The sequence below is a fragment of the Magnetospirillum fulvum genome, assembly GCF_900108475.1.
Classification (GTDB): Bacteria; Pseudomonadota; Alphaproteobacteria; order Rhodospirillales; family Magnetospirillaceae; genus Phaeospirillum; species Phaeospirillum fulvum_A.
In genome coordinates, this window is record NZ_FNWO01000005.1 from 1 (window position 1) to 55633 (window position 55633).

The following is a 55633-nucleotide window of genomic DNA, read 5'->3' on the forward strand; positions in this document are numbered from 1 at the left end:
GATGCCACCGCCCAGGAGATCGCCGATCTCTACAAACGGCGCTGGGCCATCGAACTGTTCTTCCGATGGGTCAAGCAGACCCTGAAAATCCGCCATTTCCTCGGAAACAGCGAGAATGCCGTTCGAATCCAGATCGCCGTCGCCCTGATCGCCTTCCTCTTGCTCCGAATGGCCCAGGCCACCCAGAAAACCATCCAAAGCCCGCTCGCCTTTGCCCGGCTCGTTCGCGCCAATCTCATGCACCGAAAGCGCATCGACCGACTGATCGGGGGAGATCCTCAACCAAGAATCGACCCCAATCAGATGGTGCTGCTATGACCGTGACGTTTAACCGGACAGCAGTGGACGGCGGCGGGCGATGACGAACTCGGCAAGGCTGTGGCCGCGTTGAAAAAAGTCAGCGGGAAAATCACCATCGTCGGCCATGTCGATAATGTCGCGCCGAAAAAAGGAACCACCAACGCCAAGGTCGCGTTGTCGCGAGCCACCTTTGTCTCGGAACACTTGCAGAAGCACGGCATCGACGCGGCCCGGATCGTCATCCAGCCCCTGCCGGATAGCGAGCCGATGGAACGGGTCGCGATCATCACCGTCGAAAAGACGGCCAAGACCGCCGCGAAGTAAATCGGCGTGACGATGGGGCCAGAGAGGCGGAGCGGACGCTCGTCCCCGCCTCTCTTTTTTCGTCCGCCCTGGGGCGGAGGGCCTCTCGCCGCCTCCTTTCCGCGTGTGCCGTATCGAAGGGTTGCGCGCCCTCCCGCGCCACGGTGATACTGCGCCGCGACACCCGGCCGGACGGCACGCGCGCCGGGAGGGGGATGTCTTCTGCCAAAGGAACCGAGCATGCTTTTCGCCGAACTAATCCATCCGTTGGCCGCGCGCGCGACGCTCGGCCTGTTCGTCCTGATCTGGGGGTCCGCCGTCGCGGCCGGTCTGTTCGCCGACCGCGAGATGCTCGCCTTCATCAAAGAGGTGGTGGTCTGGACCCTGTTCCTGCTGACCCCGCTGACGATGCTGACCGCCGGAACCGGCCTGATCCTGGGCCGCGCCCGCCCCGGTCCGATCACCGACCGCAAGCGGCGGCGGCTGCGCCTGATCGTCGCGATTGGGATCGTGATTCTGCTGCCAGCGACGCTGGTGCTCGATGCGATGGTGCAAAGCGACAGCTACGACGCCACCCTGTTTCTCGTCTTCCAGGGAATCGAGCTGGTCGCCGGTCTCGTTCTGCTGACGCTGATGGGGATCAGCGTCAGGGACGGCATTCTGGCCAAGCGCGACGCCGCCGTCGCCCAAGGCTCATAAGCCCGGCCTGACCGGGGCCCGCCGCGCGCCCCGGAGACTTTCTGTGTAGAATAGGCGGCCCGGACCACGCTCCGGGCCGCGCGGCCGACACGGCCGCCCGCTCCCCTCGCCCGCCGACCAAGGTCCGCGGCAGGGACAAAATTCCCGTCTGACGCCGCCCCATCTAGACATACGCCATATGAAGCGTATCATCACGCCATACTCGCCTAATCTGATGGGCGTATCCTTAAGGTCCTGGGTACAATCCAGGGCACGGCCCCTTTCACGCTCCGACGGCCAGAGCATGAACCGGAGAGCAGATTTCCCGAACCGTCACTCTGTCCAATCCATCCAGACAACCTCTTTGGTTAAACGAGGAGTGAGACATGAAGAACATCATACGGTGGGCAGGAATTGGTGCGACCGCCACCCTGGCCGCCTGCGCGGTCCCGGCGGAGGTCAACGACGTCCAGAAGGTTCTAAGCGCCCGCGCCGAGGGCGGCACCGCGTTTACCCGGTCGCTGTTCCAGGAATATCAGGCCTATACCAGATCGCAGGTCCAGACCGAAGTCGAATGGGTCGATGCCGCCGGAACCGCCCGCAAGGCGTTGCGGGTCGCTGACGGCGAAGCGGTCGCCCCCGACGAACTGACCGGACGCAAGGTTCCGGCGACGCGAATTCCGGAACTGGCCGCCGCCCGCGGACGTCTGATGACCTATCTGGCTGGCGGTGCCGCCGAAAGGGTTCCCGCCGCCGCCGCCAAGGCCCAGGTTGCCTTCGATTGCTGGCTTGAGCAGGAGGCCGAGGGCCGACCGAACGGGACGTGCCGCACCACCTTTCTCACCCACGAACCGATGCTGAAGAAGCCCGCTCCGACCGCCGCCGGACCCGTCGAGGCCCAGCGCCGCTACGTGGTGACCTTCGGCCTGGGCTCGGCCGAGCTTGGCCCCCAATCGCGGCAGACCCTGGGCGAAGCGGCCGCGACCCAGGCGCAATTGCGCGCCCCTCTCGTCTCTGTCGCGGGCTTTACCGACGCGGTAGGCTCGGTTGAACAGAATTTGCGTCTGGCCCGTCATCGCGCCGACGTGGTCACCGCCGAACTGGTCAAGCTGGGCGTTCCCCCCGGCCTGATCGCCGAGGATGCCCTGGGCGAGACCAATCCACAGGTTCCCACCGGGGACAATGCCGTCGAACCGCGTAACCGTCGTGTCGAAGTCACCCTGGCGGGCAATGCCTGGGGCATCGGCGGCTATGGCGGCTATGCCTATGGCGATGCCGGTCGCGGCTATTACGGCCACGGATGGGGCGGGGTGTATGGCTATAATGGCGGCCATGCCGTGTTTTTCGCCTCGGGCTCCAGCCAATTGTCGGCCGAGGCGATCGAACGGCTAAAGCAGGTGGTTGCCGCCGAAAAGACCCACCATCCCAAGGTCGTCCGGGTGATCGGCTTTACCGACCGTACCGGTTCGGTATCGACCAATGTCCGTCTCGCCCACCAGCGGGCCGAAAAGGTGGCGGCGGAAATCGTCCGGCTGGGCGGCACCGCCCCGGTGATCGAATCGCGTCCCGGCGACAGTTGGGGTTCGTCTTATGACGGACATGCGCGCCGCGTTGAAATCCTGTTCGACTACTGATCATCCGGCTGGCGGCCGTCCTTCGCCGCGGCCGCCATCCCGCCGAACCAGAGATGTGGGAGAAGACATGATGAGAAAGTCCCGAATCACCGCGGTGATCGCATTCGCCCTACCCGCCGCGTTGGGTGCCTGCTCCAGCGTGCATTACGCCAGCGAAACAAGACCGGTCAATCTGGTTCCGCCCGCGGAATTGCGCTCGGTCGCGCCCGCTGGCGCGTACCAGAACGACCTTACCGCCCTGGTCGGCTCGATCGCCGTCTACAACCGGGCCGAACGGTCGCTCCAGGTGCTGGAACCGGTCGCCAATCCCTATGATCCCCGGACCCGCCCCGTGGTCGAGACGGTCAATCAGGTGCTCTATACCTCGCTGGTCGATCCGGCGATCCAGACGGATATCCCGTTGATCGTCAACGCCTTGCACGATGCGGCGGGCGAGACGCTCGACGTCACCGTCACCGACGAGGCCCATGCGATGGTGCCGGGCTATTCGGTCAACATCGTCAACCGGCTGGGCAGCCGCTATCACCCCACCAACGAGAACGAAGACATCGTCTATGTCGCCGAGGCATGGCAGCGCCGGTTCAGCGCCGCCCTGCTGACCGGCACCAAGCACAGCCTGTGGAGCGCCAATACCGGCGTCGATGTCTATAACAACATCACCTATACCCGCACCCAGGGCTTCAAGGACGGTCGCTACCTGGCTGTCTCGGTGGTGCCGTTCACGCGGGGAGCGCACGGAGAGGCCAGTCTGGCCGCCGAGCCGCTTCCCGTCGCGATGGTGACGACGATCAAACCCCAGATCGCCGACCCCTATGCCTATACGTGGCGCGACCATGGGTATTGGGCTCGCGGATACGGCGCCAATTGGGACTATGCCCCCAAGAAATAGCCCCGCATTGCTCCATTCGTCGCGTTGGGGCGGGTCCGATCGGCCCGCCCCTTTTTTGTCGCTACCGGTCGCCCGACGAGCGGAGCAGGTTGAGCGCCGACAACATCATCAAGATCGCGGCGATCACCAGAACCCAGCCGCCGGTCCCCAGGGCGACCGAGAATTCGGCACCGCCGCCGAACACTTTCGACATCTCGCGCAGCACCGGGATCGACTCGATCATCGCCCGCGAGGCGAGATAGGGAACGAAGACCGGCACCGCGACCCAGATCGCGGCGGCCAGCGCCTGAAGCCAGCGTCCGGACTGCCCGCGCACGGTCTGGACGATCACCGCGATTGCGGCCAGCGGGGCGAGATAGACCAGCCGGGCGATCCACACCGGCAGCGCCGAATCCCCGGTCGAGTCGCCAAAGCTCATCATCCCGGTGAATTTGCTGGCCTGGGCATAGGCATCGGGCAACGAGAGCAGGTTGGCGTAATCGTGGCCGGAGGTATCGCCGAACGGCAACAGACACCCCACCAGCCCGACACCGGCGATCAGTGCCGGAAGGTAACGCAACAGATTTGACATCGCCGTTCTCCCCTATCTCCCCGGCCTTCGCTGGACCAAGGGGCGGAGTTTACCCCAAATTCAGTTCGGGCAGTGAGACCCGGCTGATTCCGGCCTCGTCCAGCGCCGCCACGACGGCACGGGCGATCGCGGCCGCGGCGGGCGAATCGCCGTGCAGACACAGGGTATCAATCCGGGTCGGCAGCACCTTGCCCTGGCGGGTCACCACCGCCTGATCGCGCACCATGGCGACGGCACGGGCAGCGGCTTCGGACGGATCGTCGATCACCGCCCCGGCCACCCCGCGCGGAGTCAGGCTGCCATCGGCCTCGTAGCCACGGTCGCAGAAGGCTTCAGCCGCCAGCCGCAGCCCATAGCGCCCCGCCGCCACCGCCAGCGCCGACCCGGCGGGCGCGACCAGGATCAGGGTCCGGTTAAGCCCGGCGACCGCGCCCGCCACCGCCCCGGCCAGGGCGGGATCGGCACAGGCCATCGTATAGAGCGCCCCGTGCGGCTTGACGTGGGTGACGCGGTGGCGGACCAGGGCGCAGACCGCGCTGAGCGCACCGACCTGATAGGCCAGCATCGCCGGGATTTCGGCGGGATCGGTCTCGATCCGGCGGCGGCCAAAGCCGCGCAGATCGTCGAAGCCGGGATGGGCCCCGACGCTAACCCCGGCGGCCTGCGCCAGTTTTGCCACCCGCAGCATCGTCGCCGGATCGCCCGCATGGAAGCCGCAGGCCAGACTGGCCGAGCCGATCAGCGGCAACAGCGCCGCATCGTCGCCCATCGTCCACGGCCCGAAGCCTTCGCCCAGGTCGGCATTCAGCGTGACCTTCATTCCCCCTCCCCCCCGTTGCGCTGGCGCAGCCGGTCCCAATAGGCCAGCCGCTTGACGATCTCCCGCTCGAAGCCCCGTTCGACCGGACGATAGAACCGCCGCCGCGCCATCCCCTCGGGGAAGTAATTCTGGCCGGAAAAGCCCTCGGCGGTGTCGTGGTCGTACTGATAGCCGCGCCCATAGCCCAAATCTTTCATCAGCCGGGTCGGCGCGTTCAAGATATGCGGCGGCGGCATCAGCGAGCCGGTCTCGCCTGCCGCCTTCACCGCGCCTTTATAGGCCATATACGCCGCGTTCGATTTCGGCGCGGTGCCGAGATAGATCACCAATTGCGCCAGGGCCAGTTCGCCTTCCGGGCTGCCCAGCCGCTCATAGACATCCCACGCCGCCAGCGCCTGGACCACCGCATTAGGATCGGCCAGCCCGATATCCTCGACCGCAAAGCGGGTCAGGCGACGGGCGATGAACAACGGGTCCTCGCCCCCCGCCAGCATCCGCGCCATCCAGTACAGCGCCGCGTCGGTGTCCGAGCCGCGCAGGCTTTTATGCAGCGCGCTGATCAGGTTGTAATGCCCCTCGCGGTCCTTGTCATAGGCGGGGGCGCGGCGGCTGATCGCGCGGGCCAGCGCCGCCGGGTCGAGCGGCGGCTCGGGCGGCAGCACCGCCAATTCCTCGGCCAGATTGAGCAGGAAACGGCCGTCGCCGTCGGCGGTCGCCTTCAACGCGGCGCGGGCGTCGGGATCGAGCGGCAAGACATGGCCCAGCACGGTTTCGGCTCGGACCAGCAAGCCTTCCAGCGCCGCCTCGTCCAGCCGGTGCAGCACCAGCACCTGCATCCGCGACAACAGCGCCCCGTTCAACTCGAACGACGGATTTTCGGTGGTGGCTCCGACCAGGACCACCGTCCCATCCTCGACATAGGGCAGGAAGCCGTCCTGCTGCGCCCGGTTGAAGCGATGGATCTCATCGACGAACAGCAAGGTGCCGCGCCCGGCCTCGCGCCGCTTGCGGGCTGCCTCGAACACCTTGCGCAGATCGGCGACGCCGGAAAACACCGCCGACAGCGGCTCGAACTCCAGCCCGACCCGTTCCGCCAGCAGCCGGGCGATCGTGGTCTTGCCGCAGCCGGGCGGCCCCCACAGAATCACCGAGGCCATCCGCCCCGCCGCCAGCATCCGCCCCAGCGGCGCGTCGGAGGCCAGCAGATGCTCCTGTCCCACCACCTCCCCCAGCGTGGACGGCCGCAACCGCTCTGCCAACGGGCGGTCGTTGCCGTTGTCGAAGAGGGAGGGAGGAGAGGTCATTGGTTGCCCCTCAATCGCCGGGCGCTCGGTCCCCTCGCTTGGCTTTCGCGCCGTGGGGCGCGGGCGCTCAATGCGCCAGTCGCTGCGCTCTCGATCATAGCCTCAGGCGCCGGCGCTCGGTCCCCTCGCTTGGCTTTCGCGCGGATGACCGCGCGGGCGCTCAACGCGCCAGTCGCTGCGCTCCAGGGGTTGCCCCTCAATCGCCGGGGGACGGGTCTCATCATCCCTCGATCACCTGGGTCAGGGTCTGACCGTTGCGGCTGATCATCAGACTCCAGCGCGGCAACTCGCCCGACAACAACCGCCGGGCCTCGGCGACGGTGGCAACCGGACGGTCGTTGATCCGCAACAGCCGGTCGCCGGGCTGAAGCCCAAGACGCTGCGCCACCGAGCCGCCGCGGATTTCCAGGATCATCACCCCGGTCAGGGTCGAATCGAGCCCGATTTCGTCGGCCAAGGCCGGATTAAGGTTAACCAGCACTGCGCCCGAGAACGGGTTCCGCCCGGAAATTTCGCTGCGGTCGCGCGGCGGGTCTTCGGGCGGCGCGATCAGCCGGACGGAGAAACTCCGCTCGGCTCCACCCCGCAGCGCCGTCAGTTTGGCCTCGCCACCCAGATCGAGCGTGGCGAGACGGAAGCGCAGCCCCTCGGGATCGTCAACCTCACGGCCATTGATCCCGGTGATGACGTCGCCATCCTTCAACCCGGCGCGGGCGGCGGGCGAGTCCTTGCTGACGCTGCTGACCAGCACCCCGACCGGACGGGGCAGGCCCAGCGCCTGGGCCAGATCGGCGGTCACCGCCTGGGTCGCCGCTCCCAGCCACGGCCGCACCACCTTGCCGCCCTTGGACAGACCGGCAACGACGGTACGGACCAACGCGGTCGGAATGGCAAAGCCGATCCCGTTCGATCCGCCGTCGCGGGAATAGATCGCCGAATTGATCCCGACCAGACGACCATCCATATCGACCAGCGCGCCGCCGGAATTGCCCGGATTGATCGAGGCGTCGGTCTGGATGAAGGAGCGGAAGTCCGACACGCCGACATTGGTGCGGGCCAGCGCCGAGACGATGCCCTGGGTCACCGTCTGGCCCACCCCGAACGGATTGCCGATCGCCAGCACCAGATCGCCGACCTCAAGCCGGTCGGAATCCCCCAGCGGCAGGGTGGGGAAGGTCTCGCCCTTCGCCGTGATCTTCAACACGGCCAGGTCGGTGTGCTCGTCACTGCCGACGATGCGGGCCTCGAACTCGCGGCGGTCGGACAGCACCACCGTCACTTCGTCGGCGTCCTTGATGACGTGGTGATTGGTCACCACCGTCCCCTCGGCCCCGATCAGCACCCCCGAGCCCAGCGAGCGTTGCACCCGGTCCTGGGTCAGGCCGGGAACGTCGCCGAAGAAGCGGCGAAAGAACGGGTCGGCGAACATCGGCGAGGCAGAGGCGCGCACCACCCGCCGGGTATAGATGTTGACCACCGCCGGAGCCACCTGCCGCGCCACCGGGGCAAAGGTCAGACGGATCTGTTCCCGCGATTGCGGCACGGTCTCGGCCGCCTGCCCCGCGGCAGCGATGACGAAAAGAATGGCGAAAAGGACGGCGACGGATCGGTTCATGCGCTGACGTTCCCTTCGATTTGGCCCGCTGCTTGCATTTTCCACGGCATAGGGCGTTCCCTTGGGGGTAAGACAATGATCGATCCAACATCGCAAACAACGCAAGGTGCAAGCGCGTCGTTGACGACGTCGGAATCCACCCTGTCCGGGCTAACGACCGGCAGCGGGTTCAGCGCCGCGGTTGAGGCGGCCAACCGCGCCGCCGCCAAGAAGCAGGCGCAAGACGCCGAATTTGCCGAAATCCGCGAAAAAGGCTTCACCGCCTGGGTCCGCGACACCCAGATCGAGAAGCTGAAAGAAGAACTTCGCAAGAGAATCATCGCGGAAATGGGCCTGACCGAGGACGACATCGCCACGATGGGCAGCGTGATCCGCCAGACCCTTGAGGCGCGGATCAAGGACGAGGTCGAAAAGCGTCTGGCCACAACCCTGGCCAGCACGGACAGCGCGTCCGCGTCCAACCAAAGCACCTCTAGCGCCAACGACAATCAGAGTCAGGGCAGCACGGTCACCAGGGTGGCCAAGGCCGCCTCGACCGTCCTGGCCGCGCAGGAACACGCCACCTCTGCCTCCCCCACCCAAACGGAGGAGGAAAAAAAGGACCGGCAGGGCAATTTCGGCATGGTCATTCCTGCCCTGGCAATGCCGGGCGGGGCCTCATTGTTCTGAGCGAGCGCGCGTTACGGAACCGGGGCGGGTGCCGGAGCCGCTGCGGGCGGCTGGTTCTCCGAGGTGGCGAGGAAGATCAACTGGCCGACCATTTCCTCGATCGACTTAAAGCTGCGGGTCGGCCCCAACCGGCCGCCGGTGGCGATGGTTACCGACGATTTGCCCGGGGTCAGCTTGACGAACTTGCCGCCCAGCAACCCTTCGCTGGAAATGCTGGCGACGGTGTCGTCGGGCAGGCGGATCGTGTGGGCAATCGACATCTTGACCACCGCATCGAAGGTCTGCGGGTCGAGCGACTGGCCCAGCACGGTGCCGACCTTGATCCCGTTGATCTTGACGTCGGCCCCGGCGTCAAGCCCGCCGACGCTGGTGAAGGTCGCGCTGACCTCATAGCCTTCGACCTTGCTGAAACTGGCGTGCGACCAGGCAAAGGCCATGAACACCCCGGCCACCGCCAGCACCACCGCGCCCATGATGGTTTCGATAACAGTCCGTCCCATGGGTCACCCGTTTCAGTTGCTGGTCGTCGGCAGCGGTTTGTCGAGATAGCCGCGCTTGGCCCGCGCCTGCTGAATAATCATGTCGAGCAGATCCTCGATCACCACCGCGTCCTGGGTATATTCGATTTCCTGGCCGGGTTTCAGCAGGGCATCGTCGCCGCCCGGCCGCAACTCGACATATTTCGCCCCCAGCAAACCGTCGGTGTGAATCAGCGCGGTGCTGTCGGCGGGGAGATGGACGTTGCCATGCAGGGTGAGGGTCAGCAGCGCCCGGTATTTGTCGTCGAGCGCCTGGGCTGAAACCGTGCCGATCGGAGCCCCGGACAGGCGGACCGGGCTGCCGACGACGATCCCGTCGGCCCGGTTGAAGCGGGCCGTGACGGAAAAGCTGTCTTCGTCCTTCCTGGCGTGATCGCCCACGAAAAAGGCCAGCATCATCGACAGCGTCCCGGCCAGCAGGACACCGCCACCAATGATGGCGTCGCGATCCGAGCGGTTGGACATCCCTCCCCCTTCCTAAAATTCCAGCAAAGCCCTTGGTTCCCCCGTCCCCTGGCGATGGGATCAGGGGGTCCAGGCTTCGTAATCGCCGGTGGCGCGGTCGCGCTTGCCCCCGGCCAGATCGTGCCCCGGCGGCAGATAGGCCTGGGCCGAGCCGGTGGGGTTGGGCTGGTGCGGCTTTTGCCACGGCCAGCGCCCGACCGCGTTCAACGGAGCCGGGGCGGTGTGATGCAGCCACGCGTGCCATTCCGGCGGCACCCGCGACGCTTCGGGTCGTCCCTTATAGATCACCCAGCGGCGTTGGCGGCGACGCGATGGCGTCCGCTCGGTATAATAGCGGTTTCCATCGGGATCGGTTCCGACCAGTTTGCCATTGACCCAGGTGAATAACAGGGTGCCGAAGGTCGCCATCCTCGTCCTCGATCCATCTCGGTGTTGCGGTGGGGACTATAGGCAAAAGCCCCCCGCCCCGTCCAGTGGGGTGACAGGCCGGAAAATCCGGGCTAGAGTCGGGTGACCATGTCCTCCCACCTGCCCAAACCGCCTCCCGTCCCGGCCGAATCGTCGGCGATACGGGTTCCGCCGCACAATTTCGAGGCGGAACAGGCGCTGTTGGGCGCGATCTTGCTGTCGAACCGCGCCTATGAGCGCGTCTCGGAATTCCTGCGGCCCGAACATTTCGCCGACCCGGTACACGGGCGGATCTTCGCCACCTGCGGCAAGCTGATCGAACGCGGCCAGATGGCCAACCCGGTGACGCTGAAGACCTATTTCGAAAGCGACGGCGGGCTGGCCGAAATCGGCGGCATCCCCTATCTGGCCCAATTGGCCAATGCGGTGGTGTCGGTGATCAATGCCGAGGATTACGGCAAGCTGGTGTTCGACCTCCATCTGCGCCGCGAGTTGATCGGGCTTGGCGAAGACATGGTCAATACCGCCTTCGCCGCCGATCTCGACAGTTCGGCCACCGACCAGATCGGCACCGCCGAAGCCAAGCTGTACGACCTTGCCACCACCGGCCAGACCGAGGGCGGGTTCGAAGCCTTCAACACCGTCCTGGTCGCCGCCGTCGCCGCCGCCGAGGCCGCCCACAAGCGCCAGGGCAAGCTGTCGGGAGTGCCGACCGGGCTGGTCGATATCGATTCGAAGCTGGGCGGATTACACGAATCCGATCTGTTGATCCTGGCCGGACGCCCGTCGATGGGTAAGACCGCGCTGGCCACCAACATCGCCTTCAACGCCGCCAGCGCCTATCGCGAGGAGATCGATTCGCTCGGCCGCAAAAAGGCGGTCGATGGGGCGATCACCGCCTTCTTCTCGCTGGAAATGTCGGCGGAACAGCTCGCCACCCGCATCCTGGCCGAACAGGCCGAGATCGCCAGCCACAAGATCCGCCAGGGCGAACTGGCCAACGACGAGTTCGAACGCCTCGTCATCGCCGCCCAGAACCTGCACAAGCTGCCGCTGTTCATCGACGACACCCCGGCGTTGTCGATCTCGGCGGTGCGGACCCGCGCCCGGCGGCTGAAGCGCCAGCACGGGCTGGGGCTGATCGTGATTGATTACCTGCAATTGCTGCGGGGCTCGGGCGCGACCTCGGAAAGCCGGGTCCAGGAAGTCTCCGAGATCACCCGCGGCTTAAAAGCGCTGGCGAAGGAATTGTCGGTGCCGGTGATCGCGCTGTCCCAGTTGTCGCGCGCCGTCGAATCGCGCGAGGATAAACGGCCCCAATTGTCGGACTTGCGCGAATCCGGCTCGATCGAACAAGACGCCGACGTCGTGATGTTCGTTTTCCGCGAACAATATTATCTTGAACGAGCCGAGCCCGGCCGCCGACCCGACGAGGCCGAGGACAAGTTCAACGATCGTCATGCCCGCTGGCAACAGCGCTGCGAGGAAGTGTGGAATACCGCCGAAGTGATCGTCGCCAAGCAGCGTCACGGCCCGGTGGGGACGGTGCGGCTGTCGTTCCGCGGCGAATTCACCAAGTTCGGCAATCTCGCCACTGCCGGCCATTACGAAGAGCCGGGATTTTGAGAGGGAAGCCATGACCGACCCTTCCCATGCCGGAAGTCTGTTGACCATCGACGTCGAGGCGATCGTCGCCAATTGGCGGCTGATTTCGCTGGGCGTCGCGCCCGCCGAGGCCGCCGCCGTGGTCAAGGCCGATTCCTATGGCCTGGGCGCGGCGCAGATCGCCCCGGCACTGGCCGCCGCCGGGTGCAAGACCTTCATCGTCGCCACCCTGGACGAGGGCATCGCCCTGCGCCCGCTGGTGCCCGCCGCCGTGATCCTGGTGCTGAACGGGGCGTTTCCCGGCACCGAAGCCGACTTTGCCGCCCATTCCCTGGTGCCGGTGTTGAACAGCCTGGGGCAGATCACCGCTTGGTCGAACTTCGCCAAGGCGGGCAGTGGCGCTCCGGCGGCGGCAATCCACATCGACACCGGAATGAACCGTCTCGGGCTGGACGAGGCCGAACTGGACCGGCTCGCCGCCCGCCCCGGCGTCTTGGCCGGGGTCCGCCCGATTCTCGCTTTGTCCCATCTGGCCTGCGCCGACGAGCGCGACAACCCGATGAACGACGAACAGCGGATGCTGTTCACCCGGCTGGCCGCCCGCCTGCCAGCGATGCCGCTCAGCCTGTCCGCCTCGGGCGGGTGTTTCCTGGGACGGACGTATCATTTCGATCTGGTCCGTCCCGGGGCGGCGCTGTACGGCCTCAACCCCACCCCCGACCGTCCCAATCCGATGGCCCAAGTGGTTCGTTTGCAAGGAAAAATCCTTCAAGTCCGCGACGTTGACAGCCCCCGGACCGTTGGGTATGGTGCCACCCACCGCGTCACCGGTCCGGGCCGGATCGCAACCGTGGCGGTCGGTTATGCCGATGGCTGGTTCCGCTCGCTCGGCAATCGCGGTCATGGCTGGATCGGAGGGGTGAAGGTGCCGCTGGTCGGACGGGTGTCGATGGATTTGGCCTGCTTCGATGTCAGCGCCGTACCGCCGGATCAGGCCCATCCCGGCGCGCTGATCGATCTGATCGGCCCCGATTTCACCGTCGATGACGTCGCCGCCGATGCCGGCACGATCGGATACGAAATTCTGACCGCGTTGGGACGGCGTCACCATCGCCGTTGGCTGACCGGCGCCCAGGAGGCGCAGGCGTGACCAATCTTCTTGCCGCCATCGGCCGCGTCTTCATCGCCTTCCTGTCGCAGATCGGTCGGGTCTCGGCTTTTACCGCGCTGGCGGTGTCGCACACGGTGCGGCCGCCCTTCTATCCCCGCCTGCTGCTGCGCCAGATGGTCGAAATCGGCTATTACTCGCTGCCGGTGGTGGGGCTGACCGCGATCTTCACCGGGATGGTGCTGGCGCTGCAAAGCTATTCCGGCTTCGCCCGCTTCTCGGCCGAAGGCGCGGTGGCGACGGTGGTGGTGCTGTCGGTAACCCGCGAACTGGCCCCGGTTCTGGCCGGACTGATGGTGGCGGGCCGGATCGGAGCCTCGATGGCCGCCGAAATCGGCACGATGCGCGTCACCGAGCAGATCGACGCCCTGACCACCCTATCGACCAATCCGTTCAAATATCTGGTGTCGCCGCGCCTGCTGGCCGGAACCCTGATGATGCCCCTCTTGGTGCTGATCGCCGACATCATCGGCGTGTTCGGCGGCTATATCGTCGGCGTCTACAAGCTGGGCTTCAACTCGGCCACCTATATCTCGCGCACCTGGGAATATCTCGAACCGCTCGACGTGATCTCGGGCCTGACCAAGGCCGCCGTGTTCGGGTTCATGATCACCCTGCTCGGCTGTTATAACGGCTATTATTCCAGAGGCGGAGCCCAGGGTGTCGGCGCCGCCACCACCAACGCCGTGGTCTCGTCGGCGATCATGATCCTGGTGTTCAATTACCTGATCACCGCCCTGTTCTTCGGCCAGTGAGGCGTTTCCGGTGACCTCTGTCCCGCCCAAGATCGTTTTGACCGACGTTCACAAATCGTTTGGCCCCAAGGTCGTTCTGGACGGGATCAACCTGTCGGTTGCCCGCGGCGAATCCGTGGTGGTAATCGGCGGCTCTGGCACCGGCAAATCGGTGATGCTGAAATGCATCCTGGGCCTGCTGCGGCCCGAGCACGGCTCGATCCGGATCGACGGCGAGGAAGTCGTCGGCATCCGCGCCCGCGAGCGCGATCAGGTGATGCGCAAGTTCGGGATGCTGTTCCAGGGCGGCGCGCTGTTCGACTCGCTGAAGGTGTGGGAGAACGTCGCCTTCGGCCTGATCCAGGGCCAGCGGATGGCCCGCGCCAAGGCCCGCGACATCGCCTTTGACAAGCTGGCCCAGGTCGGGCTGTCGGCGGCGTCGGGCAACCTGTTCCCGTCGGAACTGTCGGGGGGGATGCAAAAGCGCGTCGCGCTGGCCCGCGCCATCGCCACCAATCCCGAGATCATCTTTTTCGACGAGCCGACAACCGGCCTCGATCCGATCATGGCCGACGTCATCAACAGCCTGATCGTCAAATGCGTCAAGGACATGGGGGCAACCGCGCTTTCGATCACCCACGACATGGCCAGCGCCCGCAAGATCGCCGACCGCATCGCGATGCTCTATAAGGGGCAATTGATCTGGGTTGGCCCGGCCAAGGATATCGAATCCTCGGGCAATCCCTTCGTCGATCAGTTCATCCACGGCCGCGAACAGGGGCCGATCCAGATGGAATTGCGGGCGTAACCCGCCTCCCCCGATCGGACCCGGCCCCGGCCCCGCCATGTCGGATGGCCCAGCCCCAAAGCCACCCAGACACGCGAAAAGAGGGCCCGCCGGAGCGGACCCTCTTTCAAACCTTCGCGAAACCGGAAATCCGGTTAGGCGGCAACCGGCTTGGCAGCCAGAGCGCGCTGAATGCGACGCTTCAGGCGACGCGCGTCCTCGGGCAGCTTGGAATCGGTCACCGACAGCAGATAGGCGTCGATGCCGCCATTATGCTCGACGGTCTTCAGCCCGTTGGTGCACAGACGCAGACGAACAGTCTGGTTCAGGGCGTCGGACAGGAGCGACACTTCCTGGAGATTGGGCAGGAACCGCCGCCGGGACTTGTTGTTGGCGTGGCTGACGTTGTTGCCGGTCAGAACGCCCTTGCCGGTGATGGCGCAGCGACGTGCCATGTCGAAAATCCTCGCTAGAATACGGGCGCCGGCTCACGCCCGACCGTGATCGATCAGGCTGTGCCGGAGGAAGCCGAGTTTTTACGGTGAGCGGACCGGCCCGTCAAGGACGAATCGCAGCTTTTGCCGATCCGGGGCGGTGTTATGCTGGATTAGACGGCGGCCGGACCGGAGGAGATGGGACATCATGGCGGAAAAAAACGGCGGCGAAGGGCAAAGACGGAGCTTTTCGCGGGGAACGGTGATCTTCCGCGAGGGTGATATCGGCAACGAAGCCTATCTGCTCCATCAAGGCACGGTGCGAATCTTCAAGACCGTCGCCGGGCGGCGGGTCACCATCGGCATGGTCCGCCCGTTCCAGGTGTTCGGCGAATTGTCGATGATGGACGAATCGCCCCGGATGGCAGGCGCGATCGCCGATGACGACATCGTCTGCCTGATCCTGCCCAAGCAGGCGATCCGGGCGATGATGGACCAGGCCCCCGAAGGACTGGCGACGCTGATTCAGTCGATGCTGGCGACGATGCGCTCGATGGGGCGCGAACTGGCCGACGCCCGCGCCACGCTGGCCGAGCGCGACGGAGACGGATAAGGCCTGGACAGGGGGGGAGGCTCCCGCCCTATTCGTCGCTTTCGGCAATCGAGCTGGTCAATCCGTCGATCATATCGTGGAGAATCTGGCGGAACTGCTCGGTGCTGCATCCCAGGATCAGCGCATCCTCGAGCGCGTCATGAGCCAACGCCTTCAGTTCGGCATAGTTCTCGTTTAAGACCTTGATCTTTTCCACGCAGGACACCGGCGCGCCGCTGGGCTTCAGCCAGACCTGTTCTGCATTTCGATCCATTGCCGCCCGACCCGAATCCACGCCGTTGCTCCGACAAGTCGCTTTCCGCCGAATCTTTAACGCGAACCGGTCGCCGCTGCAAGGTGCCCAGCCTTGCAAGCCTGCCGGGGGTGGAATACTCTCGCTTGAACCGAATATCCCTGGTTGAATTGGGGGCGATTCCGAATTGCTGCCTCCTGCGATATCCCACCATCTGCGGCGTCCCCGCTGGTTACTCGCCGCCGTTGTTCTGATCGATCTGATGGTGGTCGGACTGGCGGCGGTGACGATTGAGCTCGACCTGACCGGACGACGACAAGCGGCCCAGGATTCGGCCCGGATGGTCTCGGGCATCCTTGCCGACGAAATCGATCATTATCTCGGCCATGTCAGCCTCGAACTGCAAACGATCGCCGACGAAGCGGCGCGACGCGATGCCGGGACGAAGGCGAGCGATCCGACGACGGTCACCGCCTTTCTCGACCGCCACCGGAGGCGGGTCGCGGGATTGTCCGAGATCAGCCTGATCGATGCCGAGGGACGGGTTGGTCCGACGACATCGGGCGCACGCGACTCACCCAATCTGCCGGTCGGCCAATTGGCCTTTTTCGCCGATCTGCGCGACAATTCCGCCGCCGAGTTGGTGGTATCGCGCCCAATCGCCGATCCCACCGGCCAGCGCCGCCTGCTGCTGATCGGCCACCGGATCGACCTGCCAGAGGGACGGTTCGGCGGCATCGTGATGGCAGTGCTGCCCGCCGATTATCTGGCGGGCCTGTTCGCCGTCATCCATCCCGAACGCGGCATGCACATCTCGCTCTTGAACCGCCAGATGGAATTCATCGCCCGCTATCCCGCCGTTGCGGCGATGGAAGGAGCGTCGATCAGCACCGCCGCCTCGGACGAAAGCCGCGCCCTGATCGAAGCCGGGCAGGAGGCAGCCTCCTTTCGCGCCGTATCGCGACTGGACGGACAGCCGCGAACGTCGTTTTTGCGAAAGGTGCCGGGACAGCCGCTCTATTTCAACGTCGGGACCGCCGACGAGACCTATCTGAAACCCTGGCGGGCCGAGGGGACGCGGGTCGGACTGGTCGCGGCGGGGTTTGTCGCCCTGTCGCTGCTGCTGACCTGGGCGGTGCGGCGCAATTGGGCCGAGCGCGAAGCCGCCATCGCCGCGATGGAAGTCGCCCATGCCGAAATCCGTTCCCACGCCGAGCGGCTGGATATGGCGTTGCGCGGGGCCAATGACGGCTGGTGGGATTGGGACATCCTGCTTGACGAAATGTATGTCTCGCCGCGCTGGTGGGAAATGCTGGGTCACGACCCGCACGGAACCTGCGGCTCTCCCGATATGTGGCGGAGCCGGGCTCATCCCGACGATCAGCCCCGAGTCGAGGACGAAATCGCGCGGGTGATCGCCTCGGAGCGGACCACCCTCCAGATCGAGATTCGCCTGCGCCACGCCGGGGGGCATTACCTGCCGATCCTGATGCGCGGCTATATCCTGCGCGATTTCTCGGGCCGGGCGCTGCGGATGTCGGGGACCAGCACCGATTTAACCGAAATCCGCCGCGTCGAAGCGACCTTGCAGGCGATGTTCGACCTGTCGCCGCTGGGCAAGTGCCGGACCGAACCCGACGGACGCATTCTTGACGTCAACGCCGCTCTGCTTAACACGGTGGGGGCCAGCCGCACTGCGCTGACCGGAACGGTCCTACCCGGCATCATCCCCCAATCCGGCGACGGCGAGGAAGGAAGACAGCGCGAGCAGTTGGATTCCGAGGGCGCGTTCGGCCCGTTCGAAACAACGCTGCCCCACGCCGACGGCGGCGAGGTGCCGGTACGGCTGCGCGGGGTGTGGATCCGGGCCGATGGCGGTCCCGGCTCGATCTACATCATCGTTGAGGACATCACCGAAGAGCGGACGGTGCTGCGAGCGCTGGAGGATCGGACCCGCGACCTTGCCCGCTCCAACGCCGATCTGGAGCAATTCGCCTATGTCGCCAGCCACGACCTGCGCGAACCGCTCAGGATGGTGTCGGGCTTCCTCGGCCTGCTGGAGCGGCGCTACACCCCCAACATCGATTCCGAGGGGGTTCAGTTCATCGCCTTCGCCAAGGAGGGGGCGCAGCGGATGGACCGGTTGATTCTCGACCTGCTCGATTTCTCGCGGATCGGGCGGACCGGCACGCCGCAGGATTCCGTGTCCGTCACAGCCGCAATTGGACAGGCGATCCGTAATCTGGCGGTGGGGATCGAGGAAAGCGGTGCCGAGATCGCGATCGCCCCCGCGTTGGACGAGGCGCGGGTCTGCGGTGACCCGGTCCAACTGACCAGCCTGTTCCAGAATTTGATCGGCAACGCCCTCAAATACCGCGATCCCACCCGCCCGCCGCGGATCGGGGTGACCGGGCAGATCGTCGGAATCCACTGGGAAATTTCGGTCAGCGATAACGGAATCGGGATCGAGCCGGACTATTTCGACCGCATCTTCCGGCTGTTCCAGCGCCTCCACACCCGCGAACAGTTCGACGGCACCGGGATCGGGCTGGCGGTCTGCCGCAAGATCGTCGAACATCATGGCGGCCGGATCTGGGTCGAGTCGATCCCAGGCGAAGGAAGCACCTTCATCGTCACCCTTCCGGTCGCCGACGCCTGACGGAGCCCCCAAGGATGAGCGCACATTCCCCCCTGGTTTATGCCGACGAGACCCTGCGCGCGATCCTGCGCTCGGTTCGAACCATCGCCATAGTGGGGGCCTCGGCCGACCCCACCCGCCCCAGTCACGAGGTGGCGGACTTCCTCTCCCGCCAGGGCTACCGTATCGTCGCGGTCAATCCCGCCATGGCCCCAGGCGCGCTCGGCCCGATCCCGGTCTATCCCGATCTGGCCTCGATTGCCCACCCGGTCGATATGGTCGATATCTTTCGCCGCTCGGAGGCGGCGGGCGCAATCGCCGATCAGGCGGTCGCAATCGGGGCCAAGGTGGTGTGGATGCAATTGGGCGTGCGCGACGACGATGCGGCGGCACGAGCCGAAGCGGCCGGGTTGCGCGTGGTGATGGACCGCTGCCCCAAGATCGAATTCCGCCGCCTGGGGGGCGATTCTTCATGGTGCGCTGCCGAATAATTCGGATCGCAACAACGCCGCTTGCTCCCGGACGCGGGTGCTTGTATGACATCGTCCCATGCATATTCTCGAATTCGAAAAGCCCGTCGCCGAGCTCGAGGGCAAAATTGAGGAGCTGCGACACCTTTCCGACAGCGGTGAAGTCAACATCGCCGAGGAGGTAGGCAAGCTCCAGGCCAAGGTCGATAAGCTGCTGCGGACGACCTACGCCAAGCTCACGCCCTGGCAAAAGACGCAGGTGGCGCGCCACCCACAGCGTCCGCACGCCCTTGCTTACATCCAAGCCCTGATCGAGGACTTCACGCCTCTGGCTGGCGACCGTCTGTTCGCCGAGGATCAGGCCATTGTCGGCGGGTTGGGACGCTTTCGCGGCCGCTCGGTCGTCGTGATCGGCCATGAAAAGGGCCACGACACCGACGGGCGCATTCGTCACAATTTCGGCATGGCGAAGCCCGAGGGCTATCGCAAGGCCCGCCGCCTGATGGAACTGGCCGACCACTTCCAGATTCCGGTAATCACCCTGGTTGACACCGCCGGTGCCTATCCGGGCGTCGATGCCGAGGCGCGCGGTCAGGCCGAGGCGATCGCCCGGTCGATTGATGCCGGTCTCAATCTGCGGGTGCCGTTCGTTTCGACCATCATCGGCGAAGGCGGATCGGGCGGGGCGATCGCTCTTGCCACCGCCAACACCGTGCTGATGCTCGAACATTCGGTCTATTCGGTGATCAGCCCCGAAGGCTGCGCCTCGATCCTGTGGCGCTCGGGCGAAAACGCCAAGGACGCCGCCGAGCAATTGCGCCTGACCGCTCAGGATTTGCTGAAGCTCGGCGTGATTGATGCCGAGATTCCCGAACCGCTGGGCGGTGCCCATCGCGACGTCCCGCTGGTGGTCCAGACCCTGGGCAATGCCCTGGAAAAGGCGCTGGCCGACCTGTCGGGCATCGAAGGCGGCGTGCTGCGGGCGCGGCGGCGGGACAAGTTCCTGGAGATGGGGAAGGTGGGGCTGTCGTGACGGAGACCCTGGCGCCAGAACTCTCGGTTGTGGTGCCGGTCCGCAACGAGGCCGACAACATCCTTCCCCTGCTGCGGGAAATCCACGTCGCCCTCAAGACCCGGGTGCCGTTCGAGGTCATCTATGTCGATGACGGCTCGACCGATACCACGCCCGAGGTGCTGATCCAGGCGCGCAAGCTGTATTCCCGGCTGGTGGTGCTGCGGCACAAAACCGCCTGCGGCCAAAGCCGCGCGGTCGCCACCGGGGTTCGTGCCGCCCGTGCGCCGCTGATCGCGACGCTCGACGGCGACGGGCAGAACGATCCGGCCGACCTGCCCGCGATGCTGGAACGCTGGCGCGCCGCGCCCGAGACGGTTCGGCCCCGGCTGATGATCACCGGATGGCGGGCCGACCGCCGCGACGATCCGGTGCGCCGTCTGTCCTCGACCGTCGCCAATCGGGTCCGCGCCGCGCTGCTGGGCGACGGAGTGCCGGATTCCGGCAGCGGGATCAAGCTGCTGCCGCGCGATCTGTTCATCGAACTGCCCTATTTCGACCACATGCACCGCTTCATGGCGGCCCTGGTGATGCGGACCGGCGGCACTATCGAGACGGTGCGGGTCAATCACCGCCCGCGCGAACGCGGCGTGTCGAAATACGGGGTGTGGGACCGGCTGTGGGTCGGCATTGTCGATCTGCTCGGGGTGATGTGGCTGATCCGTCGGTCGCGGGTTCCGGTGGTCGAGAAGCCCGAGTGATCCCTTCCCGTCCGCCCGGATTTCACCTCCGGGTTCTGCTGCGCGGGCTGGTGCTGATCGTCACCCTGGTCGCAGTAGGATTCCTGATCGAGGGGTTTGGCTTTCGCGACGCCCTCGATACCGGCTGGATCGATGCCCAGATTCGCGGCAAGGGTCTCAGCGGTGACGCCCTCTTCGTGATGGTCGGTGCGCTGTTCATCGGTATCGGCCTGCCGCGTCAGGCGGTGTGCTTCCTGGGCGGCTATGCCTTCGGCTTCATCGAGGGCGTGCTGTGGTCCAGCTTGGCCTCGGTGCTGGGCTGTATCTGCGCCTTCTATTACGCCCGCTTCCTTGGCCGCTCGCTGGTCGTCACCCGCTTTCCCGACCGGATCGCCCGGCTTGACGCCTTTCTCGAAGGCAACACCTTCTCGATGTCCCTGCTGCTGCGGCTGCTGCCGATCGGCAGCAACCTGCTGGCCAACCTTGCCGCCGGAGTGTCGGGGGTCCGGGCGGTACCGTTCTTCCTTGGCTCGGCTTTGGGCTATCTGCCCCAGACCTTTGTCTTTGTCCTGCTCGGCAGCGGCATCCAGGTCGATCCGGTCTTCCGCATCGGCACCAGCGTGATATTGTTTATTGCATCGGGGGTGTTGGGAGTCTGGCTGTATCGGCGCTATCGCCATGGCCGCCGCCTTGACGCCGCGACCGAAGCGGCTTTGGACGAAGGGGACGGGCTGGACGATGTGGCGACGCGGTCCGGTTGATCTTGTTCTGGCCCTGGCCCTGATTCTGCCCGCCGGGTGCGCCCCGTTCGGGGGCGGCCCCGGTCCGGGTGTCTCGACCCCGACCCAGGGACAGGCGATCACCGCGCGTCCGGGCGACGATGCCCTGGCTGCCGCCGTGCGGTCAAAACTGGCCGACACCGACCGCGATTCGTTTCAAGGCGTCTCGGTCCTGGTGTGGAACGGCACTGCGCTGCTGACCGGAGCGGTGATCCGGCCCGAACAGCGCCGCCGCGCCGAACAGACCGTTCGCGCCGTTGCTGGGATCGTCGATGTTCATGACGAAGTGCAATTGGCCGAGAAATCGGTGCTGGGCGGCTTTGCCCCCGATCCCGGACGCGAAGCGGCGATCCTGGCTCAAATCTCGACTCACCCGACCCTGACCGGCAGCTTTACCCTGCGGATGGTCCATGGCGTGGTCTATCTGTTGGGAACCGCCGCCACCCGCGCCCAAGCCGAGACCGCCGCCGACGTGATCCGCGAGGTCGAGGGAGTCAAATGGGTGGTCGATCTCGTCACCGTCGCCGACGGCGGCTAAATCCGCGCCCCTGCCCCCCTGACGATTTCAGGACGTGATCTATCGTCTGCGGCGATGGAGCGCCCCTCCGCCGCCGAAAGCACGGCAGACGGAGGGGGCGATCGCATCACTCAGGGAACCAGACGGTTCCACCAGCCGCGACGGGGCGGATTGACCGGCAACGGTGCCGCAGCCTCTTCGGCGGCCGCAACCGGGGCCGGAACCTGAACCGGAACCGCCTCGACAACCGGTGCGGGAGCGGGAGCCGGAGCAACCTCGATCACCTGGACCGGAACCGGCTCGACTTCGACCACCGGAGCCGGAGCGGGCGCGGTTTCGAACAGCGGCGCAGACGCCACCTCGGCCTCGACCGCCGCCTTCTTGCGGGGGGCGCGGCGACGCTTCGGCTTTTCCGCCGCCGCGTCCTCGGCGACCAGAGCAGGAGCGGCCTCGGCTTCGGCCGTCACCTTCTTGCGGGGCGCACGGCGACGCTTGGGCTTTTCCTCCGCCACATCTTCGGCGACCGGCGCAGGCTCGGACGGAGCGACAACGGCCAACTCGACCAGGGCCGGTTCGGCCTCCGGAGCGGCGACCGTCTCGATGATGGGAGCGGCTTCGGTCACGATCTCGACCGGAGCATCCGCCACCGGAACGTCCGACACCTCTTCAACGACCGGAGCGGACTCGCCTGTCGCGGCGGCAACGGGTTCGTCGCCCGCCTCGCCCTCGACACCGTCCGGCCCCATATCCTCGCGCCGACGCCGACGCCGACCGCCACGACGGCCACGCCGACGCTTGCGCGGCTGGTCGCCATCGCCCGCCTCAAGACGGTTGCTGTCCTCGTCGCCTTCGCCGTCGGCTTCGTCGCCCTCGGCATCTCCCTCGGAATCATCCTCGGCGGACTCGTCGTCCACGGCAACGACGGCCTGTCCCGGCACGGCTTCGGCGGCCAGTCCGTCCTGCGGCGCATCGCCGGGCTTGCGCTTGTTGCGGCGGCGACGACGGCGGCGCTTGGCCCCGTTGGCATCGGTGTCGCCGTCCTCGGTCCGGGCTTCGGCCCCCGCAGCGGCGACCTCCTTCTCGGTCTCGTCGTCCTCGTCCTCGCCCTCGCCCTCGGAATCGTCGATTTCGTCTTCGACGACGTCCTCGGCTTCCTCGGCCGAGATACGCGCGGCCATGTTGTCGTCCATCGTGACGACCGAGCGGGCCGGTTCGTCGGGGCGGAACTCGGCCTTGACCCGATCCATTCGGAAGGCGGGCGGGATCAGGGTATCGTCACCCGACAGCAGCACGGTGAATTCGTAGCGCGCCTCGATCAGGGCCAGGGCGTCGCGCTTCTGGTTGAGGATGTAGAGCGCGATCGGAGTCGGCACGTACATCGTCACTTCGGAGGAACGGCGACGGATGCCCTCTTCCTCGATCGCGCGCAGCACATGGACCGCCGCCGATTCGACCGAACGGACCAGACCGGTCCCGCCGCAATGACGGCAGGGGGTGAAGGTGGTTTCCTGCAAGGACGGGCGCAGCCGCTGGCGCGACAGTTCAAGCAGACCGAACGCGCTGATCTTGCCGACCTGGATGCGGGCGCGGTCGTTCTTCAACGCTTCCTTGACCCGGCGTTCGACCGCATGGTTGTTGCGGCTTTCTTCCATGTCGATGAAGTCGATCACGATCAGACCGGCGAGATCGCGCAGGCGCAACTGGCGCGCCACTTCGTCGGCGGCCTCCAGGTTGGTCTTGACCGCCGTCTCTTCGATATGGCGCTCGCGGGTGGCGCGGCCGGAATTGACGTCAATCGCGACCAACGCCTCGGTCTGCGCAATGACGATATAGCCGCCCGACTTCAACTGGACCACCGGGCTGTGCATCGCATCGAGCTGGGTTTCCACCTGATAGCGGTGGAACAGCGGCATGATCGGGTCTTTGTAGGGCTGGACTTTCTTGGCGTGGCTGGGAGTCAGCATCCGCATATAGTCCTTGGCGAGGCGGTAGCCCTCGTCGCCGTCAACCAGAACCTCGTCGATATCGCGGGAATACAGATCGCGGATCGAGCGCTTGATCAGGCTGGCTTCTTCATAGACCAAAGCAGGCGCGGTCGAGCGCAGGGTCAGTTCCCGCACGCTTTCCCACATCCGGATCAGATATTCGTAATCGCGGCGGATCTCGGTCTTCGACCGCTCGGACCCGGCGGTGCGGATAATCACCGCCATGCCGTCCGGCACGTCGATCTCGTTGGCGATCGCCTTCAGCCGCCGCCGATCGGTGGCGCTGACGATCTTACGCGACACCCCGCCGCCCCGCGCGGTGTTCGGCATCAAGACGCAATAGCGGCCAGCCAGCGACAGATAGGTGGTCAGAGCCGCGCCCTTATTGCCGCGCTCTTCCTTCACCACCTGCACCAGCATGATCTGGCGGCGCTTGATGACTTCCTGAATCTTGTAGTTACGCAGCAGCTTGGCGCGACGGCGTTCGGACTCGGCGTCGTCGTCGCCGCCGACGGTTTCGACCGTCTGGTGGCGCTCGCCCTCGGCCCCGTCGCCGCCATTCCCGTCGCCGCCTTCGGCCGCGCCGGTCTCGCCGGTTTCACTGCCCTCGGCCCCGTCGCCCTGGGGCGCCTCGTCGCGGTCGGCGGCGGTTTCCCGCATCACTTCGGCGCGCTGGGCCGCAATCAGAGCCTGACGGTCGGCAACCGGGATCTGGAAGTAATCCGGGTGGATTTCGCTGAAGGCCAGGAAGCCGTGGCGGTTACCGCCATATTCGACGAACGCCGCCTGAAGCGACGGCTCGACGCGGACGACCTTGGCGAGGTAGATATTCCCCTTCAGCTGCCGTTTGGTGGAGGTTTCGACATCAAGCTCGTCGAGGCGAGTCCCATTCACCACGACGACCCGGGTCTCCTCCGGATGCGTCGCATCGATCAACATACGTTTGACCATTAAATCCATAACTCCGTGGCGCCGCTCGCGACGCATGGCGCGCGAGCAAGCGGCTGTCTGATCCGGCGAAGCCGGGGCGCCGCATGGGCGCGCGATCGGTCGTATTGCCGGCAAGACCTGCGACGGTGTCCACGATCTGGGGATGTGGGATGAGCGACATGGTCGGCGGCAACCTGATCTCGGGCGTCACGCCCGGCTTCGAATTCGAAAACGGCAACGCAGGCCGAAATAAGCGTCTCGCCGGGGTCGCGTCTGCCGCGAAAAGGCGCTACGCCACACCGCCCGCGAACGGACGAACGGACATTGCGTGCTGATGACGCTTCAAAATAGCGGTAGTAGCCGCGTTCGACAACGATCTTATTGGTCCCTGGCCCGCCTTGATTGCCCGCCAAGGCGAAGTGCCTTCCAAATCAAAGACTTTTGAATTGAGCTTCAGCCGATGTCTGCGGTATAGCTGATCACGGTTTCCCTGATTTTTCGGCCACTGACGGGTCGGCATGGTTCGACGACATATTGCCACACTGCCGATGCTGGCCCTGGCGACAGCGTTTCTGCTGCCGCTTGACGCCGCTGTTTGCCCGCACGCCGCCCTGGCCGCGTCGGCGTCGGGGGCGCGGTTGGGCCAGCCGAGCGACGGCGTCACCCGCTTTGTCGCCGACCTGTCCGAGAAGGTGACGTTCAAGGTTACCGCCCAAACCTTCCCGCATCAGATCGTGATCGAGGTGGCGGGACTGAACTGGCAGGGGCCGCCGGTCCTCAGCCATCCGGTCGGCGCGGTCAACGGTGTTCATGCCGGTGACAGCCGCATCGTCCTCGATCTGCGACGCCCCGCGACGCTGAAAAACAGCTTTCTGATCGCGCCGCGCGACGGACTGGGCTGGCGGCTGGTGGTCGATCTCGACGAGAACACGGCCGCCACCCCGCCAAAGTCTCCGCAGGCCGCTCCCCCCGTCGCCAAACCGGCCGTCGCGGCCGCTCTGCCCCGCCCCGCCCCGCCGCCGCCCAAGCCCGTCATGGCCGAGCCGCAGGCCGCCCCGTCCGATCCCCAGGTGCAGCACAGTCCGGGCCGGATCGTGCTGACCAGCCCCAACGCGATGCCCTCGGAGGCGGTCGCCGCCCCCGCCCCGCCGCCTCCGCCCGCGCCGCCGCCCGAAGAGCGCAAGATCGTTGCCGCCGCGGCACCGACACCTGCGCCTGCGCCTGCGCCCGCAACAGCGGCCCCCGTCCCCGTCCCGGTCGAACGGCCCAGCCCGGTCGAGCGCCCGGCCCGCAGCGGCAATCTGCTCTCGGTCCCGATGCCGCCGCCGCCGGAACGGCCCGCGCCGCCGCCCGCGCCCAGCCGGGCCGACCCGGTCCGGGCCGAACCAGCCAAGGCAGAGGCCCCGCGTCCCGAAATCCAGCCCGCCGCGCTGTCGCCCTCGACCAGCGAGGATGCGGTGTCGCGCCCCCGCGACGGCGGGTTGCCAGTCATCGTGATCGACCCCGGCCATGGTGGCGTCGATCCCGGCGCGATCGGCGTCTCTGGCGTCTATGAAAAGCACATCACTCTGGCGATGGCCCGCGAGTTGAAGACCGCGCTGGAGAAAAGCGGACGCTACCGCGTTCACTTGACCCGCGACCGCGACATCTTCATCCGCCTGCGCGACCGGGTGGCAATCGCCCGGCAATACAATCCCGATTTGTTCATCTCGCTCCATGCCGACGCGGTGCAGAACCCGTCGATCCGTGGCCTGTCGATCTATACCCTGTCGCAGAACGCCTCGGATAACGAAGCCCAGGCGCTGGCGGAAAAGGAAAACAAGGCCGATCTGATCGCCGGAGTCGATCTCAGCCACGAAACCGCCGACGTCGCCGGAATCCTGATCGACCTCGCCCAGCGCGAGACGATGAACCGCTCGGCCGGGTTCGCCTCGGAAATGGTCGATGAGGTCGGGCAGGAATTCGACCTACTCGACAACACCCATCGCTTCGCTGGCTTTGCCGTGCTGAAAGCCCCCGATCTGCCGTCGGTGCTGGTCGAAATGGGCTACCTCTCGAACGATTACGAGGAAAAGCAGTTGCGCCAGCCGCCCTACCGCGCCCGGCTGGCCAAGTCGATCGCCCGCGCCATCGATCGCTATTTCCCCTCGTCGCAAAAGGCGGCCCGGCGGCCGTAACCTCCCCCGTTTCCGTGCCTCATTTTCCGACAATCGCCTGTCGCAGACACGACATTGTCGCGCCATTGGTGCGGAGTCGCTAGCATTTCCGCCATTCCCGCACTTGGCGCGGGGCTTGCATCAACAGGTCCGTACCCAACGGGAGGCCTGCCCAGATGCTCAAGCGAAAAATCCAGGAGCTGATGACCGAACCGGGCTGCGCCGTCAACACGGCGAAGTCGGCGGGCGAGCGCAAGAAGGGATGCGGCAAGAAGCTGGTGCCGGGTGCCGCCGCCGGTGGCTGCGCCTTCGACGGGGCCAAGATCGCGTTGCAGCCGATCACCGATGTCGTTCATCTGGTCCACGGCCCGATCGCCTGCGAAGGCAATTCGTGGGACAGCCGCAACGCTTGGAGCACCGGACCGACGCTGTATCGGCTGGGCTTCACCACCGACATGAACAATCTCGACATCATCCATGGTGGCGAGAAGAAGCTGTACAAGGCGATCCGCCGGGCGATTGCCCGCCACTCCCCCCCTGCCGTGTTCGTCTATCAAACCTGCGTCGGCGCCCTGATCGGCGACGATGTCGAGGCGGTGTGCAAGGCCGCGACCGAGCGGATGGGCGTTCCGGTGATCCCGATCAATGCCCCGGGCTTCGTCGGCTCGAAGAATCTGGGCAACCGCCTGGGCGGCGAAGCGCTGTTCGACCACGTCATCGGCACGATCGAGCCCGACGATGTCGGCCCCACCGACATCAACATCCTGGGCGAATACAATGTCTGCGGCGAGTTGGACCAGTTCCGCCCGTTGCTGGCCCGGCTGGGCATCCGGCTGCGCGCCTCGATCACCGGCGATGCCCGCTTCGCCGACGTCGCCGCCTGTCACACCGCCCGCGTCAACATGGTGCTCTGTAGCCAGGCGCTGGTGACGCTGGCGCGCAAGATGAAGGAAACTTACGGCATCCCCTATTTCGAGGGATCGTTCTACGGCATCTCGGACACCTCGGACGCGCTGCGCGCCATCGCCGGATTGCTGGTCGAACGCGGCGCCGACCCCACCTTGATCGAGCGGACCGAAGCCCTGATCGCCGAGCAGGAAGCGTTGGCCTGGGCGCGGATTGAACCGTTCAAGGCCCGGCTGAAGGGCAAGCGGGTGCTGCTCTATACCGGCGGCGTCAAAAGCTGGTCGGTGATCCAGGCCTTGCAGGAAGTGGGGATGGAGGTGGTCGGCTCGTCGGTCCGCAAGGCCACTCCGTCCGACCGCGAAAAGGCGCTGGCCCGCCTGGGCGGCGACGAGGAAAAGCTGGCCGACGCGATCCCACCCCGCGAAATGTACAAGATGTTCACCGAGGGTCGCGCCGACATGATGCTGTCGGGCGGACGCTCGCAATTCATCGCCCTTAAGGCGCGGACACCCTGGATCGACATCAACCAGGAACGTCATCACGGCTATGCCGCCTATGACGGCATGGTCGCCCTGGTCCGCCAGATCGACCTGTCGATCAACAACCCAATCTGGAATTTGGTCCGGGCCCCCGCGCCCTGGGACCCGCAATAGGAGGCGGCCGCGATGGCTCTGATCGTTGATCACAACAAGCCCTTGTCCACCTGCCCGCTGAAGGTCAGCGCGCCGTTGGGTGCCGCCCTAGCCTTCATGGGGATGAAGGGCTGCCTGCCGATGTTCCACGGCAGCCAAGGCTGCACCGCCTTCGCCCTGGTGATGATGGTCCGCCATTTCCGCGAGGCGATCCCGCTCCAGACCACCGCGATGAACGAGATCAGCACCATCCTGGGCGGGATGGATCAGGTCGAAGAAGGGCTGCTCAACATCGCCAACCGCGCCAAGCCCGAGATCATCGGCCTGATCTCGACCGCCCTGACCGAGACGCGGGGCGAGGACATGTCGGGCGAATTGAAGCAGATTCGCGCCCGCAACAAGGAACTGAACGACATCGCCGTCGTCGATGTCAGCGCCCCCGATTTCGCTGGCTCGCTGGAAACCGGCTGGGGCAAGGCGGTCGCGGCGATCATCCGCGCCCTGGCGGTTCCGACGGGGGGCTTGGCCAAGCTGCATCAGGTCAATCTGCTCCCCGGCTGTCACATGACCCCCGGCGACATCGAAGCGGTGAAGGACATCATCGCCGATTTCGGCCTCGACGTGATCGTGCTGCCCGATCTGTCGGACTCGCTCGACGGTCATGTCGCCGACGCCTATGTCCCCACCACGCTGGGGGGAACCCCGGTGTCCCAGGTGCGCGAGATGGGGCGCTCGAAGCTGACGATCGCGATCGGCGAGCACATGCGGGTGTCGGCCCGGACCCTTCAGGAGAAGACCGGGGTGCCGTTCGTGCTGCTTGACCGCATCACCGGACTGGAAGCGGTCGATCGTCTGATGGTCAGCCTGTCGACGGTGGCCGAGGTGCCGGTTCCGGCCCGCCAGCGCCGCGCCCGATCGCAACTGGTCGATGCGATGCTGGATGGACATTTCTATTTCGGCGGCCGCTCGATCGCGATCGCCGCCGAACCGGCGCTGCTGTGGAGCATGGGCAAGTTGGTGACCGACATGGGGGCGACGATCGCCGCCGCCGTCACCACCCAGGCGGTGCCGCTGTTGGGCGAGCTTGCCGCCGAGCGGGTCATCGTCGGCGATTTCGAGGATCTGGAGGACCAGATTCTCGAAGCGGGCGGCTGCGACCTGATCATCGCCAATTCCAACGGACGGCAGGCGGCGTCGCGGCTATCGACACCGCTGTACCGCGCCGGATTCCCGGTGTTCGACCGGTTGGGCCCCGCCCACGAAGTCAACGCGGGCTATCGCGGCACCCGGGATCTCATCACCCGGTTGGGCAACATCCTGATGGAGTGCCCCAACCACGGCCCTATCTCCGCGGAGCACATCCATGGCCACACGGCGGCTGCGGCTGGTTGACCCGGCCGACTCCCTGTCCGGTGACGGGCCGAGACGAACTAAAGGAGGTCACATGAGAATCGCCATCGCCACCCAGGATCGCCAGCGGGTGGACGCCCACTTCGCCAGCGCCCGCACCTTCCTGTTCTACGATGTCGGCCCCGACGAACACACCTTCGTCGAGGCGGTGCAGTTCGATCTGGTCAGTTCCGAGGACGGCGCCCATCCCGAAGACGGCGAGGACCGGCTGGGAGCGAAGATTTCGGCGCTGAACGGCTCGGCTCTGCTGTTCTGCCGCGCCATCGGCGGCCCGGCGGCGGCCCGCGTCGTCCGCGCCAACGTCCATCCGATCAAGCTGCCCGAAGACGAGCCGATCCCCCAGGTGATCGAGCGGGTCCGCACCATGCTGAAGGGCAACCCGCCGCCGTGGCTGCGCAAGCTGCTGAAGGATCCCGAGGAAGGGGCCGAGCGTTTCGTCGATGACGAAGATTAACCCAAGAAGAGAGTGACCCATGGCCGAGCCCGCTTACACCGACCCGTTCCTCAAATCGCTGTTGATGTTGATCCGCGCCCATGACGGCAGCGGGGCCTGGGAGACGATGCCGGACGAGGCGATTCTCGCCCCCTTTATCGTCACCAAGGAACAGCGCCGCGAAATCCCGATGATCGGCGATCCCGATCCCGACATTTTGTGGCGGGTCGAGCTTTATTACGCTGCGATCGGGTTGGCGATCGAACAGCGCAGCGGCCACAGTGCCGCCCCGATCATGAAGATTCACCACGAAGGCTGGGGGCGGATGCTGCTGACCGCCGGACGGCTGGTGGTGGTCAATTCCTACCTGCGCGATCTGCACCGCTTCGGCTTTGACTCGGTCGAGGCGATGTCGGCCAAGGCCGCCAAGATCATCGACGACGCGGTGGCGGTGATCGAACGCTTCCCCGATGTCGCCAGCGCGACCTGAAATCCCCCCAATCTCTAGACTCAGAAAACAAGGAGAGGTTCCTATGTCGTTCCGCCAGTTTTCCAGCCGCGACGGCTCGCCCTGGATTCCGAAATACCTGACCGAGATCAGCACCGACCTGTGCATCGGCTGCGGCCGCTGTTTCAAGGTCTGTTCCCACGCCGTGATGAAGCTGATGGGCGTCAACGAGGACGGCGACATGTGCGACCCGTTCGACGACGATGACGGCGAAGTCGTCCGCAAGGTGATGACGCTGGAACAGGCCGGCAAGTGCGTCGGCTGTGGATCGTGCGAGCAGGTCTGTGGCACCAAGGCTCAGAAGCACGAACCGCTTCCGGCCTGACGCCGACCTGGGGGCCGGGAGGTGGAAGAGACCTCTCTTCCGCGCTCCCTGCCACGGGCGGATTTTTTGGTGGGAGAAAACGGATGGCCGATACCCTGTATGCCCGGTTGATGGATGGGCCGGGGGGCGGCGATCCGTTTGACCGCCACCTGTTCGCGTGTGCGATCCGCACCGTATTGAGCGACGGCTCGGCTCCGCTGGCGCGGGGATTGGGCTTGTCGTCGGAATCGCTGGCGGCGCTGATCGGCCGCCATTTCCCCGACGCCCCCGGCCTGCTGGCCGGTTTGTCGGTTGAAATCCACGACGATCTGCCGCTGTCGCCCGAAGAGCCCGATCTGCGCGCCCTGATCCTGGAAAACCGCCGGGGCGCGCTGGTCGAAGAGGAATGGCTGGCCCATATCCTCGCCCGCCGCTCGCTGGGGGCCAACCATCTGTGGCAGGATCTCGGCCTGACCGGACGCGCCGACCTGTCGGCGTTGATGCGGCGCCACTTCCCCGCTTTGGCCGACCTCAACAGCCGCGACATGAAGTGGAAGAAGTTCCTCTATCGCGAGCTGTGCCAGCGCGAGGGGATCATGATCTGCAAATCGCCCAATTGCGATGTCTGCGTCGATTACAGCCTCTGCTTCGGAGCCGAGGAGGGACGCCCGCTGGCGGACGGAACCGCCCTGTCGTAAACGCGACAGGATGGTCGCAACACGTAGCATCCCGGCCAGACCTTCCGCCGTAAAATTCCAGTCTTTCCGCCCTTTTAAATATTGGCACACGCCTTGCTTATTCCTCCGTCATGGGGCTTTCCCAGCCTGAGGAGGAGACCGTCATGTTGAGCCTGACCGACAAGGCCGTCGAGGTGATCCGCGAGGTTTGCCAGGGCGAGTATACCGGACTGCGGATTCTGGTCCGTAAGGGGTGTTCGGGACTGACCTACAGCATGGGGCTGGAGGAACAGGCCGCCGAAGACGACGAAGTGATCGATGTCGAGGACGTCAAAGTGTTCGTCGATCCCGGCTCGGCGATGTGGCTGGTTGGCGCGACGATGGATTACGTCGCCGAATCCGCGATGGGCTCGGGCTTCGTCTTCGACAATCCCAACGCGGTACCGCCACCGCCGCCCGGCTGCTCCTGCTCTTCTGGCACCTGCGGCTGAGGGCCCGGCGATGTCGGCGCGCCCCTCCATCGTCGTAAACGACACCACGCTGCGCGACGGCGAGCAAACCGCCGGCGTCGCCTTCCGTCTGTCCGAGAAGCTGGCGATCGCCCGCGCCCTCGACGCCGCCGGAATCCCCGAAATCGAGGCTGGCATTCCGATGATGGGCGAGGACGAACAGGCCGGTCTCCGCGCCGTCGCCGCGCTGGGGCTGAAAGCCCGGCTGATCGCCTGGTGCCGGATGCGCGAAGACGATCTCGCCGCCGCGGCAAAGTGCGGTCTGTCGATCGTCAATCTGTCGATCCCGGTGTCCGATCTGCAATTGTCGGCCAAGTTGGGGCGTGACCGCGCCTGGGCGCTGGACCATATCGACTACTCGGTGCGCCGGGCCTGCGCGATGGGGTTCGAGGTGCTGGTCGGCGGCGAGGATTCGTCGCGGGCCGATCCCGGCTTCCTGATCCAGGTGGTCCAGACTTGCGAGGCCGCCGGAGCCCGGCGCTTCCGCTTCGCCGACACGATGGGGATCATGGAACCGTTCGGCGTTTACGAGCGCTTCACCGCGCTCCGCGCCGCGACCGGGATCGAGCTTGAGATTCACGCCCACGACGATCTGGGGCTGGCCACCGCCAACTCGCTCGCGGCGGTCAAGGGCGGCGCAACCCATGTCAGCACCACCGTCAACGGATTGGGCGAACGGGCTGGCAATGCGCCGCTGGAAGAGGTCGTCATCGCCCTCGACCACCTCTACGGGCTGGCCACCGGAATCGACAAACGCTCGCTCGGACCGGTGTCGCAATTGGTCGCAATCGCCTCGGGACGCCCGGTCCCGGCCAACAAAAGCATCGTCGGCGACGCCGTCTTCACCCACGAATCCGGCATCCATGTCAGCGGCCTGCTGCGCGACCGCCGCACCTATCAGGCGCTCGACCCGCACGAACTCGGCCGCGACCACCGGCTGGTGCTGGGCAAGCATTCCGGCCTGACCTCGGTGCTGCACGCCTGCCACGAAGCCGGTCTGGAAATCGACACCCCCGGCGCACGGCGGATGCTGGCCCAGGTGCGCCGCCATGCCGACCGCACCAAGACCATTCCCACCCTCGACGACCTGAGGCGCTTTCACCGCGATGCGGTCAGTGCCTCGGTCGCCCCGATCTAAAAGGAGCCTGAAAGCGATGATTCTCGAAACCCTGGCCAAGCTGTCCAGTGCCGAGCAGTTCTTCGACACGTTGGGCGTCCCCTACGACCCTCGGGTGATCGGCAACAGCCGCCTCCACATCCTGAAGCGGTTCCGCGATCTGATCCGCACCACCGATATCGAGGGCCTCAACGACGACGAGACCACCGCCGTCTGTCGCGCCGCGCTGATCCAGGCCCACGACGATTTCGCCGAAGGGCGCGGCCCCAAGACGTTCAAGGTGTTCCGCGACGCCCATCCCGGCTTCGTGCCGCTGGGCGAAATCCGTCGGGTCGCGGTGTAGAATGTGTCGGTACGCTTTTGTGGCTCGTCACCCCCGGGCTTGACCCGGGGGACGATGGCCGGGTCTTAACGCCCGGCTCTCCGCTCCAGCACGACGAAGGCGTAGGCGGGATCGCCGTCATGCGCCTCGCGGGCGACCTCGACCCACCCGGCGCGGTCGAAGGCGGGAAAGACGGTGTCTCCCGCGTAATCGCGGGCGATTTCGGTCAGGTAGATCCGCCCGACCCGGGGCAACGCCTCGGCGAAGATCAGCGCCCCGCCGATCACCATCGCCTCGACCCCGGGTGCCTGCGCCTCGGCCAGGGCCAAGGCGTGGTCGAGCGAGTCCGCCACCACCGCGCCCTCGGCGCTCCAGCCCGGTTGACGGGTCAGCACGATATTCAGCCGCCCCGGCAGCGGACGCCCAAGCGAGTCCCAGGTGCGCCGCCCCATGATCACCGGCTTACCCAGCGTCGTCCGCTTGAACCAGCGCAGATCCTCGGGGATATGCCAGGGCAGTTGGTTGTCGCGACCGATGATACCATTGGCGGCCATCGCGACGATCAGCGAGGGCGCGGCGCTCATACCGCCACCTCCGCCTTGATGTGGGGATGGGGGTCGTAGCCCTCGATCTCGATATCGTCGATGGTAAAGCCGAACAGATCGTCGATTGCCGGGTTGAGGCGCAGGCGCGGCAGCGGCCGGGGCGCGCGGGTCAATTGAAGATCGGCCTGCTCGAGGTGGTTGAGGTAAAGGTGGGCATCGCCCAGGGTGTGGATGAACTCGCCCGGCTGCAATCCGGTGACCTGGGCCACCATGTGGGTCAGCAGCGCATAAGAGGCGATGTTGAACGGCACCCCCAGGAAGACGTCGCCGGAGCGCTGATAAAGCTGGCAGGACAGCCGCCCCGCCGCGACGTGGAACTGGAACAGGCAATGGCAAGGCGGCAAGGCCATGTCGGCGATTTCGGCGACGTTCCAGGCCGAAACGATCAGACGACGCGAGTCGGGATTGCGTTTGATCTGCTCGACCAGTTGGGCGATCTGGTCGATGACCGCGCCGTCGCGGCCCGGCCACGAGCGCCATTGCTTGCCGTAGATCGGACCCAATTCGCCGTTTTCGTCGGCCCACTCGTCCCAGATCGAGACGTTGTTGGCCTTCAGATAGGCGATGTTGGTCTCGCCCTTCAGGAACCACAGCAATTCGTGAAAGATCGAGCGGGTGTGGAGCTTCTTCGTCGTCAGCAGCGGAAAGCCGTCGGCGAGGTCGAACCGCATCTGGTGGCCGAACACCGACAGGGTGCCGGTGCCGGTGCGGTCGCCCTTCGGCGTTCCCTCGCTGCGGATGCGGCGAAGCAGATCAAGATAATGTTGCACGCGAACGAAGCTCCCGGTCGGTCAGCGCGGCACTTTAGCCTGCCGGGTGCGCCAAGATCAACGCGCCCTAAGCTTCGGGTCGGCAGATCTCGTTCCGAAACACCGCCAGCACGGTGCGGGCGAACAGCCCGGCGATCAACAGCGACAGCAATCCGCTCAGCCCCACCCCGGCCCAGACATACACCGTCGTCCCGGTCTTTTCCCCCATCACCATCGTCGCGATCGAGAACGCCGCCAGCGGGAAGGAATAGGCCCACCAGGACAGGGTGAAGCCGAGGCCGGAGAAACGGGGCACCTGCACCATCAGCAGCAGGAACAGGAATACAGCGGCGAAATAGAGTAGGCGGGCGAAGGAATCGATTCCGCCGGTCAATGCGACCCAGGCGATGAAGCCGACCGAGGGCGGGGCCAAAAGAATGAACAGGGTCGGCACCAGCTTGCCCGGCAGCGGGGTGTGGAAGATCAGCCGGTAGAACACGATCGTCAGCAGCACCAGCCAGAACAGCAGGCCGATGGCAAAGAAGAACCACGACAGATCGGCGGGGGCGAAATTGACTCCGGCGATCGGCACGACGATGTTGCCGACGACGGGAATGAACCAGGCCGGGTTGGAATGAGCGATCTCGTAATGGGTCTGGTTGATCCAGGACGACATCACCGCGATCGTCAGCAGCAGATGCGCCCCGGCCCCCACCCCCCACAACAGACGGGCAAGGTCGAGATCGACCGGCTGGGCGGCGGTGCCGAGCAGGATCAGCCCGACCGAGATGGTGGGAAAGAAGCTGATCCGCACCGGGTGGCGCCATTCCTCGGCAATCGCGGCGGGATAGCGGACCAGTTTCAGCAGATAGAGTCCGGCCAGCACGACAAACAGCGCGAGCGACAATGCGAACAGACCGAGACTGATTCCATCGCCCAGGCTCAGCGTTTTTTCCAGCTTGTGCAGGGCGATGGTCAACCCCGACATCCCCATCACCGTGGAGAAAAACGAAACCGGAAAATCGTGCAGACGTGACGAAGCCATTGCGGAACCTTTCACCCGGGCCTTCAGCCATCGGTGAACAAAGGATACATTAGATATACTGAATATACAAGAGGCCCTGACCGGGACCGGGGCCAGAGCGGCCCCGCCCCTACCCGCCTTAACCGCCCGAATCGCGGTCGAGTCCGCGCAGGCGGTTGACGAAGGCGGGCAGACCGGCCTGACGCTCGCGCTTCAAGCGGGCGGCGGCGAGGATCGAGCGGACCTCGCCGATCGAGGTTTCCAGGTCGGAATTGACGACGATGTAATCATATTCCGGCCAATGGCTCATTTCGTCGCCCGCTTTGGCCATCCGCTCGGCGACGACATCGGCGGAATCGAGCCCGCGCCCGCTGAGACGACGGTGCAATTCCTCGAGCGACGGCGGCAGGATGAACACCGAGACCAGATCGGCCCGGGCGTTCTGGGCCAATTGCTGGGTACCCTGCCAGTCAATGTCGAACAGCACGTCCTTGCCCCCGGCCAGGGTCGCCTCGACCGGAGCGCGGGGGGTGCCATAGTAATTGCTGAAGACACGGGCATGTTCGAGGAACTCGCCCGCCTCGACCATCCGGTGAAACCGATCGACATCGACGAAATGGTAATCCTTGCCGTCGATTTCGCCCGGCCGGGGCGACCGGGTGGTGGCCGAGACCGACATCGAAATGCCGGTCTCGCGCTCCAGCAAAGCCCGCGAGATGGTGGTCTTGCCCGCGCCCGAGGGCGAGGACAGGACCAGCATCAGACCGCGACGGGCAACCGCCCTCAGCTCGTTTCCCGACATGCTACAGCGTCACCGTGGCGGCGACGTCGCGGAAGGCCGGGATCTGGTCGAAGTTCATGTAGCGATAGATGTCGCCCGCCTTGGCGTTGACCACCGCGACCTGCTCCATGTACTCGGCGACGGTCGGAATCCGGCCGAGCAGGGCGCAGACGGCGGCCAGTTCGGCCGAGCCGAGATAGACCCGGGTGTCGATCCCCAGACGGTTGGGGAAGTTGCGGGTCGAGGTCGACATCGCGGTCGCACCCTTGCGGATCTGGGCCTGGTTGCCCATGCACAGCGAACAGCCGGGCAGTTCCATCCGGGCTCCGGCCCGACCCAGGATGCCGTAATAGCCTTCCTCGGTCAGGATCATCTGATCCATCTTGGTCGGCGGCGCGATCCACAGCCGGGTCGGGATATCGGTCTTGCCTTCCAGCACCCGACCGGCGGCGCGGAAATGGCCGATATTGGTCATGCACGAGCCGATAAACACTTCGTCGATTTTGTCGCCCGCGACCTCGGACAGCAGCTTGACGTCGTCGGGATCGTTGGGGCAGGCCAGCACCGGCTCGGTGATCTCGGCCAGATTGATCTCAATCACGGCTGCGTAATCGGCGTTAGGATCGGGGGCCAGCAGCTTGGGATCGGCGATCCACGCTTCCATCGCGCGGATACGACGCTCCAGGGCACGGCGGTCCTCATAGCCCTCGGCGATCATCCACTTCATCAAGGTGATGTTCGAGCGCATGTACTCGATGATCGGGGCCGGGCCGAGATGGACGGTGCACCCGGCGGCGGAGCGTTCGGCCGAAGCGTCGGTCAGTTCGAACGCCTGTTCGATCTTAAGGTCGGGCAGACCCTCGATTTCGAGGATGCGGCCGGAGAAGACGTTCTTCTTCCCCTTCTTCTCGACGGTCAGCAGACCCTGGCGGATCGCATAAAGCGGAATCGCATTGACCAGATCGCGCAGCGTCACGCCGGGCTGGAGCGTACCCTTGAAGCGAACCAGCACGCTTTCCGGCATATCGAGCGGCATCACGCCCGTAGCGGCGGCAAAGGCGACCAGACCGGAACCGGCCGGGAAGGACAGGCCAATCGGGAAACGGGTGTGCGAATCGCCGCCGGTGCCCACCGTGTCGGGCAGCAGCAGACGGTTCAGCCAGGAATGGATCACCCCATCGCCGGGACGAAGCGACAGGCCGCCGCGGGTCGAGATGAAGCCGGGCAGTTCGTGGTGGGTCTTGACATCGACCGGCTTGGGATAAGCGGCGGTGTGGCAGAACGACTGCATCACCATGTCGGCGGAAAAGCCGAGGCAGGCGAGGTCCTTCAACTCGTCCCGCGTCATCGGGCCGGTGGTGTCCTGCGAGCCGACGGTGGTCATGCGGGGTTCGCAATAGGTGCCGGGACGCATCCCCAGACCTTCCGGCAGACCGCAGGCGCGACCGACGATCTTCTGCGCCAAGGAATAGCCCTTGCCGTTATCCTTCGGCACGGCGGGAAGGCGGAACAAGGTGCTGGCGGGCAGGCCCAGCGCATCACGCGCCTTCGCGGTCAGGCCCCGGCCGATGATCAGCGGAATCCGGCCGCCGGCGCGGACTTCGTCGAAGATCACCTCGGACTTCACCTTGAACTCGGCGATGACCGTGCCGTCCTTCAGCGCCTTGCCCTCATAGGGGCGCAGTTCGATGACGTCGCCCATCTCGAACGCCGAGACGTCGAGTTCGATCGGCAGCGCGCCCGCATCTTCCATCGTGTTGTAGAAGATCGGCGCGATCTTGGTTCCCAGACAGACGCCGCCAAAGCGCTTGTTGGGGACATAGGGAATATCGGTCCCGGTGTACCACAGCACCGAATTGGTCGCCGATTTGCGCGACGAGCCGGTGCCGACGACATCGCCGACATAGGCGACAAGGTGACCCTTGGCGGTCAGCGCCGCCAACTGGCGCAGCGGGCCGCGCGCGCCGGGCTCGTCCGGTTCGATCCCCGGACGGGGGTTCTTCAGCATCGCCAAAGCGTGCAACGGGATGTCGGGGCGGCTCCAGGCGTCGGGCGCGGGCGACAGATCGTCGGTGTTGGTCTCGCCCGAGACCTTGAACACGGTGACGGTCAGGCTTTCCGGCACCTGCGGGCGCGAGGTGAACCATTCCGCCTCGGCCCACGATGTCATCACCGATTTGGCGTTGGCGTTGCCGCCCTCGGCCAGGGCGCGGACGTCGTGGAAGAAATCGAACACCAGCAGGGTGGTCTTCAGCCCCTCGGCGGCGATCGCGCCGACCTCGGCATCGGCCAGAAGGTCGATCAGCGGCTTGACGTTGAACCCACCCAGCATCGTACCGAGCAATTCGGTGGCCCGGGCGCGGCTGATCGCCGCATTGGCCTCGGTGCCCTTGGCGACGGCGTCGAGGAACGCGGCCTTGACCCGGGCGGCGTCGTCAACCCCGGCGGGCACCCGACAGGCCAGCATCTCGGCCAAGGTCTCGGCCTCGCCTGGGGGGGGATTGCGCAACAGGGCGACCAATTGCTCGGTCTCGGCCGCCGTCAGCGGAAGGGGGGGAATCCCGAGTGCAGCGCGCTCGGCGACATGCTGGCGATAGGCTTCAAGCACGACCAAATCCTCTCGTCATCTCGTCTTTTGATGCAGCCCGTGGCGGGCGGTCGAAACCGCTGCCCCCGGCGAGCCGCCGCAGGACACTACCCCTAAGTGGGGGTTTGTTGGCGTAAAAACTACCCTGAAACAGGGCGAGGACGGAAGACGCTATCCGTATAAGCCGCCTCGATCTCCCATCAAATCGCCACAATCTCACGCAAAGATATACTCACCTTCTCGGAGGCCGCCAGATCCCTCCCGCCCCCAAAAGCAGGCGGCTCCGGGCAAAAGCGGCGGTCGGCGCACCCCACTCCCCCTCTCGCGTCGGCCGCCGCACCATCTTTCACCGCCTCAATCGCCGACGCGACCTCCGGTCGCTTGGCTCGTTACACGCCCCTCAATCGCCGGGCGCGACCTCCGGTCGCTTGGCTTTCGCGCCATGAGGCGCGGGCGCTCAACGCGCCAGTCGCTGCGCTCGTTACACGCCCCTCAATCGCCGGGCGCGACCTCCGGTCGCTTGGCTTTCGCGCCATGGGGCGCGGGCGCTGTTCGCGCCAGTCGCTCCGCTCCACCTCAATCGTTGACTTAGAGCTCACACCGTCCATCGGCATGGCACGAATCGACCAGCGCCGAAATCCGGGCCGAATCGGATTCCGCCATCACGGCGCGGGCACAGAGTTCAGCGGCCCCCTGATCTATTTCGTGAATCCGTTGTTTCACCATCGGCAGATTGTTGGTGCTCATCGACAGATCGCGAATCCCCAGCCCCAGCAACAGCGCGGTATAGCGCGGATCGCCCGCCATCTCGCCGCAGACGCACAGCGGGATCCCCGCCTTGGCGGCGGCGTCGGCGGCGAACTGGATCAGCCGCAGCACCGCCGGATGCAGCGGGTTGAACAGATGCGCCACCGCCTCGTCCGAGCGGTCGATCGCCAGGGTGTATTGGGTCAGATCGTTGGTGCCGATCGCGAAGAAATCGGCTTCGGCGGCAAGCGAATCCGCTGCCAGCGCCGCGCCGGGAATCTCGATCATCGCTCCCAGCGGCGGCGGCGGATCGGATACCGGAAGTCCGGCGGCGATCAGCCGGGCCAAGGCGCTGTCCATCATCTTGCGGGCGGCGCGCAATTCCTCGACCGTCGCCACCATCGGAATCAGAATCCGTACCGGACCATGGGCCGAGGCGCGCAGGATCGCCGAAAGCTGGGTCTCCAGCAATTCGGGCCGGGCCAGTCCCAGCCGGATCGCCCGCAGGCCCAGTGCCGGATTGGGACCGATCGAACAGCCCAGCGCCGGAGCCAGTTTGTCGCCCCCGGCATCGAACGTCCGCACCGTCAGCCGCCGTCCCCCCAGCCGCTCGATCAATTCGCGCAGCAGGTGATATTGCTCGTCCTCCGAGGGAACGTCCTCGCGGTTCATGTACATGAACTCGCTCCGCAGCAGGCCAATTCCCTCGGCCCCGGATTCCAGCACCGCCGCCACCTCGGCCGGAAGCTCCATGTTGGCCTGAAGCAGAATCCGGGTGCCGTCGCGGGTTTCGGCGGGAACATCGCGCAGACGGGCCAGAGCACGGCGCGCGCGCAGACAATCCGCCCGCTTCTTGCGGTAATGCGCCATCGTCGTTGCCGACGGGTTGATCACCACCACGCCGCCGGTGCCATCGACGATGATCGGCTCGCCGCCGCGCAACCCGCGCAACAAACCGCTGACCCCCAGCACGGTGGGCAGACCCAGCGAGCGGGCCATGATCGCGGTATGGCTTTCGGCCCCGCCGACGACGGTGGCCAGCCCGGCGACCCGGCGCGGATTGAGCAGCGCGGTATCGGCGGGAGTCATCTCCTCGGCCAGAATCACCGCGTTGCGGGGCAGATCGGTAAAGGGACGATAGGGCGTATGGGTCAGGCTGCGCAGCAGACGGCGGCCGATATCCTTGATGTCGGCGACGCGGGCAGCGAGATAGGCGTCTTCCATCGCTTCGAAACCACGGACGATCTCGGCGATCTCCTGCTGCACCGCCGCCTCGGCATTCAGCAGCTTTTGCGCAATCCGGTGCTGAACCCCGCGCGTCAGCCGCGACCCTTTCAGCATCTGGCGATAGGCGTCGAGCAGATAGCCCATCTCCTCGGCGGCAGCCCCGCCGAGATCGACCGCTTTTTCCTGCAATTGCTCGACCTGACGCGCCGCGCCCGCCACCGCCTCGGCGAACCGCTCGCATTCCCCTTCGACCTGATCGGGTTCGATCCGCCGCTCCGGTACCTTGATCGTCCCGGCATCGTGCGGAAAGACGACGCCGATGGCGACTCCCCGGGCGATCGCCAAGCCTTCCAGTACGATCTCGTCCTCTGCGGCCCGGATCGTCATCCCCCACCTCACCTGTTGCAATCTCGACCGCCGTTAACCCGGCGGCGATTTATTGGGATCAGTCTTCGTCGAACTTGCGATCGACAAGATCGGTCAGCGCGTCCAGCGCCGCCTGGGCGTCGGCCCCCTGGGCCGAAATCTCGATGCTGCATCCCGGCGCCGCCGCCAGCATCATCAGCCCCATGATCGAAATGCCCGACACCTCGGTCCCGCGATGACCGACGGTGACCTGGGCGTTGAAAGTCGCGGCCAGCTTGACGAACTTGGCGGCGGCCCGCGCATGCAGGCCGCGGCGGTTGGCAATAAGCGCCGTGCGGTGAAGACTCTCGCTACTCATCGACGATCCTGGGTCAGAAGCTTTGATGCCACATTGATATATTTCCGCCCGGCATCCTGGGCGCTGGCCACAGCTTCGGCCAAAGGCTCGGAATGGCGGACGCTGGCCAGCTTGATCAGCATCGGCAGATTGACCCCGGCGATCACCTCGACCCGGGCCTTGTCCATGATCGAGATCGCCAGATTCGACGGCGTGCCGCCGAACATGTCGGTCAGCAGAACCACCCCGGCGCCGTCGTCGCAACACGCAACGCTTTCCAGAATGTCGTTGCGCCGCTGCTCCATGTCGTCGTCGGGTCCGATACAGACCGCTCCGACATTGGGTTGCGGCCCGACCACGTGCTCCAATGCGGCGACGAGTTCGTCAGCCAGCCGCCCGTGGGTGACGAGAACCAGTCCGATCATCTCCACCCCCCTGTTACGCCGGGACACCAGCCGGAACGGCCGCCCGGACGCGAGTCCGATAAATTCCGAATCCCCCGTTGTCTCATCCCCCGGCTCCCTCGTCGAGTTCACGGTGGCGCAGATCGACCCGTTCGCCCCGGCCGCGCAACCAATCTGCGATGCGTTCGGCCACCGCGACCGACCGATGACGGCCGCCGGTGCAGCCGATGGCGATGGTCAGATAGCTCTTACCCTCGGCGGCGAAGCGCGGCAACAGAGGGGCGAGCAACCCCGTCAGCGAATCGATATATGGCCCGAAAGCCGGATCGGCGGCGACATAATCCGCGACCGCCCGATCGCGCCCGGTCAGCGGGCGCAGATCGGTCCGGTAATGCGGGTTGGTCAGGAAGCGGGCGTCGAACACCAGATCGGCCTCGCGCGGCAAGCCGTTGCGATAAGCAAACGAGGTGACGAACACCACCAGCCCGCGATCAATCGCCAACCCGAAATGTCCGCCCAAAACCCGCTTCAGCGCCGAGGGCGCCAGCCCGGTGGTATCGACCACCAGATCGGCGCGGGCGCGCAGCGGCAGCAGCAGGGCGCGCTCGTGATGGATGCCGTCCAGCAAAGGACGATCGACCGCCAGCGGATGACGGCGACGGGATTCGGTATAGCGGCGGCACAGCGCGTCGTCGTCGCAATCAAGGAACAGCAGTTCGACCTTGCGCCCGTTCTCGGTCATCAGGCGATCGACCGCGTCCAGCACCGGCTCGACCCCGAAATCGCGGGTGCGGATATCAATCCCCACCGCCAGCGGCCGCGACGAGCCCGAGCCCGACCGCACCAGATTGGCGACCAGCGACAGCGGCAGATTATCGACCGCCTCCCACCCCAGATCCTCCAGCCCCTTCAATGCCAGCGTCTTTCCCGCACCGGACAGGCCGGTGACGATCACCACGCGCCCGCTGCCGCAACAGGGCGGCACGGTCGGGGCCGGGGCGGGAGCCGCCGTCGGCTGATCGGACGAAGGAGGAAGGCTCATGACGACGCTATTATATCCCGCGTTGGCGAAAGCACCGCAAGGCGAACCTTCGCCGCCGCCGAAGCCTGAAACGCGATCAGATCGAGGCGCGGCAGCGCGACCCCCATCAAAACCGCCGCAGACGGTTCGGGCAACCGCTCGATCGCGCCCGCATCGCCGACCAGATCGACCACCAGCGCCACCGGAATCGGAGCCAGATAAGGCAGACGGAGAATCCCGACCCCGCGCGCCTCGATCAGCCCAGCGATCGTTTCAGGCGGACGGGCGACCACCCGGTCGCCGTCAAGCGCCAGCCAGGTCTGATCGTCGGCGACCAGACTCGCGCCACCATCGATCAGACGAAGCGCCAGATCGGACTTGCCGCTGCCCGGAACGCCCCGGATCAGCACGCCCTGGCCCGAAATCGCCACCGTGGTGCCATGAACAAGAAGCATCCGATCAGGGTGGCGGCCCCTTCGACCGAAGTCAATCCCGGAGAGCGAAAGAGAATAGAGCGGAACAGGCCTAAACCGGATCATTGCGGCGCAGCACGCCCGCATCGACCAGTTTGTTGACCAGATCGCCCATCGTCGTCAGCGATTTCAGGAACCCATCGACCGGCATCACCACCCGCTGGCGAACCTCCAGACGGCCCTGCCCTTCCTCGGTCGGCTCTAGCGACACCAGCTCGATCCGGACGATCCCGCCCGAAAAATCAACCCGGCCGACGCCGTCGGCGAACACTTCTGCCGTCATTCAAAGACCTCCTGCGGTTTAGGTTTGGACACGCCTCGCGGCAGCCTGCGGACGCGGTCATTCCTGCGGCGAAGAGGCGGCAAGGCCCCGTCTGGGCAAGGCGACCAGGAAGCGGCTGCCGACATCGGGCTCGGACTCGGCCCAGATCCGGCCGCCGTGATGCTCGGCGATCTTGCGGCAGACGGCAAGGCCGATCCCGGTGCCATCGACCTTGTCGCGGCTCACCAGCCGCTGGAAGATGCCGAACACCCGGGTCAGGTCGGCCTCGGCGATGCCGATTCCGTTATCCTCGACCGTAACCACCCATTCGTCGCCAGCATCGCGGTTGCTGACCACGACCCGGGGCGGATGACCCGAACGGGCATAGGCGATCGCGTTGCCGATCAGATTCTGGAACAGCCGCATCAGTTCGAGGCGGTCGCCGAGGCAGACCGGCAACGATCCCTCGATCCGCACCTCGGCCCCGGACTCGGCGATGGCGACTTCGAGATGGCGCAGGCTGTCGCGCAGAGCGTCGCCCAGATCGACCGGCTCCATCTGGCTCGTCACCCGGCCGATGCGGGAATATTGCAGCAGATCGACAATCATCCGGTCCAGCCGCTTGGCCCCATCCAGGGCAAAGCCAAGGAATTGGTGGGTCTCGACGTCGAGCACCGGAGCCAGCCGCTTTTCCAGCAGACCGAGATAGGCGCTGATCATCCTGAGTGGCTGGCGCAAATCGTGGCTGGCGACATAAGCGAATTGTTCGAGTTCGTCGTTCGAGTGACGCAATTCCTCGACCAGCGCCGCCAGCCGGGCTTCGTTGCGTTTCTGCGAGGTGATGTCGGACTTGATCGCGAGATAATTGGTGACGTGTCCCTCGACATTCTGGATCGGCTGGATCGAGGCGTTTTCCCAATACAATTCGCCGTCCTTGCGGCGGTTGATCAGTTCACCATCCCATTGCCGCCCAGCGGACAGATCCCGCCACATCGCCTCGAACGTGCCGGGCGGGTTCAGACCGGAATTGAGGATGCGGGGATTCTGCCCGATCGCCTCGACAGCGGTATAACCGGTCACCTGGATGAATTTGAGGTTCACATACTGGATCTTGCCCTCAAGATCGGTGATGACGATCGAGGCTGGACACTGTTCGACCGCGCGCGACAGCATGTGCATCCGGTGCGCGCGCGACACCGCCGAGGTGATGTCGGCCCCGGCACCGTAATACCCGGCAAAGCAGCCGTCTTCGACAAAGCGGGGGCTGCCGCTGATCTTGATCCAGCGGACGTGGCCCTCGCCGTCCTGCTGCCAGTATTTGAAATCGCGGAAGGAGTGCCGGGCGGCAAGGGAGTCGATGTGTTGCGGCCACAGGTCGGGATCGACCTCCATCGCCTCGCAGGCGACATCCCACGGCCGCCGCCCCATCGCGCTGGCGAGAGACAGGCCGGTTGCCGTCTCGAATCCTTCGGACAGCCAGACGATGCGGTGCTCGGAATCGGTCTCCCAGAACCAATCGGCGACCGTGGCGGCAAAGGCACGCGACCGGGTATCGGCGGCACGCAACGAGCGGCACTCAGCGGTAAGACGGGCAACCTCCGCCTCCAGTTCTGCGCGCCCTGGCACCGCGTTTTCCTCGGCTGGGTTTCCTGGACCGGACAGCTCGCCCACCTTTACGACCTTTTCGCCTGTTTTCCCCCGCACGGCGGGCAGGCTGACGCATCGCCCCGACTAACGGCAGGATACCCCGATGGAACACTCTTTTCATCCCTGATTCTTCTTGGCGGCAGGGCGCGATCCTGGACGCCGGTCAAGCGGGTGCCTTAGGATGAGTCCGTGAATTTTTTGTCATGGAGCCGGAATCGATGAGAACCGGAGGCGCGGTGCGAACCAATTCGACCCTGTCGCCGGGAGAGCCCGGCCAGGGCCGTCTGATCCGCTTGCCCAGCCGCACGGCGGGATGGCTGGATTCGCCCGGAGCCGATCCGGATCTGCCCTCGGTGCCGCCCCCGTTGCGGCCCGACCGGGATTCGCTGGCGGTACTGCTGGTCGAAGACGAGCTTGGCGACGCCCGGCTGGTTCAGCTCGCTTTGATGGAATGTCATCGGCCCGCCTTCGCCGTCACCCATGTCTCCACCCTGGCCGAAGCGATCGCCATCCTGGCGAATGGGACCGCCCTCGACGTCGTGCTGCTCGATCTCAGCCTGCCGGATTCGACCGGACTGGGCACGGTGGCACGGATGAAGGACGCCGCGCCGCGCATTCCGATCGTCATCATGACCGGAACCGACGACCAGCGTCTGGCTGCTGCCGCGCTGGAAGCCGGGGCACAAGATTATCTGGTCAAGAGCGACGACCCCGAGCGGACGGTCGGACGGGCGATTCGCTATGCCATCACCCGGATGGCCAGCCAGATCGAGCGCGAAACCCTGTTGCGCCGGATCGCCCAGCAACAGCGCACCCTGATGGCTGAAATCGACGCCGCCCGGGCGATGCAGTTCGACCTGCTGCCCCGGCCCGAACGGATCGATTCCCGCTTGGCCGAATTGGGGCTGGAGGTCGAAGCGTTCTTCGAGCCCTCGCTGGGGATCGGCGGCGATCTGTGGGGCTGTCTCGATTGCGGCGGCGACAAGATGAGCTTCTACTCATTCGACTTCACCGGCCATGGCATCGGAGCCGCCCTCAACGTCTTTCGGCTGCACGCTTTGATCAGCGACCGCTGGTCGCCGGAGCAGCCCCCGTCCGAGACGCTGCGGCTGTTGGGAATCGCCCTGCGCGGCCTGCTGGGACGCGGTCATTTCGCGACAATGTTCCTCTGTACGATTGATTGCCGTCGCGGCGAGATCGAATGGGCCTCGGCCGGAGCCCCCGCCCCGCTGATGATCGCCGACGGCGGCGTCCGCCTGCTCGACACCCAGGGCGTGCCGCTGGGCCTGTCCGCCGATCCGCGTTACCGCGACCATTGCGAACCGTTCCCCCCCGGGGCCGCTCTGATGATCTATAGCGACGCCATCACCGATGCGCCCCGCGAACAAGGCGACCTGTTCGGCGAGGCCGGATTGCTCGCCCTGGCCGAAGAGACGATCGCCCGCACCGGTCGGGCCGCGATCGCCGACCTGATCGACGGGTTCCTGGCCCGGGTCCGGATGCCGCTCGAAGACGACATGACCGCACTGGGAATCCGGCGACTGACGGAGGCGCCTCGATGATCCCGACCGCGTTCCCCGAGGTGAGGCGAGCCGCAGCCCCCGGCGTGCGGCTGATCGGATCGGTCGGGCAAACCAAGGATTTCGACCGCCAGTGCGCCCTGCTCGGGCTCTGTCCCACCGATGCGCCCGACCCCGATGTCAATGAAACGGGAGAGGTGTCCGCCCCCCTGCTCCAGGCCGGGGAAGCGACGATCGAGGCGATCCGCCACAGCCTGTCCCCGCCCTTCTGCGGCTTTCTGGAAACCGGGCCTGACGGCCTGACCGGAACCGGCCCTCGCTGTATCGAGACCGCCCTGGCTGGCGGTCTGGTTCTCTCGCTGACCGCGACCACCGCCTGCACGTTGCCGGTGGTCGAACTGGCCGCCGTCGCAATCCGGCGCCGACTGGCCCTGCCCGACGGCGAAGGGGCCGAACTGATGGAAATCTGTCTGGCCGAAGCGGTCAGCAACGCCGTCATTCACGGCAACCTGGAAATCCCCGATCACCTTCGCGCCACGCCCCGGGGGTTCGAATCGTTTCGCACCGTGATGCGGGAACGTCTCTGCAACCCAAGTATGGCCTTGCGTCGAATCGAAATTCACGTATTGCGTGCCACCTCAAGCTCGTTCACCCTTGCGGTATCGGACCAGGGGCGCGGGTTCAGCCTGGAGGATCAACTAAAAAAGGAAACGAGAGCCACCGCCCATAGCGGACGCGGTCTGGGGCTGATCCGGCGGGCCTGTGCTCAAATCGAATCGGAAGATGGGGGGCGAACTCTGGTGATGACCTTTCCGTGGCTGCGCGTCACGGCCAAGGATTGAGAGAGGGGGGAATGAAGGGTGGTCAAGCGGGGGATCCAGTACCGGCTCGAGGATAACGAAGACGGGCTGACCGTGACGCTCGAAGGTCGGCTCGACTTCGCGGCCGAACGGCAGTTTCTGGAATTGTTGTCCGATCTCGTCGTCTCGCATCGACGGCGGGTCCGGTTCGATCTGTCCGGTCTCAGCCATATCGATTCGGTCGGGCTGGGGCTGCTGTACATCGCCCGCGAGGATCTGGGCAGCGTCAATATCGCCCTTGATCTGGTGCGGCCGCGCGACACCGTGCTCAGGATGCTGGAACTGACGGAGACCACCAAGGTCTTCGCAATAACCCGGTAAACCGGGACGATTAAGAGTTCGAGAGAGAGAGTTCGAGAGAGGAGAGAGGGAATGAGGAAGGCCGGTTGGGGGGCGCTGCGATTGAGGCAGCGATTCATGGTCGTGATCGGGATGGGGGTCATCGTGATGGCGGCGGTGATCGTGATGTTCATCGCCCGCTATGACGAACGGGCGATGGAGCGCAAGCTGCACGAACTCAGCGTCAACGAAATGACCTCGCTGCACGCCCTGATCGTCAACGTGATGGCGACCCGCCCCGACGATTCCGACAATATCGGCATCAAGGTCTTCAACAAGTGGTTCGACAGCCGCAACACCGACTATGCCGGCAAGGTGTGGAGCGTGTGGGGGCCGAAGGTCACCGAATATATGAAGGATGCCGAGCCCGGCCGGCCCCCCAAGGCCCCGCAGGACGAGATCGACCGCGAGGCGCTGGCCACCGGCAAGCCGGTCGGCCGCTTCGTCGGCGATTTCTACCGCTATTCGCTGCCGATCGTGCTGGGGGTCACCGACGGTGCCAATCAGGAAGTCTGTCACACCTGTCACGGCGGGATGGGGATCGTCGATGGCGAGGTGATCGCGGTGCTGTCGAGTTCGCTGTCCACCGCGGCGGAACGGGCCGAGCTGCACACCATCATCTCCTGGCTGATCGGGTTCGGCATCGTCGCCACCATCGTCTCGGTGCTGGTGGTGCGCTGGATTCTGACCGGCGTCATCATCCGTCCGATCAACAGCATGTCGGCGCTGATGGACCGGCTCTCCAAAGGCGACATGTCGGTCTCGATCGAGGGGATCGAGCGGCAGGACGAAGTCGGCGACATGGCCCGGACCGTCCAGGTGTTCAAAGAGCACATGGTCGAGGCCGAGGGATTGCGCGCCAGCCAGGAAGAGGAGCGCAACCGCGCCTCGGCCCAGCGCGCCCAGGCCCGCCACGACATGGCCAACAATTTCGAGCACACGGTGAAATCAAAGGTCGCCCGCGTCGATGAATCGACCGCAGGCATCCGCAACACCGCCCAATCAATGGCCAACCGTTCGGAAAAGAGCGGCGGCCGCACCCTTGAGGTCAGCGAAGCGGCCGAGATCACCACCGAACGCGCGGCGGCGGTGTCGGAAGCGACCCGTCAGTTGGCCGAATCCGTCAACGAGATCGCCAAGCAGGTCAGCCATTCCTCGCGCATCGCCCAGAAGGCGGTCGAGGACGTCAACACCACCGCCCGCCAGATGGCCGGGCTGTCCGAGGCGGTGCGGGCGATCGGCAATGTCGTCAACCTGATCAACGACATTGCGGCCCAGACCAACCTGCTCGCGCTCAACGCCACCATCGAGGCGGCCCGGGCGGGCGAAGCGGGCAAGGGCTTTGCCGTCGTCGCGGGCGAGGTCAAACATCTCGCCAACCAGACCGCCAAGGCGACCGAGGAAATCTCGCAGCAGGTAGCGGCGGTGCAGCAATCGACCCGCGAGATGACCTCCAGCATCGAAGGCGTCGTCGAGACCATTCGCGAAATCGACGACATCTCGACCGCGATCGCCAGCGCGGTGCAGGAGCAGGAAGCCACCACCCGCGACATTGCCAGCAACATCACCGAGGTCGCCCACCAAGCCGGGGAAGTGTCGCGCAGCGTCACCCACCTGTCGAAGGCGTCGGCTCAGGCCTGTGCCGGAACGATCCGGGTGATCTGGAGCGCGAAGACCCTGGCCAACGTCGTTGCCGACCTCAACGACGAAGCCGACCACTTCCTGCAATCAGTGCGGAAGTAATCGACCAACCGACAACGATGCGGGGCCGCCTGTTCGGCACCCCGCATCGTTTCCCCCCTATTTCTTGCCGGATTTTTCGCCGTCCGTCGCTTCGGACGGATGGGCCGAAGCCCGCTCGACCCCGTCGTGCAGACGGATCGGGATGCCGTCGCGGCTGGCCTCGGCGCGGGTCAGGTCGTTCAGCACCGGATGCAGCCGGGTCAACGCCCCGAAATTAGCCCAGACCGTCCGCATCAGATCGGCGACCTCGTCGGCCGAGAGGCGGTTGGTGACCAGCAACGTCTTCATCCCCAGCGCGGGAACGTCGGATTTCTGGCCGTCATAGGTGCGGCCCGCGACGACAAAGCGGGCCACCCACGGGCTTTTGCGCAGGAACGACTCGACCGACTTGGCCCGGATCGGCACCATGGTCGCGCCGCAATCCTCGATCGCCGCCTGGACCTCGGTCATCGGATGAATCCCGGTGAACACCGCCGCGTCGATATTGCCCTGACACAGTTCCGACACCTGCTCGTTGAGATCGAGTTCGACCAGCACCGACAGGTCGCCCTGCGACAGCCCGGCGGCGTCCAGCACCGTTTCGGCCATCATCCGCTGGAACGAGCCGGGGCGGCCCAGATTGACCCGCTTGCCCTTCAGGTCGCCAACCTGCTCGATCCCCGAGCCGGGACGGCTTAGCACCACCGCGACTTCGCCGTGCAGGGCCATCAGCGCCCGCAAATCGCCCATCGGCCCGGCCTCGCGAAAGCCATCCTCTCCGGCGACGGCCAGTTGAGCCGCGCGCGACTGGACCAGGGCGAGATCGACCTCGCCCGCCTTAAGCGCCGACAGATTGGCCGCAGACCCCGAGGACGGCATCACCGTACAGCTCATGCCGCGCGGATGATCCTTGTTGATGACGCGGCACAGCGCACCGGCCACCGGGAAATAATAGCCGGTCACCTCGCCTCCGGCGATGACCAGCGGGCGGGATTCCGCCGCCAGGGCGGAGGGGGTCGCGAGGGCCAGACAGGCCGCCGTCAACAGCTTCGAGAACGGTCGCAGGATCACAACTCCTCCTTCAAACGGAGGGGATCATAGCCCCGCCCCGCCCCGCCCGAAAGAGGCCGATGCACCCGACAAGTCTCCCGGACCGAAACGGGGGAGTCCCGACTAAATGTGACGTAATTCACGAAAACTGTTGCCATCGGCTTTTCGGATAGACACAATCGGACAAGCCAATAACCGGAGGGGAGGGTACCGGTGCGGACTGTGACCATTCTGCCAGCCACTTTTGCAATCGTGGCGACGATGGCCTTGGCGATGCCTTTCGAGGCAAACGCCGCGATGCAATGCGTGACCTATGCCCGCGATGTCAGCGGTCTCCAACTGAAGGGCGATGCCTGGAAGTGGTGGGAAGCTGCGGCCGGCGTCTATGACCGTGGCCATCGCCCGCGTGAGGGTGCCGTTCTGGTGTTCAAGCGCCAGGGAAAAATGTCGCACGGGCATGTCTCCGTTGTTCGCCAGATGAAAAACAGCCGCGAGCTTCTGGTCGATCATGCCAATTGGGCGCCGCATCGCAGCCCCGGACGCGGCAAGGTGACCCAGGCCGTCCCGGTAATCGACGTCTCTCCCAACAACGACTGGTCCCAGGTCCGCGTGTTCTATCGCCCGGTCGGCGAATTGGGCACCCGAGTCTATCAGACCCAGGGCTTTGTCTACCGTTCCGGCCCGGCCACGCCCCATCGTGGCGGCATGATGGCCCAACCGGCCTCGGCGACGAGCAGCCGTGCCGAGGCCGCGCCCCTGCACCAGACCGTCGCGCTGGCTGACATCGCCACCACTCCGGCGCTGATGCGGGTCGAGGCCATTCCGGCCCAGCCCAAGGCCGAACCACCTGCCGCCGCTCCGGTCAAAGCGCCCGAGCCCGCGCCCGTCGTCGCGGCCCCGGCCAGGGTTCCCGAACCGGTTCATCCCGCCCCGGCTCCGATCAAGGCTCCCGAGCCCGTCCAGGTCATCGCCGCCCCGGCGCCGATGCCCGCCCCGGCGCCGGTTCAGAGCCGCCCCGCCGACGCCGGTCGGGTTGATGTCTCGCGCTGGGCCGAGCAGGCCTGATCGACCGACACGGACGCAAACAAACCGCACCGATCCGTTTCACCTGAACCGGGGGATGGGCACCCGCCCTCCCCCGGTTTCGTTGCCTGCGGCCCGATTTAAAGCGCGGCCGATGACAAAAAGGTGATATATCCGGCGGTTCCCCCGTCTCCCGACCGCTTTGACCCTTTGAGAAATACGGGTTTGGCGTTATCAATACGGCCCAATAGGGTAGGGAAAGTACGACCCGCGGGAGATAGTGTTGTCCATGCCTGGTCCTCAAAGCCGACCGATCGCCGTTGTCATTGCCGAGAAAAACCCGCTGCTGCAAAGCAGTCTGGTCAAATTGCTGGGGAGTGATGAGCGATTTTCCATCGCAGGCGTCGCCAATGACGGGCAACGATTCCTCGAATTGCTCGACAAGACCGCGTTCCGTGTCGGCGTCATCGGCTGGGAAATGCCGGTGGTCGATGGTCGCGGCGTGCTGCAATCCTTGCGCGGTCGCAGCGACGCGCCCCGTCTGATCGTCTATACCGGCAGCGCCAATCCCGACGTACCGCGTCAGGCGATGACGTTGGGTGCCGCCGGTTTCTGTTCCAAGCGCGAACCTCCCGAACAATTGGTCGATACCATTCTGGCGGTGGCGACCGGACGGATGGTGTTTCCGTTCATCGACGTTGCCAGCTTGGCCAGCGACCCGCTGGCCGGCCTGACCCCGCGCGAGCGGGAATTGCTGGCCGCCCTGGCCGGTGGCCTGACCAACCAACAGATGGCGACCCAGCTCGACATCTCCCTCAATACCGTCAAATTCCACCTGAAAAACCTCTACGACAAGCTTGCGGTCGGCAACCGCGCCCAGGCCGTCGCTTTCTTCCTCAAAGGGCGCGAGCCGCGCTGACCCCGGTCGGCCGGGGGGCCGACCGCGTCGTTCCGGTTATCTCGGGTGGTATTCTGCCAATGGAGACACACCGATGACCTATGACAAGACAACCCGAACCCTGCACCGCTTCCTGGCGGCGGGAATCATTTTGCAAATCCTGCTTAGTCTGGTGATGAGCCATCCCAAGCCCGGCTATTCGGGCAACTGGCTGTTCACCCTTCACGCCTGGGCCGGCCTCGCCGTCGGCGTGTTGATGGTGGTGCATTGGGTCAAGTCGCTGCCGAAATACCGCGAGACCCCGCATTACCTGTTCCCGTGGACGACAAAGGCCGGAATCGACGCCGTAATCGCCGACGCCCGCCTGTACCTCCAGGCCGCCAAAGAGCGCAAGATCCCCGAATCCGAGGTTCCCACCCCGCTCCCCGGCGCGATTCAGGGGATTGGCCTGATCGTCGTCAGCGCGCTGGCCTTTACCGGCTTCATTATGTTCTTCAGCTTTTCTCCGACCGGCGAAATCGGAGCGTTGGGCTGGCTGGCCAAGCAGATCCATGAACTGCTCGCCTCGGTACTGTGGACGTTCCTGATCGTCCATGTCGGTGCCGCGGTGCTGCACCAGATCTATGGACAGCCGCTGATCACTCAGATGTTCCGCCACAAGGAAGACTGAGCCTCCCGAAATCGGGAAACGGCATGAAGCGCGGGCGATTTCGCCCGCGCTTTTTTATGGGCTGACTGTTCTAGTCTCCCGTGAAAAAGTCCCTCGCTGTCGCTCGGTGTACTTTTCCCGTTGGATTAAAAGGAGAAAAATGGGCTAGGGGCGGCCCAGCGCCCATTTTTCGTGTTGTCTGTTTCACCAGCCTCCGAAGCCGTGGGCGTCGCCCATCGGCCTCGGAGGGAACCAAATCCATCCCCGCGCGGAAAGCTTGATTGAGCACGGGGATTCTTTTTGAACCGGGGAAAAGTACACTGAGGCCAAAGGCCGAAGGACTTTTTCACGACCGACGTTCTAACATCCCAACCCTCGATCTGCCGGTGATCGGGCTATCGCCCGAACCCATCTGGAGCGGTGCTCCAGACCACCTTCAGTCTCCGGAATCATTAGGAGGGAATCCTCCAAGCCGGGCCGGGGCGGCAGCCCCGCAAGGGTGAGTCTTTATGACCGGAGGTCTCAGGCTCCGGCCCGCATCGCCTGCCAGATCCGCACCGCCTGAACCGTTTCGGCGACATCGTGGACGCGCAGAATCTGCATTCCGGCATCGAGACCGGCCAGATTGGCGGCCAGTGTGCCGGGCAGACGCTGGCGCGGCGGCTCGCCCTGGCTCAGATGGCTAACGAAGCTCTTGCGCGACACGCCCAGCAGAACCGGGCAGCCAAAGCGATGCAGCAGGGCCAGCGACCCCAGAATCTGGGCGTTGTGGATCGCGGTCTTGCCAAAGCCGATCCCGGGATCGACGCAGAGGCGGGCACGGTCGATCCCGGCCCGTTCCGCCGCCGCAATCCGCTCCTCCAACTGGTCGAGCATATCGAGCGGGGCACAGGCGTAGCGGGGATCGGCCTGCATCGTGCGGGGATCGTCGCCCAGCATGTGCATCAGACAGACCGCAGCGCCGCTGGCGGCGGCGGTGGCGAGCGATTGGGGATCGCCCGCCAGTCCGGTGACGTCGTTGATGATCCGGGCCCCGGCGGCGACAGTGGCCTCCATCACCCGGGCGTGACGGGTATCGATCGAGACGACGATGCCGCGTTCGGCCAGGGCACGGACCACCGGCACCACCCGGCGCTCCTCTTCCTCGGGCGAGACCGGATCGGCGCCGGGTCGGGTGGATTCGCCGCCGACATCAATGATCGTCGCACCGGCCTCGACCAGAGCCAGGGCGCGGGCGATCGCCGGTTCGGTGCCAAACGCCTCGCCCCCGTCGGAAAAGCTGTCGGGGGTGACGTTGACGATCCCCATCACCACCGGGGCATCCATCGCGACGCCGCCCCAGGCGGGACGGCGGCGGCCGATGCGGTGAAGGCTGTCCGAGACGTAGCGGCACAGATCGGGATGCTCGCGTTCGGCCCAATTCACCAATTCGGCAAAGGGCGCGACCGCCAGATCGGCCCCACCTTCGGGACGGCGCAGGATCGCGGCGACGGCGGTAAAGGCCAGGGCTCCGTCGCCGATCGGCCAGC

Annotated in this window: 58 protein-coding genes and 1 pseudogene (1 of these 59 cut by a window edge); 35 read left to right on the top strand and 24 right to left on the bottom strand. The window is 65.6% G+C overall.

Annotation, left to right across the window (positions count from 1 at the left end):
* The 5 genes and pseudogenes from BLW40_RS06815 to BLW40_RS06835 all read left to right on the top strand — a co-directional run.
* Positions 1-318, top strand: a 318-nt coding sequence (locus BLW40_RS06815) for a transposase (protein ID WP_139305528.1), incomplete at its 5' end; no start/stop codon positions are given.
* Positions 319-357: 39 nt separating this feature from the next.
* Positions 358-624, top strand: a pseudogene (locus tag BLW40_RS06820) (OmpA family protein); the annotation flags it as partial.
* Positions 625-843: 219 nt separating this feature from the next.
* On the top strand, positions 844-1302 hold the full coding sequence (locus BLW40_RS06825) for a hypothetical protein (RefSeq protein ID WP_074766869.1): 459 nt from the start codon (positions 844-846) through the stop codon (positions 1300-1302).
* A gap of 365 nt (positions 1303-1667) precedes the next feature.
* The gene (locus BLW40_RS06830) at positions 1668-2915 is read left to right on the top strand and encodes an OmpA family protein (protein WP_074766871.1); all 1248 of its coding nucleotides are present in this window, start codon (positions 1668-1670) and stop codon (positions 2913-2915) included.
* Between the two features lie 67 nt (positions 2916-2982).
* On the top strand, positions 2983-3804 hold the full coding sequence (locus BLW40_RS06835; RefSeq protein WP_211656738.1) for a hypothetical protein: 822 nt from the start codon (positions 2983-2985) through the stop codon (positions 3802-3804).
* A gap of 61 nt (positions 3805-3865) precedes the next feature.
* On the opposite strand, the gene BLW40_RS06840 is transcribed toward BLW40_RS06835, so the two are convergent.
* The 4 genes from BLW40_RS06840 to BLW40_RS06855 form a co-directional block, all read right to left on the bottom strand.
* Positions 3866-4375 (bottom strand): hypothetical protein, encoded by a 510-nt coding sequence (locus BLW40_RS06840; RefSeq protein ID WP_074766873.1) that lies wholly within the window; start codon positions 4373-4375, stop codon positions 3866-3868.
* Between the two features lie 49 nt (positions 4376-4424).
* Positions 4425-5195, bottom strand: coding sequence for a LamB/YcsF family protein (locus BLW40_RS06845; protein ID WP_074766875.1), 771 nt, complete (start codon positions 5193-5195; stop codon positions 4425-4427).
* Complete coding sequence (locus tag BLW40_RS06850; protein ID WP_074766877.1) at positions 5192-6499, bottom strand: replication-associated recombination protein A; 1308 nt, start codon at positions 6497-6499, stop codon at positions 5192-5194. The genes BLW40_RS06845 and BLW40_RS06850 overlap by 4 nt, the downstream gene beginning before the upstream one ends.
* A gap of 220 nt (positions 6500-6719) precedes the next feature.
* Positions 6720-8114 carry a DegQ family serine endoprotease gene (locus BLW40_RS06855; RefSeq protein WP_074766879.1) on the bottom strand — a complete coding sequence of 465 codons (1395 nt, stop codon included), beginning with the start codon at positions 8112-8114 and terminating at the stop codon, positions 6720-6722.
* 120 nt (positions 8115-8234) lie between these two features.
* On the opposite strand from BLW40_RS06855, the gene BLW40_RS06860 reads away from it, so the two are divergent.
* Positions 8235-8783 carry a hypothetical protein gene (locus BLW40_RS06860; protein ID WP_074766881.1) on the top strand — a complete coding sequence of 183 codons (549 nt, stop codon included), beginning with the start codon at positions 8235-8237 and terminating at the stop codon, positions 8781-8783.
* 11 nt (positions 8784-8794) lie between these two features.
* Here the strand turns inward: BLW40_RS06860 and mlaD (BLW40_RS06865) are convergent, their stop codons facing one another.
* Genes mlaD (BLW40_RS06865) through BLW40_RS06875 form a run of 3 tightly spaced genes read right to left on the bottom strand, consistent with a single transcriptional unit; the run spans position 8795 to position 10195 of the window.
* Positions 8795-9283 carry an outer membrane lipid asymmetry maintenance protein MlaD gene (gene mlaD, locus BLW40_RS06865; RefSeq protein ID WP_074766883.1) on the bottom strand — a complete coding sequence of 163 codons (489 nt, stop codon included), beginning with the start codon at positions 9281-9283 and terminating at the stop codon, positions 8795-8797.
* Positions 9284-9295: 12 nt separating this feature from the next.
* Positions 9296-9787, bottom strand: coding sequence for an outer membrane lipid asymmetry maintenance protein MlaD (gene mlaD / locus BLW40_RS06870; RefSeq protein WP_074766885.1), 492 nt, complete (start codon positions 9785-9787; stop codon positions 9296-9298).
* A 60-nt stretch (positions 9788-9847) separates the two neighbouring features.
* A complete protein-coding gene (locus BLW40_RS06875; RefSeq protein WP_074766887.1) occupies positions 9848-10195 on the bottom strand; it encodes an NADH:ubiquinone oxidoreductase subunit NDUFA12 in 348 nt (115 codons plus the stop codon).
* A gap of 108 nt (positions 10196-10303) precedes the next feature.
* Here BLW40_RS06875 and BLW40_RS06880 point away from each other — a divergent pair, with 108 nt between their 5' ends.
* Genes BLW40_RS06880 through BLW40_RS06895 form a run of 4 tightly spaced genes read left to right on the top strand, consistent with a single transcriptional unit; the run spans position 10304 to position 14510 of the window.
* The gene (locus BLW40_RS06880; RefSeq protein ID WP_074766889.1) at positions 10304-11821 is read left to right on the top strand and encodes a replicative DNA helicase; all 1518 of its coding nucleotides are present in this window, start codon (positions 10304-10306) and stop codon (positions 11819-11821) included.
* A 10-nt stretch (positions 11822-11831) separates the two neighbouring features.
* Positions 11832-12950 (top strand): alanine racemase, encoded by a 1119-nt coding sequence (gene alr, locus BLW40_RS06885; protein ID WP_074766891.1) that lies wholly within the window; start codon positions 11832-11834, stop codon positions 12948-12950.
* Positions 12947-13723 (top strand): MlaE family ABC transporter permease, encoded by a 777-nt coding sequence (locus BLW40_RS06890; RefSeq protein WP_074766893.1) that lies wholly within the window; start codon positions 12947-12949, stop codon positions 13721-13723. Before alr ends, BLW40_RS06890 begins: the two co-directional genes overlap by 4 nt.
* A 10-nt stretch (positions 13724-13733) precedes the next feature.
* Positions 13734-14510, top strand: a complete 777-nt coding sequence (locus BLW40_RS06895; RefSeq protein ID WP_074766895.1) for an ABC transporter ATP-binding protein — start codon at positions 13734-13736, stop codon at positions 14508-14510.
* Positions 14511-14644: 134 nt separating this feature from the next.
* On the opposite strand, the gene rpmB is transcribed toward BLW40_RS06895, so the two are convergent.
* Positions 14645-14944 (bottom strand): 50S ribosomal protein L28, encoded by a 300-nt coding sequence (rpmB, locus tag BLW40_RS06900; RefSeq protein ID WP_074766897.1) that lies wholly within the window; start codon positions 14942-14944, stop codon positions 14645-14647.
* A gap of 187 nt (positions 14945-15131) precedes the next feature.
* Here rpmB and BLW40_RS06905 point away from each other — a divergent pair, with 187 nt between their 5' ends.
* A complete protein-coding gene (locus tag BLW40_RS06905; protein WP_074766899.1) occupies positions 15132-15536 on the top strand; it encodes a Crp/Fnr family transcriptional regulator in 405 nt (134 codons plus the stop codon).
* Between the two features lie 28 nt (positions 15537-15564).
* Here BLW40_RS06905 and BLW40_RS06910 read toward each other — a convergent pair whose 3' ends face one another.
* Complete coding sequence (locus BLW40_RS06910; protein ID WP_074766901.1) at positions 15565-15789, bottom strand: hypothetical protein; 225 nt, start codon at positions 15787-15789, stop codon at positions 15565-15567.
* A gap of 166 nt (positions 15790-15955) precedes the next feature.
* On the opposite strand from BLW40_RS06910, the gene BLW40_RS06915 reads away from it, so the two are divergent.
* The 6 genes from BLW40_RS06915 to BLW40_RS06940 are packed head-to-tail and all read left to right on the top strand — an operon-like array spanning position 15956 to position 21945.
* On the top strand, positions 15956-18427 hold the full coding sequence (locus tag BLW40_RS06915; protein ID WP_074766902.1) for an ATP-binding protein: 2472 nt from the start codon (positions 15956-15958) through the stop codon (positions 18425-18427).
* Between the two features lie 14 nt (positions 18428-18441).
* Positions 18442-18897 carry a CoA-binding protein gene (locus BLW40_RS06920; RefSeq protein WP_074766904.1) on the top strand — a complete coding sequence of 152 codons (456 nt, stop codon included), beginning with the start codon at positions 18442-18444 and terminating at the stop codon, positions 18895-18897.
* Positions 18898-18955: 58 nt separating this feature from the next.
* Positions 18956-19909: an acetyl-CoA carboxylase carboxyltransferase subunit alpha gene (locus BLW40_RS06925; protein ID WP_074766906.1), complete on the top strand. Its 954-nt coding sequence runs from the start codon at positions 18956-18958 to the stop codon at positions 19907-19909.
* The gene (locus tag BLW40_RS06930) at positions 19906-20649 is read left to right on the top strand and encodes a glycosyltransferase family 2 protein (protein WP_074766908.1); all 744 of its coding nucleotides are present in this window, start codon (positions 19906-19908) and stop codon (positions 20647-20649) included. The genes BLW40_RS06925 and BLW40_RS06930 overlap by 4 nt, the downstream gene beginning before the upstream one ends.
* On the top strand, positions 20646-21389 hold the full coding sequence (locus tag BLW40_RS06935) for a TVP38/TMEM64 family protein (protein ID WP_074766910.1): 744 nt from the start codon (positions 20646-20648) through the stop codon (positions 21387-21389). The genes BLW40_RS06930 and BLW40_RS06935 overlap by 4 nt, the downstream gene beginning before the upstream one ends.
* Positions 21367-21945: a BON domain-containing protein gene (locus BLW40_RS06940; protein ID WP_074766911.1), complete on the top strand. Its 579-nt coding sequence runs from the start codon at positions 21367-21369 to the stop codon at positions 21943-21945. Before BLW40_RS06935 ends, BLW40_RS06940 begins: the two co-directional genes overlap by 23 nt.
* Before the next feature lie 110 nt (positions 21946-22055).
* On the opposite strand, the gene BLW40_RS06945 is transcribed toward BLW40_RS06940, so the two are convergent.
* Complete coding sequence (locus tag BLW40_RS06945) at positions 22056-24860, bottom strand: ribonuclease E/G (RefSeq protein ID WP_074766913.1); 2805 nt, start codon at positions 24858-24860, stop codon at positions 22056-22058.
* Between the two features lie 149 nt (positions 24861-25009).
* On the opposite strand from BLW40_RS06945, the gene BLW40_RS17620 reads away from it, so the two are divergent.
* The 11 genes from BLW40_RS17620 to nifW all read left to right on the top strand — a co-directional run bounded on the left by BLW40_RS17620 (position 25010) and on the right by nifW (position 33834).
* Positions 25010-25174, top strand: a complete 165-nt coding sequence (locus BLW40_RS17620) for a hypothetical protein (RefSeq protein WP_170834544.1) — start codon at positions 25010-25012, stop codon at positions 25172-25174.
* Positions 25175-25357: 183 nt separating this feature from the next.
* Complete coding sequence (locus BLW40_RS06950; RefSeq protein ID WP_074766915.1) at positions 25358-27016, top strand: N-acetylmuramoyl-L-alanine amidase family protein; 1659 nt, start codon at positions 25358-25360, stop codon at positions 27014-27016.
* 155 nt (positions 27017-27171) lie between these two features.
* Positions 27172-28554 (top strand): nitrogenase iron-molybdenum cofactor biosynthesis protein NifE, encoded by a 1383-nt coding sequence (nifE, locus tag BLW40_RS06955; protein ID WP_074766917.1) that lies wholly within the window; start codon positions 27172-27174, stop codon positions 28552-28554.
* A 12-nt stretch (positions 28555-28566) separates the two neighbouring features.
* A complete protein-coding gene (nifN, locus tag BLW40_RS06960; RefSeq protein ID WP_074766920.1) occupies positions 28567-29925 on the top strand; it encodes a nitrogenase iron-molybdenum cofactor biosynthesis protein NifN in 1359 nt (452 codons plus the stop codon).
* A gap of 52 nt (positions 29926-29977) precedes the next feature.
* Positions 29978-30397 carry a nitrogen fixation protein NifX gene (gene nifX / locus BLW40_RS06965; RefSeq protein WP_139305529.1) on the top strand — a complete coding sequence of 140 codons (420 nt, stop codon included), beginning with the start codon at positions 29978-29980 and terminating at the stop codon, positions 30395-30397.
* Positions 30398-30416: 19 nt separating this feature from the next.
* Positions 30417-30866, top strand: a complete 450-nt coding sequence (locus tag BLW40_RS06970; RefSeq protein ID WP_074766924.1) for a NifX-associated nitrogen fixation protein — start codon at positions 30417-30419, stop codon at positions 30864-30866.
* 43 nt (positions 30867-30909) lie between these two features.
* Positions 30910-31209, top strand: coding sequence for a ferredoxin III, nif-specific (gene fdxB, locus BLW40_RS06975; RefSeq protein WP_074766927.1), 300 nt, complete (start codon positions 30910-30912; stop codon positions 31207-31209).
* An 83-nt stretch (positions 31210-31292) separates the two neighbouring features.
* A complete protein-coding gene (locus tag BLW40_RS06980) occupies positions 31293-31886 on the top strand; it encodes a nitrogen fixation protein NifQ (protein ID WP_074766929.1) in 594 nt (197 codons plus the stop codon).
* 143 nt (positions 31887-32029) lie between these two features.
* Positions 32030-32356, top strand: a complete 327-nt coding sequence (locus BLW40_RS06985) for a HesB/IscA family protein (protein WP_074766931.1) — start codon at positions 32030-32032, stop codon at positions 32354-32356.
* 10 nt (positions 32357-32366) lie between these two features.
* Entirely contained in the window at positions 32367-33512 is a 1146-nt protein-coding gene (gene nifV / locus BLW40_RS06990) for a homocitrate synthase (protein WP_074766933.1), read from the top strand.
* Between the two features lie 16 nt (positions 33513-33528).
* Positions 33529-33834, top strand: coding sequence for a nitrogenase-stabilizing/protective protein NifW (gene nifW / locus BLW40_RS06995; protein ID WP_074766935.1), 306 nt, complete (start codon positions 33529-33531; stop codon positions 33832-33834).
* Between the two features lie 65 nt (positions 33835-33899).
* Here nifW and BLW40_RS07000 read toward each other — a convergent pair whose 3' ends face one another.
* From BLW40_RS07000 to BLW40_RS07055, 12 genes are all read right to left on the bottom strand, one after another.
* Positions 33900-34397 (bottom strand): dihydrofolate reductase, encoded by a 498-nt coding sequence (locus BLW40_RS07000; RefSeq protein WP_074766937.1) that lies wholly within the window; start codon positions 34395-34397, stop codon positions 33900-33902.
* Positions 34394-35188 carry a thymidylate synthase gene (locus tag BLW40_RS07005; protein WP_074766939.1) on the bottom strand — a complete coding sequence of 265 codons (795 nt, stop codon included), beginning with the start codon at positions 35186-35188 and terminating at the stop codon, positions 34394-34396. Before BLW40_RS07005 ends, BLW40_RS07000 begins: the two co-directional genes overlap by 4 nt.
* 67 nt (positions 35189-35255) lie before the next feature.
* Positions 35256-36212 (bottom strand): SLAC1 anion channel family protein, encoded by a 957-nt coding sequence (locus BLW40_RS07010; RefSeq protein ID WP_074766941.1) that lies wholly within the window; start codon positions 36210-36212, stop codon positions 35256-35258.
* 118 nt (positions 36213-36330) lie between these two features.
* Entirely contained in the window at positions 36331-36993 is a 663-nt protein-coding gene (gene gmk / locus BLW40_RS07015; RefSeq protein ID WP_074766942.1) for a guanylate kinase, read from the bottom strand.
* A 1-nt stretch (position 36994) separates the two neighbouring features.
* The gene (acnB, locus tag BLW40_RS07020; protein WP_074766944.1) at positions 36995-39580 is read right to left on the bottom strand and encodes a bifunctional aconitate hydratase 2/2-methylisocitrate dehydratase; all 2586 of its coding nucleotides are present in this window, start codon (positions 39578-39580) and stop codon (positions 36995-36997) included.
* A gap of 567 nt (positions 39581-40147) precedes the next feature.
* Entirely contained in the window at positions 40148-41920 is a 1773-nt protein-coding gene (gene ptsP / locus BLW40_RS07025; protein ID WP_074766946.1) for a phosphoenolpyruvate--protein phosphotransferase, read from the bottom strand.
* A gap of 58 nt (positions 41921-41978) precedes the next feature.
* Positions 41979-42257, bottom strand: a complete 279-nt coding sequence (locus tag BLW40_RS07030) for an HPr family phosphocarrier protein (RefSeq protein WP_074766948.1) — start codon at positions 42255-42257, stop codon at positions 41979-41981.
* Positions 42254-42661, bottom strand: coding sequence for a PTS sugar transporter subunit IIA (locus BLW40_RS07035; RefSeq protein ID WP_074766950.1), 408 nt, complete (start codon positions 42659-42661; stop codon positions 42254-42256). The genes BLW40_RS07030 and BLW40_RS07035 overlap by 4 nt, the downstream gene beginning before the upstream one ends.
* An 82-nt stretch (positions 42662-42743) precedes the next feature.
* The gene (gene rapZ / locus BLW40_RS07040; RefSeq protein ID WP_074766953.1) at positions 42744-43682 is read right to left on the bottom strand and encodes an RNase adapter RapZ; all 939 of its coding nucleotides are present in this window, start codon (positions 43680-43682) and stop codon (positions 42744-42746) included.
* The gene (locus tag BLW40_RS07045; protein WP_074766955.1) at positions 43679-44116 is read right to left on the bottom strand and encodes an HPr kinase/phosphorylase; all 438 of its coding nucleotides are present in this window, start codon (positions 44114-44116) and stop codon (positions 43679-43681) included. Before BLW40_RS07045 ends, rapZ begins: the two co-directional genes overlap by 4 nt.
* Before the next feature lie 70 nt (positions 44117-44186).
* Positions 44187-44417 carry a hypothetical protein gene (locus tag BLW40_RS07050; protein WP_074766957.1) on the bottom strand — a complete coding sequence of 77 codons (231 nt, stop codon included), beginning with the start codon at positions 44415-44417 and terminating at the stop codon, positions 44187-44189.
* Positions 44418-44474: 57 nt separating this feature from the next.
* A complete protein-coding gene (locus tag BLW40_RS07055; protein ID WP_244511087.1) occupies positions 44475-46022 on the bottom strand; it encodes a sensor histidine kinase in 1548 nt (515 codons plus the stop codon).
* 239 nt (positions 46023-46261) lie between these two features.
* Between BLW40_RS07055 and BLW40_RS07060 the strand changes: the two genes are divergently transcribed.
* The 4 genes from BLW40_RS07060 to BLW40_RS07075 are packed head-to-tail and all read left to right on the top strand — an operon-like array spanning position 46262 to position 50505.
* Positions 46262-47605, top strand: coding sequence for a PP2C family protein-serine/threonine phosphatase (locus tag BLW40_RS07060; protein WP_074767459.1), 1344 nt, complete (start codon positions 46262-46264; stop codon positions 47603-47605).
* Positions 47602-48405 (top strand): ATP-binding protein, encoded by an 804-nt coding sequence (locus tag BLW40_RS07065; protein WP_074766959.1) that lies wholly within the window; start codon positions 47602-47604, stop codon positions 48403-48405. Before BLW40_RS07060 ends, BLW40_RS07065 begins: the two co-directional genes overlap by 4 nt.
* An 18-nt stretch (positions 48406-48423) precedes the next feature.
* Complete coding sequence (locus BLW40_RS07070) at positions 48424-48744, top strand: STAS domain-containing protein (RefSeq protein ID WP_083386679.1); 321 nt, start codon at positions 48424-48426, stop codon at positions 48742-48744.
* Positions 48745-48795: 51 nt separating this feature from the next.
* Positions 48796-50505: a methyl-accepting chemotaxis protein gene (locus BLW40_RS07075; protein WP_074766961.1), complete on the top strand. Its 1710-nt coding sequence runs from the start codon at positions 48796-48798 to the stop codon at positions 50503-50505.
* A 57-nt stretch (positions 50506-50562) separates the two neighbouring features.
* Here BLW40_RS07075 and BLW40_RS07080 read toward each other — a convergent pair whose 3' ends face one another.
* Complete coding sequence (locus tag BLW40_RS07080) at positions 50563-51555, bottom strand: TAXI family TRAP transporter solute-binding subunit (protein WP_074766963.1); 993 nt, start codon at positions 51553-51555, stop codon at positions 50563-50565.
* A gap of 252 nt (positions 51556-51807) precedes the next feature.
* Between BLW40_RS07080 and BLW40_RS07085 the strand changes: the two genes are divergently transcribed.
* From BLW40_RS07085 to BLW40_RS07095, 3 genes are all read left to right on the top strand, one after another.
* Entirely contained in the window at positions 51808-52599 is a 792-nt protein-coding gene (locus tag BLW40_RS07085) for a CHAP domain-containing protein (RefSeq protein WP_244511089.1), read from the top strand.
* Positions 52600-52846: 247 nt separating this feature from the next.
* The gene (locus BLW40_RS07090) at positions 52847-53476 is read left to right on the top strand and encodes a LuxR C-terminal-related transcriptional regulator (protein ID WP_074766967.1); all 630 of its coding nucleotides are present in this window, start codon (positions 52847-52849) and stop codon (positions 53474-53476) included.
* 73 nt (positions 53477-53549) lie between these two features.
* Entirely contained in the window at positions 53550-54125 is a 576-nt protein-coding gene (locus BLW40_RS07095) for a cytochrome b/b6 domain-containing protein (protein WP_074766969.1), read from the top strand.
* Positions 54126-54626: 501 nt separating this feature from the next.
* On the opposite strand, the gene folP is transcribed toward BLW40_RS07095, so the two are convergent.
* Positions 54627-55633, bottom strand: the 3' portion of a protein-coding gene (gene folP, locus BLW40_RS07100; protein ID WP_074766971.1) for a dihydropteroate synthase. The gene runs 160 nt beyond the window's last position; 1007 of the gene's 1167 nt are visible here — the last part of the coding sequence; its start codon lies off the right edge, out of view; the stop codon is at positions 54627-54629.

What these genes read in the sequence shown, in the direction of transcription:
- BLW40_RS06825 (WP_074766869.1), top strand. Translation starts at nt 844, where the DNA reads ATGCTTTTCGCCGAACTAATCCATCCGTTGGCCGCGCGCGCGACGCTC.
- BLW40_RS06830 (WP_074766871.1), top strand. Translation starts at nt 1,668, where the DNA reads ATGAAGAACATCATACGGTGGGCAGGAATTGGTGCGACCGCCACCCTG.
- BLW40_RS06835 (WP_211656738.1), top strand. Translation starts at nt 2,983, where the DNA reads ATGATGAGAAAGTCCCGAATCACCGCGGTGATCGCATTCGCCCTACCC.
- BLW40_RS06840 (WP_074766873.1), bottom strand. Translation starts at nt 4,375, where the DNA reads ATGTCAAATCTGTTGCGTTACCTTCCGGCACTGATCGCCGGTGTCGGG.
- BLW40_RS06845 (WP_074766875.1), bottom strand. Translation starts at nt 5,195, where the DNA reads ATGAAGGTCACGCTGAATGCCGACCTGGGCGAAGGCTTCGGGCCGTGG.
- BLW40_RS06850 (WP_074766877.1), bottom strand. Translation starts at nt 6,499, where the DNA reads ATGACCTCTCCTCCCTCCCTCTTCGACAACGGCAACGACCGCCCGTTG.
- BLW40_RS06855 (WP_074766879.1), bottom strand. Translation starts at nt 8,114, where the DNA reads ATGAACCGATCCGTCGCCGTCCTTTTCGCCATTCTTTTCGTCATCGCT.
- mlaD (WP_074766883.1), bottom strand. Translation starts at nt 9,283, where the DNA reads ATGGGACGGACTGTTATCGAAACCATCATGGGCGCGGTGGTGCTGGCG.
- mlaD (WP_074766885.1), bottom strand. Translation starts at nt 9,787, where the DNA reads ATGTCCAACCGCTCGGATCGCGACGCCATCATTGGTGGCGGTGTCCTG.
- BLW40_RS06875 (WP_074766887.1), bottom strand. Translation starts at nt 10,195, where the DNA reads ATGGCGACCTTCGGCACCCTGTTATTCACCTGGGTCAATGGCAAACTG.
- BLW40_RS06880 (WP_074766889.1), top strand. Translation starts at nt 10,304, where the DNA reads ATGTCCTCCCACCTGCCCAAACCGCCTCCCGTCCCGGCCGAATCGTCG.
- alr (WP_074766891.1), top strand. Translation starts at nt 11,832, where the DNA reads ATGACCGACCCTTCCCATGCCGGAAGTCTGTTGACCATCGACGTCGAG.
- rpmB (WP_074766897.1), bottom strand. Translation starts at nt 14,944, where the DNA reads ATGGCACGTCGCTGCGCCATCACCGGCAAGGGCGTTCTGACCGGCAAC.
- BLW40_RS06905 (WP_074766899.1), top strand. Translation starts at nt 15,132, where the DNA reads ATGGCGGAAAAAAACGGCGGCGAAGGGCAAAGACGGAGCTTTTCGCGG.
- BLW40_RS06910 (WP_074766901.1), bottom strand. Translation starts at nt 15,789, where the DNA reads ATGGATCGAAATGCAGAACAGGTCTGGCTGAAGCCCAGCGGCGCGCCG.
- BLW40_RS06920 (WP_074766904.1), top strand. Translation starts at nt 18,442, where the DNA reads ATGAGCGCACATTCCCCCCTGGTTTATGCCGACGAGACCCTGCGCGCG.
- BLW40_RS06925 (WP_074766906.1), top strand. Translation starts at nt 18,956, where the DNA reads ATGCATATTCTCGAATTCGAAAAGCCCGTCGCCGAGCTCGAGGGCAAA.
- BLW40_RS06940 (WP_074766911.1), top strand. Translation starts at nt 21,367, where the DNA reads ATGTGGCGACGCGGTCCGGTTGATCTTGTTCTGGCCCTGGCCCTGATT.
- BLW40_RS06945 (WP_074766913.1), bottom strand. Translation starts at nt 24,860, where the DNA reads ATGGTCAAACGTATGTTGATCGATGCGACGCATCCGGAGGAGACCCGG.
- BLW40_RS17620 (WP_170834544.1), top strand. Translation starts at nt 25,010, where the DNA reads ATGAGCGACATGGTCGGCGGCAACCTGATCTCGGGCGTCACGCCCGGC.
- BLW40_RS06950 (WP_074766915.1), top strand. Translation starts at nt 25,358, where the DNA reads ATGGTTCGACGACATATTGCCACACTGCCGATGCTGGCCCTGGCGACA.
- nifE (WP_074766917.1), top strand. Translation starts at nt 27,172, where the DNA reads ATGCTCAAGCGAAAAATCCAGGAGCTGATGACCGAACCGGGCTGCGCC.
- nifN (WP_074766920.1), top strand. Translation starts at nt 28,567, where the DNA reads ATGGCTCTGATCGTTGATCACAACAAGCCCTTGTCCACCTGCCCGCTG.
- nifX (WP_139305529.1), top strand. Translation starts at nt 29,978, where the DNA reads ATGAGAATCGCCATCGCCACCCAGGATCGCCAGCGGGTGGACGCCCAC.
- BLW40_RS06970 (WP_074766924.1), top strand. Translation starts at nt 30,417, where the DNA reads ATGGCCGAGCCCGCTTACACCGACCCGTTCCTCAAATCGCTGTTGATG.
- fdxB (WP_074766927.1), top strand. Translation starts at nt 30,910, where the DNA reads ATGTCGTTCCGCCAGTTTTCCAGCCGCGACGGCTCGCCCTGGATTCCG.
- BLW40_RS06980 (WP_074766929.1), top strand. Translation starts at nt 31,293, where the DNA reads ATGGCCGATACCCTGTATGCCCGGTTGATGGATGGGCCGGGGGGCGGC.
- BLW40_RS06985 (WP_074766931.1), top strand. Translation starts at nt 32,030, where the DNA reads ATGTTGAGCCTGACCGACAAGGCCGTCGAGGTGATCCGCGAGGTTTGC.
- nifV (WP_074766933.1), top strand. Translation starts at nt 32,367, where the DNA reads ATGTCGGCGCGCCCCTCCATCGTCGTAAACGACACCACGCTGCGCGAC.
- nifW (WP_074766935.1), top strand. Translation starts at nt 33,529, where the DNA reads ATGATTCTCGAAACCCTGGCCAAGCTGTCCAGTGCCGAGCAGTTCTTC.
- BLW40_RS07000 (WP_074766937.1), bottom strand. Translation starts at nt 34,397, where the DNA reads ATGAGCGCCGCGCCCTCGCTGATCGTCGCGATGGCCGCCAATGGTATC.
- BLW40_RS07010 (WP_074766941.1), bottom strand. Translation starts at nt 36,212, where the DNA reads ATGGCTTCGTCACGTCTGCACGATTTTCCGGTTTCGTTTTTCTCCACG.
- gmk (WP_074766942.1), bottom strand. Translation starts at nt 36,993, where the DNA reads ATGTCGGGAAACGAGCTGAGGGCGGTTGCCCGTCGCGGTCTGATGCTG.
- ptsP (WP_074766946.1), bottom strand. Translation starts at nt 41,920, where the DNA reads ATGACGATCCGGGCCGCAGAGGACGAGATCGTACTGGAAGGCTTGGCG.
- BLW40_RS07030 (WP_074766948.1), bottom strand. Translation starts at nt 42,257, where the DNA reads ATGAGTAGCGAGAGTCTTCACCGCACGGCGCTTATTGCCAACCGCCGC.
- BLW40_RS07035 (WP_074766950.1), bottom strand. Translation starts at nt 42,661, where the DNA reads ATGATCGGACTGGTTCTCGTCACCCACGGGCGGCTGGCTGACGAACTC.
- rapZ (WP_074766953.1), bottom strand. Translation starts at nt 43,682, where the DNA reads ATGAGCCTTCCTCCTTCGTCCGATCAGCCGACGGCGGCTCCCGCCCCG.
- BLW40_RS07045 (WP_074766955.1), bottom strand. Translation starts at nt 44,116, where the DNA reads ATGCTTCTTGTTCATGGCACCACGGTGGCGATTTCGGGCCAGGGCGTG.
- BLW40_RS07050 (WP_074766957.1), bottom strand. Translation starts at nt 44,417, where the DNA reads ATGACGGCAGAAGTGTTCGCCGACGGCGTCGGCCGGGTTGATTTTTCG.
- BLW40_RS07060 (WP_074767459.1), top strand. Translation starts at nt 46,262, where the DNA reads ATGAGAACCGGAGGCGCGGTGCGAACCAATTCGACCCTGTCGCCGGGA.
- BLW40_RS07065 (WP_074766959.1), top strand. Translation starts at nt 47,602, where the DNA reads ATGATCCCGACCGCGTTCCCCGAGGTGAGGCGAGCCGCAGCCCCCGGC.
- BLW40_RS07075 (WP_074766961.1), top strand. Translation starts at nt 48,796, where the DNA reads ATGAGGAAGGCCGGTTGGGGGGCGCTGCGATTGAGGCAGCGATTCATG.
- BLW40_RS07085 (WP_244511089.1), top strand. Translation starts at nt 51,808, where the DNA reads ATGCCTTTCGAGGCAAACGCCGCGATGCAATGCGTGACCTATGCCCGC.
- BLW40_RS07090 (WP_074766967.1), top strand. Translation starts at nt 52,847, where the DNA reads ATGCCTGGTCCTCAAAGCCGACCGATCGCCGTTGTCATTGCCGAGAAA.
- BLW40_RS07095 (WP_074766969.1), top strand. Translation starts at nt 53,550, where the DNA reads ATGACCTATGACAAGACAACCCGAACCCTGCACCGCTTCCTGGCGGCG.